Source organism: Indolivaga macrotermitis (genome assembly GCF_900128985.1).
In the GTDB taxonomy this organism is placed as follows: Bacteria; Bacteroidota; Bacteroidia; order Bacteroidales; family Dysgonomonadaceae; genus Dysgonomonas_A; species Dysgonomonas_A macrotermitis.
In genome coordinates this window covers 403,699-461,369 of the sequence record NZ_FQUC01000001.1, presented here as the reverse complement: position 1 = coordinate 461,369, position 57,671 = coordinate 403,699, and the positions used below count along the sequence as shown (strand labels likewise).

The 57,671-nt window shown below is 40.8% G+C and carries 33 protein-coding genes and 1 pseudogene (2 of these 34 only partly in view); 5 read left to right on the top strand and 29 right to left on the bottom strand.

Annotation, left to right across the window (positions count from 1 at the left end; translation table 11 throughout):
* The 5 genes in view from bglX to BUC12_RS01800 are tightly spaced (at most 57 nt apart) and all read right to left on the bottom strand, a layout consistent with a single transcriptional unit that may run on beyond the window.
* Positions 1 to 944 carry the beginning of a beta-glucosidase BglX gene (gene bglX / locus BUC12_RS01820; RefSeq protein WP_062175846.1) on the bottom strand. It extends 1,291 nt beyond the left edge of the window, so the window shows 944 of its 2,235 coding nt (coding positions 1-944); the start codon lies at positions 942 to 944; the stop codon falls past the left edge of the window.
* A gap of 5 nt (positions 945 to 949) precedes the next feature.
* Positions 950 to 2,053 (bottom strand): family 16 glycosylhydrolase, encoded by a 1,104-nt coding sequence (locus BUC12_RS01815; RefSeq protein WP_062175461.1) that lies wholly within the window; start codon positions 2,051 to 2,053, stop codon positions 950 to 952.
* A gap of 57 nt (positions 2,054 to 2,110) precedes the next feature.
* Positions 2,111 to 3,481: a hypothetical protein gene (locus tag BUC12_RS01810; RefSeq protein WP_062175460.1), complete on the bottom strand. Its 1,371-nt coding sequence runs from the start codon at positions 3,479 to 3,481 to the stop codon at positions 2,111 to 2,113.
* 12 nt (positions 3,482 to 3,493) lie between these two features.
* On the bottom strand, positions 3,494 to 5,005 hold the full coding sequence (locus BUC12_RS01805; RefSeq protein ID WP_062175459.1) for a RagB/SusD family nutrient uptake outer membrane protein: 1,512 nt from the start codon (positions 5,003 to 5,005) through the stop codon (positions 3,494 to 3,496).
* 25 nt (positions 5,006 to 5,030) lie between these two features.
* Positions 5,031 to 8,225: a SusC/RagA family TonB-linked outer membrane protein gene (locus BUC12_RS01800; protein ID WP_062175458.1), complete on the bottom strand. Its 3,195-nt coding sequence runs from the start codon at positions 8,223 to 8,225 to the stop codon at positions 5,031 to 5,033.
* 264 nt (positions 8,226 to 8,489) lie between these two features.
* Between BUC12_RS01800 and BUC12_RS01795 the strand changes: the two genes are divergently transcribed.
* Both BUC12_RS01795 and BUC12_RS01790 read left to right on the top strand, forming a co-directional pair.
* Positions 8,490 to 11,321, top strand: coding sequence for a triple tyrosine motif-containing protein (locus tag BUC12_RS01795; RefSeq protein ID WP_062175457.1), 2,832 nt, complete (start codon positions 8,490 to 8,492; stop codon positions 11,319 to 11,321).
* A gap of 64 nt (positions 11,322 to 11,385) precedes the next feature.
* On the top strand, positions 11,386 to 11,796 hold the full coding sequence (locus tag BUC12_RS01790) for a secondary thiamine-phosphate synthase enzyme YjbQ (RefSeq protein WP_062175456.1): 411 nt from the start codon (positions 11,386 to 11,388) through the stop codon (positions 11,794 to 11,796).
* 8 nt (positions 11,797 to 11,804) lie between these two features.
* On the opposite strand, the gene BUC12_RS01785 is transcribed toward BUC12_RS01790, so the two are convergent.
* The 16 genes and pseudogenes from BUC12_RS01785 to BUC12_RS01715 all read right to left on the bottom strand — a co-directional run bounded on the left by BUC12_RS01785 (position 11,805) and on the right by BUC12_RS01715 (position 34,782).
* Positions 11,805 to 12,572 (bottom strand): glycerophosphodiester phosphodiesterase, encoded by a 768-nt coding sequence (locus BUC12_RS01785; protein ID WP_062175455.1) that lies wholly within the window; start codon positions 12,570 to 12,572, stop codon positions 11,805 to 11,807.
* Positions 12,573 to 12,605: 33 nt separating this feature from the next.
* Positions 12,606 to 14,084: a rhamnogalacturonidase gene (locus tag BUC12_RS01780; protein ID WP_062175454.1), complete on the bottom strand. Its 1,479-nt coding sequence runs from the start codon at positions 14,082 to 14,084 to the stop codon at positions 12,606 to 12,608.
* A 35-nt stretch (positions 14,085 to 14,119) separates the two neighbouring features.
* Positions 14,120 to 14,788, bottom strand: a complete 669-nt coding sequence (locus BUC12_RS01775) for a GDSL-type esterase/lipase family protein (protein WP_082141846.1) — start codon at positions 14,786 to 14,788, stop codon at positions 14,120 to 14,122.
* Between the two features lie 303 nt (positions 14,789 to 15,091).
* On the bottom strand, positions 15,092 to 15,916 hold the full coding sequence (locus BUC12_RS01770) for a hypothetical protein (protein WP_062175452.1): 825 nt from the start codon (positions 15,914 to 15,916) through the stop codon (positions 15,092 to 15,094).
* A 7-nt stretch (positions 15,917 to 15,923) separates the two neighbouring features.
* On the bottom strand, positions 15,924 to 18,062 hold the full coding sequence (locus tag BUC12_RS19970) for a DUF4450 domain-containing protein (RefSeq protein ID WP_070808521.1): 2,139 nt from the start codon (positions 18,060 to 18,062) through the stop codon (positions 15,924 to 15,926).
* A gap of 4 nt (positions 18,063 to 18,066) precedes the next feature.
* Entirely contained in the window at positions 18,067 to 19,308 is a 1,242-nt protein-coding gene (locus BUC12_RS01760; protein ID WP_062175451.1) for a glycoside hydrolase family 88/105 protein, read from the bottom strand.
* Positions 19,309 to 19,459: 151 nt separating this feature from the next.
* A complete protein-coding gene (locus tag BUC12_RS01755; protein ID WP_062175450.1) occupies positions 19,460 to 20,731 on the bottom strand; it encodes a rhamnogalacturonan acetylesterase in 1,272 nt (423 codons plus the stop codon).
* Between the two features lie 27 nt (positions 20,732 to 20,758).
* The gene (gene rhaM, locus BUC12_RS01750) at positions 20,759 to 21,073 is read right to left on the bottom strand and encodes an L-rhamnose mutarotase (RefSeq protein WP_062175449.1); all 315 of its coding nucleotides are present in this window, start codon (positions 21,071 to 21,073) and stop codon (positions 20,759 to 20,761) included.
* Positions 21,074 to 21,170: 97 nt separating this feature from the next.
* Positions 21,171 to 22,184 (bottom strand): family 43 glycosylhydrolase, encoded by a 1,014-nt coding sequence (locus tag BUC12_RS01745; protein ID WP_082141845.1) that lies wholly within the window; start codon positions 22,182 to 22,184, stop codon positions 21,171 to 21,173.
* A 1-nt stretch (position 22,185) separates the two neighbouring features.
* Positions 22,186 to 22,878: a rhamnogalacturonan acetylesterase gene (locus tag BUC12_RS20305; RefSeq protein ID WP_236689356.1), complete on the bottom strand. Its 693-nt coding sequence runs from the start codon at positions 22,876 to 22,878 to the stop codon at positions 22,186 to 22,188.
* A 60-nt stretch (positions 22,879 to 22,938) separates the two neighbouring features.
* A pseudogene (locus tag BUC12_RS01740) lies at positions 22,939 to 24,339 on the bottom strand (glycoside hydrolase family 88/105 protein); the annotation flags it as partial.
* A 45-nt stretch (positions 24,340 to 24,384) separates the two neighbouring features.
* Positions 24,385 to 25,620, bottom strand: coding sequence for an oligogalacturonate lyase family protein (locus BUC12_RS01735; RefSeq protein WP_062175842.1), 1,236 nt, complete (start codon positions 25,618 to 25,620; stop codon positions 24,385 to 24,387).
* A gap of 1 nt (position 25,621) precedes the next feature.
* Positions 25,622 to 27,682 carry a rhamnogalacturonan lyase gene (locus BUC12_RS01730; RefSeq protein WP_062175447.1) on the bottom strand — a complete coding sequence of 687 codons (2,061 nt, stop codon included), beginning with the start codon at positions 27,680 to 27,682 and terminating at the stop codon, positions 25,622 to 25,624.
* Between the two features lie 76 nt (positions 27,683 to 27,758).
* Positions 27,759 to 29,831: a RagB/SusD family nutrient uptake outer membrane protein gene (locus tag BUC12_RS01725; protein ID WP_062175446.1), complete on the bottom strand. Its 2,073-nt coding sequence runs from the start codon at positions 29,829 to 29,831 to the stop codon at positions 27,759 to 27,761.
* Positions 29,832 to 29,858: 27 nt separating this feature from the next.
* Positions 29,859 to 33,011, bottom strand: coding sequence for a SusC/RagA family TonB-linked outer membrane protein (locus tag BUC12_RS01720; RefSeq protein ID WP_062175445.1), 3,153 nt, complete (start codon positions 33,009 to 33,011; stop codon positions 29,859 to 29,861).
* Positions 33,012 to 33,390: 379 nt separating this feature from the next.
* A complete protein-coding gene (locus BUC12_RS01715) occupies positions 33,391 to 34,782 on the bottom strand; it encodes an arylsulfatase (RefSeq protein WP_062175444.1) in 1,392 nt (463 codons plus the stop codon).
* A gap of 419 nt (positions 34,783 to 35,201) precedes the next feature.
* Here BUC12_RS01715 and BUC12_RS01710 point away from each other — a divergent pair, with 419 nt between their 5' ends.
* Positions 35,202 to 39,512 carry a hybrid sensor histidine kinase/response regulator transcription factor gene (locus tag BUC12_RS01710; RefSeq protein WP_062175443.1) on the top strand — a complete coding sequence of 1,437 codons (4,311 nt, stop codon included), beginning with the start codon at positions 35,202 to 35,204 and terminating at the stop codon, positions 39,510 to 39,512.
* A gap of 73 nt (positions 39,513 to 39,585) precedes the next feature.
* Here the strand turns inward: BUC12_RS01710 and BUC12_RS01705 are convergent, their stop codons facing one another.
* Genes BUC12_RS01705 through BUC12_RS01675 form a run of 7 tightly spaced genes read right to left on the bottom strand, consistent with a single transcriptional unit; the run spans position 39,586 to position 51,888 of the window.
* On the bottom strand, positions 39,586 to 40,530 hold the full coding sequence (locus BUC12_RS01705) for a glycoside hydrolase family 43 protein (protein ID WP_062175442.1): 945 nt from the start codon (positions 40,528 to 40,530) through the stop codon (positions 39,586 to 39,588).
* A gap of 18 nt (positions 40,531 to 40,548) precedes the next feature.
* Positions 40,549 to 41,307: a rhamnogalacturonan acetylesterase gene (locus BUC12_RS01700; protein ID WP_062175441.1), complete on the bottom strand. Its 759-nt coding sequence runs from the start codon at positions 41,305 to 41,307 to the stop codon at positions 40,549 to 40,551.
* A gap of 8 nt (positions 41,308 to 41,315) precedes the next feature.
* Entirely contained in the window at positions 41,316 to 42,698 is a 1,383-nt protein-coding gene (locus BUC12_RS01695) for a family 43 glycosylhydrolase (RefSeq protein ID WP_062175440.1), read from the bottom strand.
* Positions 42,699 to 42,712: 14 nt separating this feature from the next.
* Positions 42,713 to 44,098: an alpha-d-galacturonidase gene (locus BUC12_RS01690; protein ID WP_062175439.1), complete on the bottom strand. Its 1,386-nt coding sequence runs from the start codon at positions 44,096 to 44,098 to the stop codon at positions 42,713 to 42,715.
* Positions 44,099 to 44,124: 26 nt separating this feature from the next.
* Positions 44,125 to 46,206 carry a beta-galactosidase gene (locus BUC12_RS01685; protein WP_062175438.1) on the bottom strand — a complete coding sequence of 694 codons (2,082 nt, stop codon included), beginning with the start codon at positions 46,204 to 46,206 and terminating at the stop codon, positions 44,125 to 44,127.
* Positions 46,203 to 48,989 carry an alpha-L-rhamnosidase gene (locus tag BUC12_RS01680; protein ID WP_062175437.1) on the bottom strand — a complete coding sequence of 929 codons (2,787 nt, stop codon included), beginning with the start codon at positions 48,987 to 48,989 and terminating at the stop codon, positions 46,203 to 46,205. Before BUC12_RS01680 ends, BUC12_RS01685 begins: the two co-directional genes overlap by 4 nt.
* Positions 48,990 to 48,999: 10 nt before the next feature.
* The gene (locus BUC12_RS01675) at positions 49,000 to 51,888 is read right to left on the bottom strand and encodes an exo-beta-1,4-galactosidase (RefSeq protein WP_062175436.1); all 2,889 of its coding nucleotides are present in this window, start codon (positions 51,886 to 51,888) and stop codon (positions 49,000 to 49,002) included.
* Between the two features lie 277 nt (positions 51,889 to 52,165).
* Between BUC12_RS01675 and BUC12_RS01670 the strand changes: the two genes are divergently transcribed.
* Together BUC12_RS01670 and BUC12_RS01665 are read left to right on the top strand one after the other, a co-directional pair.
* On the top strand, positions 52,166 to 54,979 hold the full coding sequence (locus tag BUC12_RS01670) for a glycosyl hydrolase 115 family protein (RefSeq protein WP_062175435.1): 2,814 nt from the start codon (positions 52,166 to 52,168) through the stop codon (positions 54,977 to 54,979).
* A gap of 5 nt (positions 54,980 to 54,984) precedes the next feature.
* On the top strand, positions 54,985 to 57,396 hold the full coding sequence (locus BUC12_RS01665; RefSeq protein ID WP_062175434.1) for a glycoside hydrolase family 95 protein: 2,412 nt from the start codon (positions 54,985 to 54,987) through the stop codon (positions 57,394 to 57,396).
* An 89-nt stretch (positions 57,397 to 57,485) separates the two neighbouring features.
* Here BUC12_RS01665 and BUC12_RS01660 read toward each other — a convergent pair whose 3' ends face one another.
* A protein-coding gene (locus tag BUC12_RS01660; RefSeq protein WP_062175840.1) for a glycoside hydrolase family 88/105 protein crosses the window boundary here: on the bottom strand, positions 57,486 to 57,671 show its 3' portion. It continues 1,116 nt past the right edge of the window; only the last 186 of its 1,302 coding nucleotides appear in the window; its start codon lies off the right edge, out of view; it ends in the stop codon at positions 57,486 to 57,488.

Below are 57,671 nucleotides of genomic sequence, written 5' to 3'. Positions count from 1 at the left end.
TATGTAAGACTCACCATCTCCATATCTAATCCTGCATTTGCAGAAATACGGGCTACATCTTTTGAATCTTTCGCGAATCCGTGCGCCAACATTTCGGACATCGAAGCCCAGTCCGACACCACAAACCCATCGAATTTCCATTGTTTACGTAAAACATCTTTCAACAAATAGTCATTGCCCGAAGCCGGTATTCCGTCATTGTCATTGAATGACGTCATCAATGTAGCCGCACCGGCATCTATTGCCTTTTTGAAAGGTGCCAGATATACATTGTGCATAAGGTGTGGAGGTATATTGGTACTATTATAGTCACGCCCTCCTTCTGCTGCACCATAGCCGATAAAGTGCTTTACACAAGCAGCGATCGAATTTGGCGAGGAAAGGTCATTTCCCTGAAACCCTCTCACCATAGCAGCTCCAAGTTCTCCTGCCAGATAAGGGTCTTCACCCAGACTTTCGGCAATACGCCCCCAGCGTGCATCTCTCGATATGTCAAGCATAGGTGCAAATGTCCATGTAATCCCTAATTCTCTCGACTCTGTAGCCGCAACACGGGCTCCATCTTCGACCAATTGGGGATTAAATGACGCAGCTTGTCCCAGCGGTATAGGAAACACTGTTTTGAGACCATGGATAACATCCCGCCCAATAATGAGGGGAATACCTAAACGGCTGTTTTCCATAGCTGTTTTTTGAATCCGGTTTACTTCATTCGGATCAATGATATTTAATAATGAGCCAATTTCTCCTTTTTTTATTTGTTCCAATAACTCTGCATTGGTTTCGAAATAGCTCAACTGATTCATTTGACCTATTTTCTCCTCCAACGTCATTTTTGAAAGAAGTTCCTCAACTCGTTTTTCTATATCGCTTTGAGCATAACTTGTTGTAAACATGCCAGCCAAAGCGAACACTCCTAACACTCCTATTTTTTTTATCATCATTTTCATTATTGCTTTTGAAATACACGTACATAGTCTATTGAATAAGTCGCAGGCAGTACTGATTCGTCCACACCTTCGGCTCCTCCCCAGTTACCTCCCCATGCAAGGTTCAGTTTCAGGTAGAAAGCTGCATCAAAAGGCCATGTATCTTTATTTCCTTTCTTATCATTTGCAAAGTAGAATAACTCTTTGCCGTCAACGTAAGTACGTATGTAATCTTCGGTCCATTCCAATGCATAAACATGGTATTCTGTTTGAGATGTTGAAAGATACGTTTCGCCTGTTTTCTCGGTTCCGATCGAATGGTTATAAGAGGTACAATGGATGGCCGAAGAAACATAATTAGGCCTGTATCCTACTTCTTCCATTATATCAATTTCTCCATCGGCGGGCCAGGATGTATAATTCTTAGGCATCATCCAGAAGGCAGGCCAAGTACCTTTTCCGGAAGGTAATTTCAATCGTGCTTCAAAATAGCCGTACTTCCAGCTTTGACTTGTATTCATACGGATTGAATAAACCTTATCGTCTATTTTCTTGGCTGTTATGGTGAGAACTCCGTCCTTAACTGCAGCTAACTGCTCCAAACCTTGATAACCTGCCACATAATTTTGAAGCTCATTGTTACCCCAGCCTCCGCCGCCTGTTTCGTACCACCAGTCTGCACTAGGCTCTGTACCTTCATCAAATTCATCATACCAAACCAATTTATATCCATCGGGAGTTGGAATTTCCGTACCTGGTGATTCTGGTTTAGCTGTCTGTTTCACAGGAACAGTTACACGGGTAGTACCGCATTTTAATACTACTGATCCTTCGCGTGCAGCAGTACTTGTATTGGCTGCAATAGTGACCGTAACTGTGCCCTTAGTATCTACAGAACCCGTAGGTGAGCAAGTGATCCAGCTCTCATTACTAAATGCACTCCATTCGCCCGAAGCGACTACCTCTAGTGTTTGGGTCGCTGTTGCATAACCCACACTTATTTCGGTCGGTGTACAGGCAATAGTTCCTACTACTCCCGAATCTTCGTTACTGCTACCATTACTACAGCTAGCCAATGAAAACAGCAGTGTGAATATGGTTAGTTTATTTAATATTCTATTCATAATTCGTGATTGATAAATTAGGGTGCTACTCCCTGATTGTTTCACACCCTATTTTAGTTAGTCTTTATGTACTTGCAGTATAACATCTTTTATCAGAACAGTTGTATTATCGGGATTTCCTCCAAAGTCAAAAACCAGTTTAGCTTTGGTTATATCCACACCTGTTGCATCGATTACCTTTGCCGCAATGTTTTCTCCGGCTCTGAGGTCGAACCGCTCTGTAAAGATGAAGATGTTGTCGTTATCACCGCCTCCATCTTGTACCAATTTTATCGTTACTCCACTGATGTCGTTCGACGCATTCAATGTTACTTTGAAATCATAATTTTCAGCAGATGTAGTTGCCAGAGCAGGAGTTATTAAATGAACCTGGCATTGCCACTGATCAAAGGTCGCGCTTGGAAGAACAAGCGAATATTCTGTTCCGTCAACAGTAAATGCAGGGTCAGCTATTTGATTCCATCCCGGAGCATAATGGAACGACGTAGTGAAAGTTACACCATGCCATAGGTTATCAGCACTATCTACAGCAACCCAGTTAGGTTCCGGAACCGACCCGCCGTCGGGGATTACTGTCCCGTCATCATTTGCATGGTCTTTGAATACAATATTCTCAACTATCATCTCTGTTCCGGCAGCATTTCCTCCAAAGTCTAATACTAATTTCAACTTGGAAATATCAAGACCTTCCATTTCGCTCTTCCAGAAGCAAGTAGGCTCATTAGCTGTTAATGCCCTAGTCTCCGCAAAGTAGAAAACATTATCATCAGTACTATCCACCAATTTTATCATAACATGAGGATGATCTTGAGACGAAGTAAGAATTACAGAAAAGTCATATTGCGTTCCTTCACTGCTTCCCATATTCGTTCCTAACGCCATTTGTGCCTGCCATGTATCTGTAGTAGCTTCGGGTAAACTTAATGTATAAGCTCCATCTGACAACGTATATGCCGGATCTGCAATCTGACTCCAACCCGGAGCATACCAAAACGTAGGTGCATCTATTGTTGCTTTTTTCCACAAGTTGAAATCCGAATCATACACAAATCCACCAAATCCACTTATAATAGTTTTATCGATATGAAAAGTTTTGGTAATAACACCATCGCTCATACCATTTGCATTGGCAATTTTTACATCTATACTATAGTCGCCTGCTTTGCGGTAATACTTCTTCATACTAAATGAAGACGAATAAGTCTTACCATCAAGGATCCACACCGGTGTAACTCCTTTTCCGGTAAAAGAAAAAGTCACATAGTTGGTTGTTTGATCAATATCAATCTGGATAGCATCTTCATACTCTGTTGCCAGTGGAATAGCACCATTAGGTGATGTAAAATCGTCGGGAGAACAACCTGCCTGAACAAGAGCCATAAGCACTATCAAGAGGCTCATTCCAATATAATTATATATTTTTCTCATAATCCTTTTTAATTAATAGTTGTTTTGGGTTAATGTACCTTGTGCAGCATCTATCTCGCTCTGAGGAATAGGCAAGTACTTTTTGCTTGTAGTCCATGAATGAGTTCTATAACCATAGCTATCCGGCACAAGTACTGTAGCAGCTTTTCCTGTACGTATCAAATCCCAATAACGTTTTCCTTCTCCTACAAATTCCAAATGACGCTCTTCTATAATATTATCAATTGTTGCCTCCAACTCAGTTGTTAGTCCTGCACGCTTACGCACCTGATTAAGGTATCCTTTGGCATCACCGGATCCTGCCCCACGTACTATAAGTTCGGCAGCATTCAGCAATGTCTCGGAATAGCGGTAAATACGAAGGTTATTATTGTAATTTAAATCTCCATCAGCAATCTGGTCTGCATTGCCTCCTGTTTGTGCTACGTATTTTTCAAGAAAGAACCCTGTATCCTGATAACGAGCATTGTAGCTTCCGGCGCTAGCTGCATCCCAACAAGTAGCTCCCCGACGGGTATCGTTATTCGAATAACGAGTATATGTTTCTGTTCGCACCGGACAGAATCCCCAACCATTATCATGACCATCTGTACCATCAGCCCAACCGCTGGGGCTTATCAGACGTGGTAACACTGTTCCTCCTGCTACAAGTGGACTGTTCCAAGAGCGAGCAGCATTATCGTCTTTGTAATTAACCTCAAAGATAGATTCGGTACTCCATTCTCCCGATTCTTTAAATATACCGGTATAATCACCTACAAGAGAATAACTTCCGCTATCTACGATTTCTTTCATATATTGTAATGCTTTCGGGTAACGGCTTTCATCATTCTGATACATTACGATCTCGGCATAGAGCATATACGCCATTGCTTTAGTCACACGCCCGTAGTTATTACTGGTTTCTTTCATAGGGAAAGCATCAAGAGCGATAGCCCCTTCCAGATCGAGAATTATATTATTATACACATCATCTGCACTCAGCTGTTCTGCCAGATAAGGCGATGTCAGGTTTGTCTCATAGTAAGGTATATTTCCCCAGAATTTCCAAAGCCAGTTATAATAAAAGACACGTAACACACGTGCTTGCGCCTCATAATAAGTTGCATTTTTGGCAGTGAGGTTATCTCCGGCCCAACCGATATAAGTTAGAATATCATTGCTACGTTTTATTCCGGAATATGCCACAGTCCAAAGCCCTGTCATGCAATTTGTAGGAAGAGCCTCGTAATTCATCATCAAATGCCAATACTGATTGTCTGTTTTATCGGCTCCACCTACCCAGATATCATCGGCCATAATATCACTCATGATATTAACCGGATTATATTGACTCATTGCCCAATCCGGCCAATGAAGAGGATCGTAAGCTGCAACTACCGCTTCCTGTATATGTTCATCAGTAGTGAAATAGGTATCAATTGTCTCTTGAGTTTTAGACTCCAGTTCTAAAAAAGATTCGGAACATCCTGTCAGAAATGCGGATGTAATCAAACCGAGCATTATATATTTATATCTTTTCATAATGTTTAAATTGAAATTAGGGAGGTTAGAATGATAAGTTTACTCCAACTGTAAAAGTTCTGGCTTGCGGATATACGCCACGATCGATACCTAACGAAGTACCACCATCTGCGCTACCTATCGAGGAGTTACTTCCTGATGATATTTCAGGGTCAAAGCCATGATACTTAGTAAATGTAAGTAGGTTTTCGGCCGCTACATACAAACGTAAAGATGAAACAAAGAACTTACGAGTCAAACTATTAGGAAGTGTATAGCCCAATTGTATATTCTTCAGGCGAAGATAACTACCATCATATACATAAAGATCCGAAGATTGCCAGTTAGTATTATCTCCTAATACAAAGCGAGGATATTTATTAGAAGTACCTTCTCCTGTCCAACGATTCAACATCCATGAAGGCAGGTTACTCGATTTAATATCTGTACGGCGAGTAGCATCAAAAATATCATTTCCAATAGTTCCCTGCCACATCATACTAAAATCGAAGTTTTTCCATCCCACATTAAAATTAAGACCGTAAGTCCAGTCCGGCATACCTTTACCGATATCGGTACGGTCATCATCTGTAATTACCCCATCTCCGTTTATATCAACGAAGCGTACATCTCCAGGTACTGCATTCGGCTGAATTAGTTCTCCATCTGCATTCTTATATGAATTTACTTCATCTACATTCTGGAAAATTCCTGCTGTTTTGTAACCATAAAAATAAGGGAAAGGTTTTCCATTCTGAGCCCGGGTAATTGATCCTATACCCTGGAAAGTATCCAGATTAGCCCAACCAGACTCATTTCCATATTCAATCAGCTTGTTTTTTAAGTAAGTAATATTACCACCCAGACGGAAGCTCCAATCATTAGCAACTTTAAATCGATAACCGGCTTCGAACTCTACCCCGCTATTTTCCATTTTACCTACATTGCCAATAGGCTTAGATTCTCCTACATATGATGGTATATTCATTTCCATTAACATACCATTTGTCCTCTTTCTATAATAGTCGACGGTGAAGGTCAATGCATTATTCAGGAAACCAAAATCGACACCTAAATCCCACTGTTCAGATTCTTCCCATTTTAGATCCGGATTAGCTAAACCTCCGGCTTTAACTCCGTTTACCAAGTTTTCGCCTGATCCGAATATATAGTTATTACCGGTTGAGGTTAAAACTGTATATCTGAAATTACCTATATTTTCATTACCATTTTTACCCCAAGAAAGACGGAATTTAGTAGAATTCAACCAATCTGGACGCTCTTGCATAAATTTTTCATTTGTCAGGTTCCATCCTAAAGAGAAAGAAGGGAATACTGCATAATGGTTATTATAACCAAAACGAGACGATCCGTCGCGACGAATGGTCATTTGTAACATATACCGTTCATCATAATTATAACTGGCACGAGCAAAAAGAGACGCCATAGTGGCCTCATCGGTAGGCCCGCCATAAACACCCATATCTCCATTTTCCTGTAATCCACTACTTGCATCTATATATGGCCGATTGATATTTATTATATCGAAACGATTTCCGCCCAGTTTAGTACCTTTACTTTTTTTAGCGGATTGTCCTAAGATCACAGAAAAAGTATGCTTATCGAATGTCTTATCATACATCAATACATTCTCCAACTGCCATGTTGAGCCATCCTGTTTCTCCGAATACGATTTAGTTCTCGTTGCATAATTATTAGCAGTCAGGTAATATTCTTTTGTGTAGCCATCGTATCCCCAGAATGCAAGGTCGGTACCATAAGATGTTTTGAATCTCAAATTATCCCAAATATTCAGTTCTGCTGAAAAATTAGCTACAATTTTATGGCTCCAGTTCTTATCGCCCGGTAATGACAAACTTGCCAGAGGATTGACCATTTCATTATAATCCGATCCTGCCAGTGTATAAAGCTTACCATTTTTAGGATCGTACATAGGTGTGTATTTAGAGTCTCCCGAATAAAGATCCAGTTGATCCTGAGCTGCCTGTCCTTCCGCATATACACTTAGAATAGGGGATAAAGACAGCGCACTACCTAGAGGAGATCCGTACGACGAGTTTGTTTCAACTCCTGTATTTTTGATACGGGCATAAGAGATATTTGTAGTAAGTTTCAGGCTATTCAACCAATTGCGGTTTTTCGATTCATCAAATACGATATAATTAGTATTACTACGCAAAGTCAGACGTTCGTAATTAGAACGATCGTAATTACCTCCTACAATACCGTCTTGAGTATAGAAACCTAAAGAAAGCAGGTAATTCATTTTCTCACTGGCACCACTTACGCTTACATTGTGATTCACTACAGGCGCGTCGTAGTTAAAAGTCTCTTTTTGCCAGTTAGTTCCTTTACCATATGAATATGGATCACTATATACAGGAGCCATCCCTGCATTGACAGACCCTTCATTCATCATAATCGCATATTCGGTAGCATTTAATACATCACGTTCTTTCCAAGGGCGTTGCCAGCCATAAGAGAAACCATAGGTAACTTTGGTCTTGCCCTCTTTTCCGGTTTTAGTAGTAACCAGGACAACCCCATTGGCTGCACGCGCACCATAAACTGCTCCGGAAGCAGCATCTTTTAACACCTCAATTGAAGCAATATCTGCGGGATTCAGATAATCCAAACCTCCTTCGATCGGCATCCCATCAACAATATAAAGGGGATCCGAGTTATTGATTGTACCGATACCACGTACCCGGATTTTAGCAGCTGCTCCGGGCTGACCCGAAGTAGATGTTACTGTAACCCCGGCAGCTAAACCTTTCAACGCGTTATCCATACGGACCGGCGATACAGTAGCTAAGTCCTCGGCAGACACCTTAGCGATAGAAGCTGTTACCACACTCTTCTTCTGAACACCGTAGCCGACAACGACAACTTCATCGAGTAATTCTCCGGCTTCTTCCAGCCTGATAGACATCGGAGAAGCTGTAACTTTTAATTCTTGATTTTTATAACCTAAGTAAGATATTACAAGGCTGGCATTAGCTGGTACACTTAGTTGAAAATGTCCGTCCAAATCGGTTATTGTTCCGTTTGTCGAATTTTTCTCAATAACTGATACTCCCACCAGAGGTTCTCCGGTCTTAGCATCAACAATTGTACCTGTAACTAAATTGCTTTGAGCAAAAGCAACCATCGGCAAAAATAACAGGAATAAAAAGATACCTGTTAATAGTCGATTAAATGTGAGCGACTTTTTTTTCATGTTAAAACTTTTGTTGGTTAACGATAATGTACACGTCTGTGTAAACCTAGTGTCAACAAAGATGAGGGAATGTTACTTTTTGTAAAAAAATATCAATACTACAAAAACTCAACTTAATCAGAAAAACATACATCATCACTACTACACCAAACACATAAATAATTATTTATCAATAGTTAACATTCAAAAATCATACTTCAAAAAACTTTTATTATATTTGTTTCCAGAAGCATCTTTTTAGTGTAGCTTTAACCTTTATTATCGATGAAAATTTTTCTTAACATAGTCCTTTTAGTACTGTTCATTCCTTCGGTTTATCCTTCTATTATATGGCAACGAGACATTATAAACTATGAACGGAACGCCTATACTGGCGGCTCTCAGAACTGGATGGTAAAACAACATCCGGTAAACAAAAAGATATATATTGCCAATTCTTCAGGCTTGCTTGAGTTCGATGGAATATACTGGTCTTTATATCCGATCAGGAATTCGATTGTGCGTTCCATAGAAATTAAAGGAAACAGAATTTATATTGGAGGTAGCTCTGAATTGGGATATTTCGAGGCCAACGATACCGGCATGTGGATATATCATAGTCTGACAAAGTTTGTTCCTGAATGGAGAGGCGAAGTCTGGAATATATTTGTAAGAAATAAAAAGATATACTTTCAGGATGAAGGGAATATACTGGTTTATGACGAAAAAGAGAATATCCGGATAATCCAGACAGGGATCAAAATAGATTGCGCTTCATTAATCAATAATCATATCTATTTAGGCAGTACCGACGGAATTTATTATTTGAATCAAAATGACAATATAATATCATTACTTGATTCGGAGAATCTTAAAGGAGAAAAGATAGTCAGCATTCTTCCTTATGAAAATAAGCTGCTTATCACTTCGGCCCGAAACGGATTATACTTTCTAGGTGATAAAAAGAAAGAAAGGGTAATTCTTCCATCTGCTCAGAATTTTATCAATAACAATCAACTCTTTTGTGCTTCACTAAAAGATTCTTTATTAGCATTGGGGTCTGTACAGAACGGTATGCTTTTGGTTGATCTGGAAAAGCCTCAATACCATGAAGAATTCAATCTCAATAATGGCTTATTAAACAATACAATACTCAGCTCATTATTCGATAAAGAAGGCAACCTCTGGATCGGATTGAACCAGGGGATTAGTTATATAGATATAATGTCGGCTATACGCCCTATGTTTTCGATCAACTCTCCGATAGGTGCAGGCTATTGTTCTGCTATATATAACAATGAGGTTTATCTGGGAACTAATCAGGGTTTGTATAAGACTGACTCAAAAGGTCTCTATTCGCTGATAAAAGACAGTGAAGGGCAGATATGGTCCTTATCGACGTATGACCAAACCTTGTTCAGCACAGGTGATGCCAAAATTTTGGTTATCGAAAATGGTAAAACATATTCCATCCCATTGTCCGGTATTTGGGAGGTGCACCCTCTTCTGGCGTACAAAGATAAAATGATCGCCAGTTCATATTCAGGGTTACGGATCCTCTCTAAAAATTCCGGCCGATGGGGATTCTCGCATAATGTGGCTGATTTTTATAATTCGTGTAGAGGGTTCTTTGAAGATGAACCCAATGTTTTTTGGATAATGGGCAGCGAAAACACTGTTATCCGGATCAAACTGGATAAGGAACTCATGAATATTGTTGAAAAGAAAGAGTATATATTGAACGGACAATTAAATTCTGAAAATCCTTTCTTCAAGAAAATAGACAATACCATCTTTATCTGTTCCAAAAAAGGAATCCTGAAATACGAGAAAATGTCTGATAAGTTTATTCCTTTCACAGAACTCGAATATCTGCTCGAGGGCCCCCGCAAGTATGATCATTTATCTATCGACAACAATAAGAATATCTGGTTTGTGACCGATAATAATCTGAAACTTTTACCTTATAATAATGGATATGGCAAAAAAATATACACTATTGGATTAAGCAATGAGTTAATTAACAGTTACGAAAATATAATGACACAGGATACGGCCTCTGTCATTGTAGGCGTAGCCCGGGGATTTGTGAATATAAACCTGCCAGCCCAGCAAAAAGAATCAGCTCCTTTTTCGGTCGCAATCCGGAAAATCGTTGCCACAGATATCGACAGTGTTCTCTTTTATGAAAAGGCCAAAATTCCTTTAGAAATTCCTTACAGCCTCAATTCAATCAATATTCAATTTGCATCTCCCGAATATGCAAATCAGAATGAGATTGTTTATGCAGTCCGCCTCCTTGATATCGATGAAAGATGGAGCACGCCATCATCAAAAACCAATAAAGAATATACTAGATTACCTGAAGGCAAATATACTTTTGAGGTAATGGCGTTCAGAAAAGGGGAGACACATTCCTCTGTTATTACCAAACTAACATTCAGGGTATTGCCTCCATGGTACAGGTCATTCTGGGCATATTTGACCTATACAATCATTATATTAGCAAGTATCTATGTTTTTTACAGGCGCACTATAGGGCGCCAAAAGCGTATTATAGACGAGAAAGGTAAGGAACTTATTGCCCAGCACGAAAAGCATAACGAAGAGCAATTACTGAAAGATAAGGAAATATACGAGCTCCAGAATGAAAACCTGAGAAATAAGCTCTCATACAAAGCTCAGGAATTATCGGGCTATATATTGAATCTGGCCAGAAAGAACGAAATGCTTGAGGACGTGAAAAGAAGTGCTTTCTCTATATCGAAGGCTATCGATGACAATAAGCAGCCTATTGTAATAAAGCAAAAAGTTGTCAGCTTGATCTCGCAAATCAACAACAACATTGAGCATGATAAGGATTTCGAGGTTTTTCAATCGAACTTCAATGTTCTCCATGCCGATTTCTTTAACCTTTTGGAAAAGAGATTCACCAATTTGACCCGAAACGAGAAAGTATTATGTGCTTATCTTAAAATGAACCTGTCATCTAAAGAGATAGCTTCACTTATGAATATAACTATACGAGGTGTTGAAGTCAGCAGGTATCGTTTACGTAAGAAGCTCGGTATAGACACTGATATAAATCTGAACGATTACATGAATAACATCAAGTGAACAAACCACTTGACATGACATCAAACAAAGACATATAATACTAGAACTAAATTATTCTACTTATATGGTAAATCAAAAAGAAATCAGACTGAAGAGTAAACCAAGAGGATTCCATATCATTACCAATGAGATAGTTAATCAACTAGATCATTTACCAGAAAATGGAATACTCCATTTATTTATCAAACATACATCCGCAGGATTATCGATCAATGAGAACTACGACCCTGATGTACGTATCGACCTTAATTCTATCTTTAACAAGTTGGTAAAGGAACGCGAACCTTATTATGAGCATACATTGGAAGGCGATGATGATATGCCTGCCCATGCTAAATCTATACTTACAGGAATGGAACTAAGCATACCGATAACCAATCATAAACTTAATCTGGGGACATGGCAAGGTATCTACCTTTGCGAATTCCGGAATGATGGTGGTTCACGGTCTATTGTGGCGACAATACTTAGCTAGGCAAGGCTTTATCGTAATAAAGCCTGAGCTTCAACAGGTTTGTCTGTTGTAATAAAATCGACTTGTTGATCTATAAGCGTTTTCATTATCAGTGGATCGTTCACAGTCCAGGCATTAATAGATAAACCTAAAGATTTGGCCTCAATAATCCAGTCGGGATGCTTTTCGAACACACTATAATGATAATCGATACCTGTAAGCCCTATTTCCTTAATTTCCTTCGGAGATAACTCTCCTTCCAGATATGCTATTTGAGACTCAGGGGATTGACGTAGCAATTCTTTGCAGATATTCATGCTAAAAGAGATATACTCTACCTGTTTTTGTAGGTTGTATTTTGTAACTAAAGCCAACGTAGCAGCAACCGCACGGTCTTCATTCACTTTTTCCCTGTGAGGTTTGATCTCTAATATCAGCTGAGTCCCTTCATTGGCTTTACCTGCTATGAGGTACTGTTCCAAAGTAGGAAGCGTTTCCCCGTTCTTCAATTTTAGATCTTTAATTCTTTCGTATGGAGTATCTTCGATACGCATACCTTCGATTACATCATCGTGATTCACCACAGGCACTCCATCCGGAGTTATGATTACATCAAATTCCGACCCGTAAACTCCAATCTCGTGAGCCTTATTCAAGGCAGCAATAGAGTTCTGGGCCGAACCTTCGCAGTCCCAATAACCTCTATGAGCAATTACCTTGGTTTGTGAGTTTATATTTACAGATACAGATAACATAATACAACATAATGCGGATAAAATAACCTTCTTGTTTATCATTGTTTCATTAGTTTATCCTGCAATATTATATATTTATTCCGATATATTACTCATATTCATTTCGAAACCTGTCACATTACTCTGAATATAAGGCTCCACCCCTGTTTGTATTTTCGCCCTGTAATTCAGTAAGCGACAGCCATCAACATCATCGAGCCACAGAGACGGACGATAGTCGGGAGCCATAAAACTTAACTGAATATTATTCAGTTCGACATTACGGGCATGGCGAATAAAGAAGCCCGAAGCAGGAATTGTTCCGAACATCCACGGCTCGGGATATACAGCCTCATTTTCGGGAGGGGTGAGCAATGCATCCTCTTTCGTTCCACCACCTTTATACACTATACGGATATTGTCGAGTACTACATCCTCAATATAATTATCGGGTATTCCGCTGATTATGGAAGCATAACGCGAATCGGCATTGTAAACATTCAGGTTACTGATAGTTATACGCGCCATCTTTCCTACAGGAGTACCTTTAGGGCTTCGTAAGCGGGAACCCAGCCTCAGGAAGATAGGAGCATTTACAATATCCCTCATGGTTATATTGCTGATTACAATATCTTCTAAAGAACCGCCATCGACCGACTCCAGAGCCAAACCCCTGCAATTCTCGAATACCGAATTAGAGATACTGATATTCTTGAAACCTCCGCTCGACTCCGTTCCCATCTTGATACGTCCTGTCACATATCCATGGTCGGGAGCCTGAGGCTCTTTCCTTTCGAATGTGCCTCCCAGAACAGAACCTTTGTCATAACCACTGACATAACAGTTGGTTATTGTAATATTTTCGGTATCACGGAAGAATCCTAATGCAAAGCTACTTTTCAGAACAATGGCATCGTCCCAGGGAGAATTGATCGAACAATCCGATATACGGACATTGCGGCAACAATCTATATCAAATCCATCCCTGTTTGTATCTACCCATACATTGTTGATAGTCATATTGTCGACACCGGTTGCCAAGAGAGCGAAGTGCCCGCAATTGACCATCTGCACATCCTTGATCGTAACATTCTTACATAGTTTTAAACTGATAGCTTTATTCCCTACTCCGGGTAAACGGCTCTCTTCGCGGGTAAGCCCCCGTCCATCAATCCGTCCGCGTCCTTCGATAGAAATATCGCTTAACCCGATACCCCATATAAGGCTGTTTTGCCAATGGCTATGCCCGAAATCCTGAAACTTGTTATGCTCATTCTCTTCTGCAATATCATATCCCCTATCCTCTACGGGATAAGCCGCCAGAAGAACACTGCCTGCATCGAGATGAAGAGTGATATTATCTTTCATCCGTATCGAATAGCTCAGATAGGTTCCGGCAGGCAGGAATATGGTACCTCCGCCATTAGCCGAAGCTGTTTCGATTGCCTTATTTATTGCATCCGAATCTATTTGCTTACCGTCGCCTTTTGCGCCGTAATCTTTCACGTTGTACGTTGCTGCAAAGGTTTGCCCTATTGCCGCAACCAGAACTATAATAAAAAATATCCGTTTCATCTTCTTTCAATCCGTTTTTCGGTTAACTAACTATCCTATTGTTCTTTCACCAGTACCGAATATATGTACTCGGCAATCTTCTCATGACCAAAGTCATTCGGGTGGAGTTTGTCGGTATCAGGGTAACAATCTTCGCATCCCGACAATTGCGAATACAGGTCGATAATGCCGTACCCTCTTTTTTCTGCTACTTTTCTTATTAATGGTATAATTTCTTCTTTCAATACTTTTGGTTGATGCTCCCAATTTGTATTGGGCATAATAGGAATCGGTAAGCACAGGTATATACGTGGCTTTGATGGTAACGATTCGAATACATTACATAATGAATCTAAATCGGATTCGAAATGCGACGCAAAGTCTCCGGTATTCCATACTCGCGGCTGAGAATCATTTGTGCCCAAAGCTATAGTAACCACATTCGGCAGGAAAGCTTTCGCTTCTTCAAACTTATCGCATTTATCGTATGGTTTATACGTGTTCCGGCATCCGGTTGCCCCGCTCACCCCGAAATTACGCACATCGTAGCCCTTGCCCATCATTTGAGACAATTGCCCCACATAGCCCTTATTTACCCGGTCACTGGCAACTGCGCCTTCCGTAATACTGTTTCCTATACAAGCTATTTTGATACGGGCATCCTGTGCTGTTACCGGCAATATAGCCAGCAACAAAAAGAATAGAAAATGCATTTGTCTTTTCATTTTTATAAAAATTAGGTAACAGCAAGCAGTTAACGATATATTTTTAAACTATAGCAGGCTATTGCCGTTTCACTTACAAAACCAATAAAAAGGCCTGAGGCCTTAAACAGGGCGCTAAAGTAATAAAAAGTCTTATACAATAAAGTGACAAAGTAAACAGAAAGGTGACAGAAAGTATACACATGTCACCTTTTCATATAAATGTATATCAACATCTTAACCCTCAAAAGGTGACAAAGGTGACACCTGATTTTCATTTTTTCTATGTCTATGCCTTCAAAGAACTCTTCCAGTATAGATAAATTAATCCTCATGAGGCATCAGCCTGAAAGTCCGTAATTCTGAAGCGTTGCCATACATAGTATGATGGCGCGACAGATTCCAAAAACCGTCTTTCGATTTTCCTTCGCTATTATCAAAATCTATAACCGCCCAGCATAAGCCAATTAATTTATTTGCCCGTAACTGCGATTCCGCCGAATATTCAGCTCCATCGGGCGAAGCATAATCAAATGGCGTGATATAGAATTCAAGTGTTAGTTTTCCGCTTTCACCTTCTTTAAAGTCATACTTATAACTGTAATCCGAATAAGGTTTTTCTTTCAGCCATTGCTGTGGTCCCCAGTACATACACCAATCGCCGTTCTTCGAAGGAGTATAGATATGATAGTTCTGAGCCTGACGCCCGTGAAAAAGATCCCATGCCTCTTCTTTACTTATATCCTTAAACGGATAAAATTTATCGATAAAAGGGCCTCCCGAACGGTCACCGTCTACCACAACCTCAAATATATCCACCTCCAATCCTTCACGGGTAAACGACCAGTAATTGTCGTACGCTTCATAGAGGAAATAAAGCCGGTTTTGTCCTTCGACCCAACCTACCTTCACGTTTATATCCAGATTATTTTTATCGGCTTTACTATGCTTTCCTTCATCTTCGGTCATTTCGTCCATACCGATGACATACGATGCCGGAACGATATCCCAGTCGCGGGTATCACCGTCAATCACAGGTACTTTATCGGGTGGAAAGCAAAATACGTTGAATACCGTAGTATCGTTCTGCCCTGCTACAAACGCTACATTCATGCAGCATAGAATAAGTGCACTGATAAATTTGCTCATCTGCCGTTTATTTTGAAGCACTTAGCTTATTAAACAAAGCAGGTAACATAAAGTGGTTATAATCGGCTTTATCGTTTTGCTTATAGACACAAAAATATTCTTTCTTCCCGTTTACAAGCGGAAGTGTAGCAGCCAGTGCAGGTGCAGTGGTATCTTTTCCCGACTCGAAAAAGATCAATGGTGATTCCTGATCAAAGGCATCCGAAAGCCGGATATCAGAAGTTACAGGTGCTACCATATTGATTACTCTCAGCTTCATACTTTCTCCATAATAGAGCGTGAAGGCACTTTCTTCTACACTAAATACATTGTCTTTGCAATACAAAGGCTTTAACGATCCTGTTTCTTTCTTATCCAGCACTTTACCGTAAGCACCTCCATATGACCAGAACAAACGGACATCCTGCGGCAGGTTATCTCCTTTTACTTCCAGTACTATACCATCTGTATCCGGTATAGTTACAATTTGTATATCCAGAGCCCCTTTTCCGAGAATTTCTCCGGTATACCTGTATATCAAACCATTGCTTGCCTTTTCGACTGACTTTGACTTAAATTGGCTCAGCCACTTACTCTCTTTTCCGACTATAACCCCGAGTTTCAGGTTGCCTGCCATTTCCGGTAAATAGAAGGCTACCTCCGGATGTGCCGCCGCAACTATCGAAGTGTTGCCTGTCTTCAATTGATATGGAAATTCGACCTGCCGGAATGCCTCATTTTCGGGAATCTTCACATTCACCGAATTATTGACGGTTGCCGGTTCATGGCTACGGGCTTTAATTTTTATATAGTTACCGAAAGTCCAATCTTTCGCAAAAGTTATTTCCCCGAAATCTTCTACATCCGCATCGATATCCGAAAAATGAAAATTACGCATCAGCGATTCCTGACTTCCGGCCACACTCATCATTTGACGTGATTTTTTCACATTGAAGTTCGATAAATACACATCATTGAAATAAGGTATCCCGGCTTTCGGGTCTACTTTTTCCAGCATTTTCTGCCAATGGTCGGGTAATGTTTTCCCTTCGTATTCTTCAGGTAATGTAGAATAGCTGTACGCAGGATTCCAGTTCATTGTTGCTTCGAACACTGTTCCTACATCTTCCATCTCTATATTGTTCACATAAATATGCTCAGTAGTACCACCACGGTTCATCGCCGATTTCAGGCGGATACCTACCGTTGTTCCTTTAGCTTTCAGGTTTTCGGCATACACATAGCGTATACCTCCGGATGTTTCGCTGCCACAGGTCAACAAACCGCCTCCGGCACGCGACACACAATCCCTGATCACAATATATTCCGTAGGGCGGTTTACCCTCAAACCATCGGCATCCCTGCCCGATTTCAGGCAAAAGTTATCGTCATTACAGTCTATATCGCAATTCTGCACCAATATACGTGACGACGAATCTATATCCACACCATCGGTGCTGGGGCCATGCCCTCCTATATTATTCTGAATGACCACTCCGTCAACAGTACATTGTGTTGAATATAAGATCTGGATAGTCCAGAATCCGGCCTGTTGAAAAGTTAGATCCTTTACCGTTACGTCCGATGATTCGGAGATCAGGAGAGTACGAGGACGCTTACAGTCGTAATCGACAATCCAGCGTAAACCCTGTTTTTCATAATCGCGGCGCAAAGCCCAATATGAATCCCAGAAAACCTTTCCTTGTCCGTGTACAATTCCATCTCCGCTGATCATTACATTCTTCTGATCCAGAATATTAATCAAAGCCGAAGGCCAGCGCATTTCTAATCCGGCAACACGTGTATCCATCTCCGGATAGTCGTTTATATCCTGACTTCCGAGCAGTACGGTACGTTTTGGTATATTAAGGTTTACACCTGCTTTCACATAAATAGACCCTGTAAGATAGCGACCCGGCGAAAAAGTAACTGTACCCCCTCCCGAAGCGGCGCAGGCATCTATCGCTTTTTGGATAGCGAGTGTATTAAGCGTTGTGCCATCAGGGTTGGCTCCATAGTCCGAGACGTTGAACACCTTTGTTCCTTTAGGTTCGGTACGGGCACCAACTGTTTTAGTCCATGCTAAATCAGGAATCTGAGCTGCAACTGAAAGTGGCAGAATAATTGTCCATAGGGATATTAACAGTAATCTGAAGTGTTGTATCATATCTCTACTTTGCCAGTTGCTTCTTCAATTTCATTATCTCAATCCCCGTATCGATAATCAGCCCCAGGCCGTGTTTCTCGTTTTCTCCCACAGGACGGTTGTAATAAAAGGGCAGGTCATCGGTGATCCCTGTACCAACACAAACATTCTTGAAATGTCCGTCTTCCGTGATCTGATCTTTCTTCATTGCATCCCAACCGGCTAAGGCTATGCGGGCATAATCGGCATCAATCCATTTATTGTTTACTCCTTTAGCTATGCCATATACGTACATGGCTGTTACAGACGATTCGTCGTACGATTCGGGCTTATCCAGTAACTGATTCCACATACCGTTTCCATTCTGGTATCGCGACACACCTACGATTTGTTTTTCGAGTAAAGCTATCAGTTCCGCCCGTTTCGGATGGTTCTCCGGCATCACTTCAAGCAGCATTGCCATAGATACAGTTAACCAGCCATTGGCTCGTCCCCAGAATGCTACTCCATTGCGTTTCAGGTCGGTATAATAGCAATGGTAAAACAATTGCTTCTCGGGACACCACAGGTAATCTGCAATCTGGATAATCTGCTTAGCCGCCTCATCGAAATATTTTGCGTCACCAGTCAGTTTTCCCATCTGAGAAAGGAACGATACGCTCATATACACATCGTCTGCCCAAACAGTCATTTCACGCGGAAATGTCCGGCACAATGTACCGTCCTGCAAACGAACCTGGCCATACATTATATGTTCGGCAGCCGTGTCGATATAAGCTTTATATTCTTTTTTTGCATCTAACTGATATACATTGATCACAGCCGCACCCATTGCTCCACAATCATCCAGTTCTTTGGTATTCCATAACTGTCCGAAAGGCCAGTGCCAGTGTTTACGGTCATTACGGAAAGTATTTTTGAAATACTCATAATTAGCAAAACCAAAGGATACATGATTCTTGGCATAATCGATATATTTAGATTCATTCAGGTATTTACCTAGATTGATCATGCTCATATCCAGTACTCCATTCGAATAATGCCATTCGCTAAGCGGGCTTTTGAAAGTCACATCCTCGCCTTTCGGTATTTCTTTGGTACTGTTGTATGTTACTTTGGTTTTCACTCCCACGAACTGGGTCACGGGTTGTTTCAATATATTATCAGCAACAGCCCTGATACACTCCTCATCGGTGCGTTGTTGTCCAAAAGCTGTTCCTGCCATAAGAGTTAATACTCCCATCAGTAGAAATGCAGATCGTTTCATTTTCTCTTCAAATTTTTAATTGTAAAGTAGACCTTCTTCGTCTATTTATATATTTTAATATTTAGGGAACAGCAAGTATTAATGATACATTCCATAAACTCAACAAGCTGTTGTTATTACACTTACCAAAGAGATAAGAAGGTCTGAGACCTTAATTACCATCCGGTTTTGCCATAGAGTAAAGTGGCGAACGGGGTATACGAACCGCATCGAACGCATCGGGTCTCGAAGGATCAAATCCTTTGAAGTCCTTTACAATATATTGGTTGATAGCCAGATCACTATCTTTCAGCATTTGTACAATACATTTAGCCATTTCGTATCCGCCATAAGGATTGAAGTGCGTATTGTCTGCCAAATCTTCTTTCTGACCGGGAAAAGTCCCTGCCGGAAAGTGTACAAAAGCTTTCTTCGAGCCTTCTACCCCCCATGTCTGATACAATACTTTCGACATTTCATTCAGGTCGAGTAATGTCAGATTTTCCTGTTTAGCCAGTTTCCGAACCGCATCGGGATAGTCTCCATGGGTATCGATCTGTTTTCCTTCGTCATCAAATCTGCGGCGCTCCATCGATGTTACCAGTACAGGTATACCTCCTTTGGCTCGGGCCTCGTCTATCAGATATTTCAGGTTTTTCGTATAGCTTTCGTATGGGCCTTTTCCTTCGCCTTTCTGTTTTTGATCGTTATGACCAAACTGAATGATAAGATAATCGCCGGGCTTCATTTCGCTAAGCAGTTTTGCAAACCGCTTTGATGACACAAATGAATTTGCAGCTTCCCCAGATTCCGCATAGTTAGCTACTGCTACATCCGGAGTAAAAAAACGGGTTAGCAACTGTCCCCAACCGCTCCAAGGCTCGTTATTTTCATCTACAACGGTAGAATCTCCCGCCAGAAAAAGGGTAATCAGATTATCGGCTTTCTCTATCTTAATCTCTGTCACAGACGGATTTTCGCCATTGAATTCGAGTGTCAGTTTATTATCCCAGATAAGTTTTCCGACCTCACGGGGTTTGATCCTCACCGAATCGTTCTCCCCTATCTTGGTATTTCTGACATTCACTGTGAATGTATAGGTTGTAAATTCACCTTTCTTTGTCGGTATACTTTCGAGCATCAGCCGCCGCGACTCTGCTTTTACGGTTGTGCAGGTAGCTGCATCCTTATTGCCCAGGGTTACCGTCACTTTATAGTTCCCCTCGGGTACGTCTACCGAAAAGAAAAAGGGTTGCCCGTTGTTTTGCATCGTTCCCAAATCGTATCCATAGGCTGAGCCATTTCCATAAATAGTTGATTTGGCCACAGGTAAAGCCTGAGCTTGTCCCGATCCGGTAAAATCGAATACACGGACAAACTTTTCGGCAGAAAACGCCGAAAGGCTGCACATCAACAGTATAAGTATGAATGGTAATTTTTTCATTCGTTATTTTTTTTTAGCCAAACAGGATTAATCCATATGGAAGACTTCATCCAAAGGGATAGATATTGGCGAATTATCCGGATTTGTATCCATTATGTCAGCCATATATGCCCACCATTTCTGAACGATCGGATTTCCGCCCAAGTCCTGAGACGAGCTTCCTCCATCAACCAGCTGATAGGCAAAAAGTACATTCGTTTCTTTATCCCAGAATATCGAATAATCCGAAACTCCGGTTTCTTTAAGCAATGCTCTCAACTCGGGCCAAATGGCATTGTGTCTTTTTTCATATTCAGCCTCGAACCCGGGCTTTAAATACATCTTGAATGCTTGTCTTTTCATGATAGAAACGGTTTAGTTATTTAGAAACAAAAATAGATTTACAGGTTTTACGGTTCAATGCAATTTCGTACAAAAGCCTAGAAATATGCTCTACTTTTCAGGGTTTCAGATTTATCTTCACCTCTTTATCCCTATCGCAGACAATTGCTCCGTTTTTATATTCGAGTTCGGCTACCTGTATCGAACTCCGCCGGGTTTCGTAAGAATCGGGAACTCCCTCTTTCCGTCCGGGATGTGTAAAATAGAAAATATAAGCTTTACCCTCATTCACCACAACATCGGCATGAAGCCCCTTTGTTTCGTCATCTTTTCCTTTTCCGGGATTTTTGAGGATATTGTCGGGTTGCCGTACCCACTCTTTAAGGTCCGGAGATGAATAGACACCTAATCCGTCCCAATTATCTACGATCATAAAATAGCGGTCGTGCCAATAGAAAACCTTCGGGCCTTCTCCGGATTTATCACCTACAACTTTTCCTGCATCTTCCCAATTCACCATATCCATACTTTTTACAGCATAGATAGATTTCCGGTCTTTCTCATTGTTGTAATACATATACCACCATCCGTTTTTTGCTTTGAATACACCGGCATCTATAACTTTATCGGATGCGAGCTGCATCTCCTGAACAGGTACCCAGTTTATCAGGTTGTCACTTTCAAGTTGGACTATAGAGCGTGGATGCTTCCAATCGGTAAATATTCCGGGAACGACTGTCAGAAACATATGGTACTTTCCGCCATATTCTATTACATCGGGAGCCCAATAAGTATAGTCTTTTTCGCCATAGTTGATTACAGCATCACCCCGATATTGCCAGCTTGCCCCACCGTCGGTCGATTTTGCGATACCTATAGGCGTGCCATGTACCCAATCTACACCTGTTGAAGGATCAAGGTTTGCCCTGCGGTTGGTGTAAAACATAAACCAGCAATTTTCCTTTTTATTCCAGATAATTACAGGATCGGCGGCTCCATCGTATTTTGTATCACGGAACAACGGTTTGCTTGCTGTTTTACCTCCTTCTTTCGCACCTGCATCAGGCACGAAAAAAGGGGCAAACAAAAACACCATCGTAATTACATATATACTTCTTATCAATAACTTCATATCACTTTTTCAAATATTGATTTAACGAGAAGTCCGGTATTTTCTTTAAACCATCGACTACCGACTGCCCGTTTATTTTAGCGCCTTCTTCTGTGGTATGCACGCTATCTTTAAATAAGTTGCGTCCGGCTGTTTCGCCCATAGCATCTAGCTTTTCGGCAGAAATTGCATTCAGGTCGATAAATTCGACACCCTCCTGACGGGCTACTTCTTGTGCCCATTGTGTATATGTATTGGTCATTCGGTTAGCTTTACCATCAGTCCACCTGTTACCGGGCGTGGGAGATAATACGATAGGAATTGCTCCTACCGCTTTTGCCTGACGGATGTACAGACGCAGATAATGACCATATGTAAATACCTCTTCAGGCCCTCCGTTACTTTCCATAATAACTGTTTCCGACTCTTCGCCCGTCCCTTTCAGTGATGCACGTGCACGTCCTGTATTAAGAGGACCGCCATCGTTATGTCCGAATTGCATAAGCACATAGTCTCCCTTCTTTAAGCCGGGCAGTACTTTATTCCATAATCCCTCAGTGAAGAATGTACGGCTGCTGCGGCCTCCTAAGGCATGATTTTCGACAGAGATACGGGATGTATCGAAAAAGCTGTCGAAGAAGCTTCCCCAGCCCCACTGGCCTCCGCTACCATCGCCCCGTCCATTCTTTACTGTCGAATCTCCAATCAGGAACACCACCGGTGCTTTTTCATTCTTACGGCTACTGCCGGAAACGATAGCATCGGGACGTGTCGAATCTTCTACTCCGAATATAGGAGCTGTAGTGTTTTGTGGCGTTGTATAATATTGGATCGCACTGTCATTCATCTTCGGATAGAACTTATTCAGCAGCTTTATCATTTCGGCTCCTGCCAACAACACAGGTCCGTAACCGTGCGCGGCATACACATTTACAGGACGATGATAGTAGAACGACGGATCGAAAGCCATACCCGTTCCTACACATGTTCCTTCGACCTGACCCATGCTATTCACTTTAGATGAAACGGCATTCCAGCCTAGCTGGGCAACGGGTCCGTATGCGACCGGATCGATCCATCCTTTATTTATTGCATGCGCAATACAATATACATAGATAGCTGTAGCCGAAGTTTCGAGATACGAATCGTTTCGATCGAGTAATTGGTGCCAGAACCCTTCACCCGACTGATACGAAGTAATGCCTTTTATATGTTTCCGTAACTGTTCTAATACTACTTGCCTTTCGGGATGATTTTGAGGCAGCACATCCAACACGTCGGTCATAGTGAGAATAGCCCAACCATTGGCCCTACCCCAGAAGAATGCAGGATGATCATCCATCGATTCTACCCAGCCATGCATGTATAAGCCTTTTTCTTTTACGAACATCCGTTCTGTAAACTGCTTGATTTGCTTTACCGCCTCATTATAGTATTTGCCTTCGCCTGTCAGTTTTCCCATTTGAGCGATAGCCGGTATACTCATATACATATCGTCGAGCCAGAGGGTATTCATCTGAGGGCGTTTGCGGGCAAAAGTGCCATCATATAGGCGATACTCCTTATACATGATATAATTCATGTAATTATCGATAATACTTCTCAGGTCAAAATTGAGTTTCGACGACTGCTGAAGCCTGATCATTGCCGCGCACATAGCTCCGGCATCATCCAAAGCATGAGGGGTGAGCAATTGCTTCATTTGAGGATCGATCACACCGTAATCGTTCATTATCCGCTTAAACTGGGGTGCTGCATTTGCGAGAAGCTCAAAGCGGTCTTTCACATAGTGGTAATAACTGCTATCTCCCGTCGCGGCTGCTACTTCGAGCATTCCGGAATAGGTTACACCCCACTCGTAACTGGCGAGCCGGAATGATCCTCTGTCGAGTTCCGAGTCTTTATCTATCTTCGAAAGGTCTGTTATTTCCTTATGTGTATCTTTATTGATCACCCGGGCAGGTGTCGCCCCTTCAAGGTATTTCAGTATGCGATCTAACGATTGCTTGATATTGCTTGTCGAAACCTCCCCGTAGGGGGTTTTATAATCCGGTGGCAGTAAGTGCAAGGGAGTATTGAAGTCATTGACTTTATTTTGCTCCTTCTGCCCAAATACACAGAAGTTACTCGCTATTAGAAAAAATGCCAATAAAACATGTTTATAAGTCTTTGTCATAATTTTAATATCTCGAAAATATATTGTTGTTAGTTTTCAAATCTCTTAAAACTTCAAATAAGAAGGTATATTCACGACCATCAAATCCAGCTTCTTTCCGTCACTTACTTGCCCCGATTGTATCAATACGCGAGTATTGTCGGGACTAAAAGACGGATGTGTATGGTCGGGCTTCATCTTATGATCGGCTGTCAGTAATGTTCTCTGTCCTGTGTGACAATTGATAAGATAAACTTCACCTTCGAAATTGTCGGAAGCTGCCCACTTTCCGTCAGAAGTGCCGCCACAATGCCAGAATCCGGAGCCATAATCGAGCTGCCCCAAGATATCTACCTTATTAGTCCGTACATTTATGCTGAAAAGTCCGGTCGCTTTAGTTCGGAGGCGGTCAAGATGCCCCATTACATTGAAATATACATGGTCTTTATCGACCCATGCTTCATGAGTTACCCAATCGTCGGGATTTTCTACGTACAATGGACGGTTGCCCGAACCATCGGCATTGACCATCCACATACGCTGGGGAGCATCACCTCCGGTTTCCTGACAATAAAGAATTTCGCCGGGGACAAAAGGGTTAGCCTGCAAATGCCCCATGGTAAAGGACACATCCACTACTTTGGCTATTTCTCCTGTTACTAAGTCTATCGATCGTATTCCCGAGGGAACCTGCTGTATCCTGAAATTATCGTTATGAGGTTCTGTTGGTTCTACTCCGATCCGGCGAACACCTACATAAGCTTTAGTTTCGTCTGCATCGAGGGTAAAACCGCCCGATTCTGCCAAATCATCAGGCAATGTTGTTATGATTCTTTCATATGCGGTTTTGTCCTTTACCGATTGTCTGTAACTATCGTTTATCAGCGAATCGAGATTCAATTCGATCAACGTTTTCTTTTTATTGCTATTTCTGAAATAATACAATTTATTTGATAGCCGGGCTACATTCAGGCTTCCGGTACCGGTGCCTTCGCCATCCGTAAGCTGGATAATATCTCCGGTACTTTCATTTACAGCGAATGCCTGCGATGTTTTATCTGTAGCACGATCTGATGAGCGAAACACAATAAACCGTCCATCCGATGTCCACTGGGGATGGGTCTGATACAACTTAGCATCGCTTGTCTTAGCACTCGTCAGCACTGTTATCGGATTCCCGGTAATGTGGTCTATCATTACATATTTTTCGGAAGGAAATAACCTGCCCATTTCCCCGGCTGTAGAGGATATGGCTGCTCCGGATAGTATTCCGGTTATTAGTAGCTGCTTTATAAATTTCATATCATTTTGCATTTAAGGTCACAAAAACATGATCTGTAAATTCATATCCCCGGTAGGTCACTTTCAGTTCTACTTCGGTTCTCTTTCCTTCAGGAATATCGTTAGTCGTTAGTTTACGTTCACGGTTTGTTCCTCCAACCGACCAGTTATAGCTGTCGTAATCCATTCCGGCATCCAACAGTATAAAATTGTCTTTTGTTACGATTTCTTTCTCTTTAAATATTTTGCCCAAATCCGACCCGAAATAAAATCCTGGTTGTGTCGGCTGATTATAGGCTACGTTTTGTGTAGCCATGCTGATGCGATATACCGGGTCCTCCAAAAATGTATGGAACCGATAGCCGGTAGGTTCGGTAGATACATACAACCGCAAGTTCTTATTATCGGCTGTGCGGAAAAGTATCTCTTCGCGCCAGTCGCCCAGTATATCTCCCTGAATAGCGGGATTAGACTTCGTTCCGTTATTCCAGAGACATCCTTCGGCTTTGAAGATAGCATTGCTACGCCCTGTAGCCGGATCATATTTAGAAACTGTGACTTTGTCTAATAATTCACGTGTCAGATCGCCATCCCACCAACAAGCCATGTTGATCGAAACCTGACAATCGGGGGCATTAATGCGTTCTCCTTTCACATTAAATATACCATTGGTGTCTATTGCCCACATCTCCACTCCGGGGTAATTGGGGTCTATATCGGCTGCCATTGCACGGCCCACATCTATTTTTGATGGCAACTGGAAAATAATCTTTCCGGTTGCAGCATCCCTGAATGTAGACCCATCTCTCTTATTTTCGTGGCAATCCCAAACCTGCATTCCTTTGCGGGTAGGATCGAAAACGGTCAGGTGAAGAGCATCCCCATGCCCTAACCCTGTTGAATAAAACCCTGTCCCATCATTATTTATAGCACATGATCCGTATATTATTTCGTCACAACCGTCTCCATCCACATCTCCGACCCTCAGGTTATGGTTACCTTGCCCTGCATAAGCTTGGTTACCTGGCATATCGGAGTCGAATACCCAGCGACTGGCCAGTTTTCCATCCCTCCAGTCAAATGCCGCTAATACCGTGCGGGTGTAATATCCCCGGCACATTACAACACTCGGATGTACTCCATCCAGATAAGCTATAGCTGCCAGAAAACGGTCAACCCGGTTTCCTCTGCAGTCGCCCCATTTACATACATCTCCGCGTTGAGGGATATAGTCGATGGTTTGCATCGCTTTTCCTGTTTCTCCGTTGAATATGGTCAGATACTCGGGTCCTTCTATTATAAACCCATATTGGTTGCGGTAATCCGCTTTGACATCACCGATTACAGAACCCCGTCCGTCCGTGGTTCCGTCTGCGGTTTTCATTACTATCTCGGCCTTATTATCTCCATCAAGATCGTAAACCATAAATTGTGTATAGTGTGCTCCTGCACGGATATTCCGACCAAGGTCGATCCGCCAGAGTTTTTTTCCGTCTATTTTATAGCAATCGATATATACGTTTCCGGTATATCCGTTATGCGAATTATCATGGGCATTCGAGGGATCCCATTTCAATATGATTTCATATTCGCCATCGCCATCTACATCTCCGATGCTGGCATCTCCGGGCGAATAAGTGTATTTTTGTCCATCAGGTGTAACACCGTCTGAAGGGATGTCCAACGGTATATTTATATAACCGATGGGTGCATTTGCCGGTAAAGTATACTTTCCGGATAGGTTAGATTCTTCTTTGCCGTTTACTACAGCTTTTACAGTATAGGTTAATGCTTTAGACTCTGTAGTCTTATCTTCAAAAAAAGTAGCTTTATCTATTGGCGAAGGGTTAATCTTCGTTCCGTTGCGGTAAATATTAAATGTAGTGGTAATCGGATCAGACGACAGGTATCGCCATGTAATAACATTAGTACTGTCATCTTTTTTTATAGCGACGACTCCTCTGCCTAGTTTTTCACGTTTCAGTTTTGTGTAATCATAATTGGGCTGAGCATTCAGGTTAGACTCTCCTAGCCAACTCAACAGAATTAATAAGCTGCATAGTATCCAAATTCTTGTTGTCATAGGTTGTGTGTATTAGATAGTTAAAAACTAAGCCCTACTATTTTTCGGGCTTAGTTTGAATATTTATTATATAGGATTAATATCCAGGGTTCTGTATCGCTTCTTTTTCTTCTGCAGTCAGTGCAGCACCGTTTGCATTAGTTATACCATCCAAGTATGCCTGAGGTATCGGACGATAATAGTGCGTAGAAGCACTAAAGGTGGTATTACCTCTTACATAACCATCATTGAATGCTTTCCAGCGGGCTTCTAACGTTTTTGTCCTAGCTAAATCCTCCCATCTGTATGTTTCACCACAAAGTTCGCGTGTACGCTCATTAAGCAAGAAACACATCATTTTTTCGGCATTAGAAGAACATCCCAATTTTTCGTATATTGGCTTATCTACAGTCGAATTATATACATCAGTTACTGAATTTAATCGTATAGATGTAGCAGCTGTAGTTACAGGCATATCATTGTTTGACTCATAATAGGTATTTGTTTCCCAATAAACAGCTCCGTCTGCAGAATATCCTCCACCTTTTCCGTTACAATATGAATTATTCTTATAAGCTTGTCCTCCATCGACGTGCTTAGTTCGGTCTTCACCGCTTTTGTAGCCTGCGCGATCACGTAGCTTATTAATCCATTCGATAGCATTAGAATAATATCCCTCTCCTTTTCTGATATAAGCTTCTGCAATCATTAATACATCTTCGGCTGAACGTGCCATAATAGCGTCACGGGTTCCGAATTGGCTGTCTATAGAGATACGATATCCATCACGGTATTTAGATAAAGCAACAGACCTATTCTGAACACCATAATATCCGTTGTTTCCATGTGTTCCAACCCAAGCCTGAGCTTCTCCGTTGAAGTAACGGACAAATGTGTGGGTGTTTTGCATGATTCCACCTTTCGTAACACCTGTTACATCGCTTGGCACAGCCTTATAACGGGTATCACCAGCATCATTTACAATATATTTTATGCCAAGCTGTCCAGCTACAAATCTTTTTGTCCCAGCGACTGTTCCTGACGGGCCTAAAGACGCGTTATCTTCAGACCATACAGGAGCTCCGGAGGTATCATTCGCTCCATATGTTGTTACAAAAGATTTCCAAAAACGAGAATCGTTTACACGGTCATATACATCTAATGTATAGTTTGTTGCACGGGCATAAGAAAACTCACGACCACCTGAAATATCACGTTTTGATCCTGCTAGATTCATATAAACAGATGGATAATATAGGTGCATTTGGTTTCCGTAACGCCCCCAAGTCGATTGGTCATCTGAGAATTGAGCAGCCAAGACAACTTCTGATACTGTTTCATTTGCGCTATTTGCTTTTTGATAATCCCATAATGAAACATAATCGCTTACCAATGGATGTGCTTGTACAACCTCTTCTCCGTATTTTATAACAGCATCTAAATCTGCTGCAACATAGTTTGTATTCCATGAACTATACAATTCACTAGCTCTGGTCAGATGAGATTTTGCTAAATAGTGGGCTGCTGCATATTTAGTCAGACGCCCTGTTTGAGCGGGACTAGTTGGTAATAATTCATACGATTTTTCAAAGTCGGAGATCACTTGTGCAAAGCACTCATCCTCTGAATTACGCGTAAAATAGGTTTCGACAGCAGTTGATGGATATAACTTTAACGGAACTCCGCCAAATTGCGTCAATAACTGCATATAGGCATATGCACGGATGAAATAAGCTTCACCTAAGCGCGTATTATAATTAGCATTCGACTGATCGTAATAAAGAGGTAGATTCTGAATAAGGATATTGGTTTGTTCTATACCAGCATACATAGTATTCCACAATGGAGCAATAGATCCTCCGGATAATGCTTCTGTGGAATTCAGGTCAGCGCTGTAACAGTTGAAACTTGGTATCGCATTATTTGCATCAGTAAATTCATCCACTCCCAAATTATACAATTGGATACCCCAGACATAATTAAATTTAAATTTAAGATTAGAGTAAGCCCCTGTTGCCAGATCGTCGAGCCCCTGTTGTGTCTTTAAGTAGTCAGTACTAGGGATAGTTGTCAGATTCTCTTCCAGAAAACCATCACCACACGAAGGCATTGTCAGGCCTAAAGCCGCAGCCAGAAATGATGATAATAGTATTTTATTATTTATTTTCATTGTAATCAAGTTTTACTTAGTTATTTGTTAGAATCCTATATTTAATCCGAAAACCAAAGCTCTGGTAGTAGTATATGAACCTACTGTGGTTTTGTTATTGTCGTAATTAGACAAGTCGGTATCTAAATAATCGCATTTAGAATATATAGTAAACGGATTCATCAATTGAGCATAAACTTTCAAATTTTTGATACCTAGTTGTTTTATTTGTCTCTGATTGAAGTTATAGCCAATATTGATATTCCTCATCTTGATAAACGAACCATCTTGATAATTCATCGAAGAAGTATAAGTGTCGGCAGCTTCTCCATTTGATCCCGGTGAATAATATCTGGCATTTTCATTAGTGCCGGCTACCCAATAATCTATTTTACGCATCTGATAGCGTCCATCTAATGTTAATGCTCCATTAGGAACAGTGAATCCCCAACGCGAATAGATGAAGAAAGATAATTCTAAGTTTTTATAATTGAATGTATTAGTAATACCTCCTGACCAATCGGGGCGAATAGAACCTACTACTTTACGATCGTAGTTAGCATCTATAGTACCATCTCCATCCAGGTCTTTCACTCTGATCTGTCCGGGTTTGCGGCCATATTTAGCAGCTTCTTCAGCTTCCGAAGTCTTCCATATCCCATCATATACATAGTCATAATAAACACCAATTTCTTTACCTACAAACAAGTTATTCTCGATATCCTCGGATCTTCCATTAGCCAACTCCTTAATCTTATTTCTATCTTTTGACCATGTTAATGTAGTAGACCATGTAAAATCCTTCGTTTCTATATTAGTCGAGTTTATTTGCAAATCAATACCCCAACCTTCAGTTTTTCCCACATTAGCATAAGTAGATACATATCCTACTAATGAAGGTATCGACATAGGTAGTAATAGGTCGTTTGTTATAGATTTGTAAACATCAATACTACCATTAATCCGGTTCTTCAGAAATCCGTAATCTACTCCGACATTATATTGAGTTGTTCTTTCCCATGATAAGTCAGGATTTGGCATTTTAGAAGGTGTTTTTACAGTTGGATCTGATGGAATATATCCCGACGACGACGACGTTGTTCCCCAATTATAATAATTCTGAGTCAACCCTCCTTTTGTTGCATAAGCACTAATAGCTGCGTTTCCGGTTGTACCTACACCTAAACGGAGTTTCAAGGCACTAACTGCTTTTACATTCTCCATAAATTTTTCCTGATCTATACGCCAGCCCAAAGCCATAGAAGTAAAAGATGCCCATTTATTTCCATCTGCTAACTGAGAAGCTCCATCCCAACGAACGGATGCCGTTAACAGATATTTATCCCTGAATCCATAATTTGCCCTTATCATATAAGATGCTAGTTGTCTTTCAACCAATCCAGAACCAAAAGTTCCGATCGATCCTCCAGAACCCAGATTATACCATAGTTCTTCAGACGTTGCAACATCAGTGGCTTTTGCTGTTGCATCTTCATAGTGATACTTGGATGCTGATTGCATCAGAGTAAGACCTAATTTATGGTCAAGTCCAAAATTCCTATCATAATAAACTAGGTTATCAAGAGTCCATGCACGTGTTTGATAGTTATTGTACGAAGCAATATTGTTCCCACTACCATTAATACCATCTTCATCATTGAAAGTTCCGGTAGTATAATATTTAAATTCGGGTCCGAACTGTATGCGGTATTTTAATCCTTTCAGAGGTGAATACATTTCTCCGAAGTCCAATTGCGCGTATATGTTACCAAAAGTATTCAACGTTTGGCGGTTATTTTGAGTGTATTTAAGCTCATCAATCGGGTTAATTATGTTCATATCACCATTCGGATACTTTATATTATTACCATTTTCATCATATGGAACAGTCCATGCCAACATACCACGTAATGCACTATAATAATCTCCGGCTCCGGTCTCTGATTTTGTAAAATTATAACCATAATCCTGATTACTCCACGCTAAGTTGATTGATGCTCCCATTTTAAACCATTTAGTAGGAGACGCATCGAAACTAACTTTTCCCGAATAGCGAGTAAAATCCTGCCCGGGTTGTGTACCTTCTTGTTTTAAGTAACCAAACGATGCATATCCTTGAGCTTTCTCATTACCTCCTGATACGCTCAATGTATGTTCTGTTGATACTCCTGTCCGTTTTCCGTGCTTTTCCCAATCATAGCTACCTACTTTCGATGGATCCCACACTGTATTATTATTTGTCCATCCTTTTGCTATATTTTCCCATGATAGGCCTAGAGTTCCCCACAATGCATAATCTGCCTCATAAGATGGTGTTGCCGATCCGTATGTACCTATGTTATATTTTGCAATACGGGCATATTCCAACCACTCTGCAGCACTCATATTTTCCGATACATTATAAAGTTTTTCCAGTGTCACTGTTCCCGAATAGTTTACAGAAAGAGCTCCGGCTTTACCCCTTTTTGTGGTTACTAAAACAACACCATTTGCTCCACGAGATCCGTAAATAGCAGTTGCTGATGCATCTTTCAAAATATCAATAGATTCGATATCATTCGGATTTAGATTATCTATACCACTACTATTATTGCCACTACCGGTACCACTAGCCCCTGACTGTAAAACCATACCATCCACTACATACAAAGGACCTTGATCTGCTCCGATTGAACGAACACCACGAATTCTTATTTCGCCGGTTTGTCCGGGACGCTGGTTGGAAGTAATATCTACACCGGCAGCTTTACCTTGCATAGCTTGTACAGCATCTTTAACAGGCATAGCTGTCAGTTCTTTTTCACCCACACGAGCCATAGCTCCAGTTACATCTGTTTTCTTCTGAACACCGTAACCTACAACTACAAATTCTTCTAGAATCTGAGAGTCTTCGGCCAAAACAACTCTGACATTAGTTTTTCCAGCTACAGAAACTGATTGTTCCGTATAACCTACATAAGAGATTGTTAATACATCATTGTTATTCACTATTATGGAAAAATTTCCATCCAGATCTGTCATTGTTCCGGTAGTAGTTCCTTTTACCGAAACACTTGCTCCTATAATGGCTTCGCCTTTTTCATCAACAACCGTTCCTTTGACAGTTTTCGATTGAGCAAATACCATTATTGACAAGCACAAGAATAATGCAGTCAATAAACTTCTAGCTTCGAAAAGCTTCATCTTTTTTGAATTCTTCATCTAGGTATTAAAATTAAATTGTGAGTATTTAGAGAGTATTATATTCTTAATTAAAAAGTAGCACTAAGAACAAATTTTTCATGCATGGGCCATTTGGTAAAGATTTATTAACATCACAAAGATTACTTTTATGCTATTTCCAACAAATGTATTTTTGTCCATTCTACTGGAATTTTATCAATATGAGGCATTGACATTTGTACAAAACCTAAATACATTTTTCATATACCACTGATAAACAACAAAATCGGGCAAGAAACTAAATTTCTGCCCGATTATATTCGCATCTTTATTTATCTACTATGTAGAATTTATAATCTATATTTTTTAACGTGGTTATTTTTCTCTAAACATTGCTTTTCTCTTCTGCTTTCATAAACTATTCAACCAAACCTACCGGCCAATTTTCCGATTCAGTATGAGATTCAGTCAGACATCGGGCTAACTTAGCTATAATATCGGGATGCTGATCCGCCAGATTCTTTGTTTCCCGGATATCATCCTTCAGATTGTATAATTCCATCTCCTTATTCAGATTCTGGCGAATCAATTTCCAGTCACCCCATCTTACAGCCTGCGAAATACCTTTCGAGGGATACTGTTCCCAATAGAGATACCGTTGATCCTGATCCATAGTTCCGGGAGACTTAATCTCAGGATATACACTTACTCCATCCGTAATAAGGCTTGTTTTTGCATTGGTCATATCAACAAGTGTGGAAAATATATCGGGAAAATAGCATGGAAAGCTACTTATCGATCCGGCATTTTTCCGGTCGGGTAATCTTACTATCAATGGTACGCGTATCCCACCTTCATACAACTCGCCTTTCCATCCGCGGAGTTGCCCATTTATGACCAACTTTTCAGTCATGGCGGCTTTAGCTCCACCGTTATCCGAAGCAAACACCACTATTGTATTATCATCAATTCCCAGTTTTTTCAGCTCTTCCAAAACTTTAGCTATCGACTCGTCCATATGAGTTACCAGTGCAGCATACGATTTATCGTTAGGCGACATATCGGCATTCTTATATATGCCCCAAGATTTACTGTCGAGCGGAACATGTGGTACATTATAAGCAAGATACAAGAAAAACTTATCGTCTTTGTGACGGCGTAAAAAATCGATAGCTTCGTCTGTAGACCTGTCTGTATTATGATCCACATGTTCGCCATTTAAATTTTCGGTAATGGTATACTCTTCCCGGTTACGCCATCTCTTCGAAGGATAATAGTTATGGCTCTGCGGCTCTCTTATCAGCCACCCGTAAAACTCGTCAAATCCACGATCGAGAGGTCCTGCCGAAGGATCAAAGCCATCCAGATGCCATTTATTGACCAGACAAGTTACATATCCGTTATTGGACAATACATTGGCTATTGTAGAATCTTGCGGCATCAGATTGATACGCCTCACAGTTCCAATACCTTCGCGCTCTCCGACAATACCTCCTGTACGGCACATGTTACCACGGATACGTGTATGCCCTGTATGCAAACCTGTCATCAGACAACTCCGCGATGGAGAAGATACACTTGCCCCTGCATAGCAGTCTGTAAACGTAATGCCTTCGGATGCAAGCTTATCAATGGTCTCGGTCTTGATTACTTTATTCCCGAAACAACCCAAATCGCCGTATCCCAAATCGTCTGCTAAAATAAAAAGTACATTAGGTTGATCTTTTTTTATATCCTGTGCCAAAGAAGGCATTGCAATTCCAAAACATGCAGAAACTGTACTCAACACGCCACAAAATGATATTTTCATAAACTAGACTGGGGTTTTATTTTCTGGTTAATAATAAAATGGAAGTTTAGTCTTACATAAACTTCCGGTTCTTACAAATATACTCTCTGTTTTTTTCTAAAAAAATGTAAAATTGTCCTTTCTTTTGTTTTACCGAAAAAAGCCGTCATATAGATTTGTATCTTCATTTCGATTTTAGACTCTAAAATCTACACTTTTTGCCTTATCCGATACTTTCAGAACATCGGCTAGCTTTTATTCATCTCATTTTCATTCACATTAGCCACCTGTAAAATAATTCATACATATAGATTTTTTATCACTTTTTTCTTACAACCATTATTTTTTGTACCTTTGGTTAACGTAGTAATGTTATAAAAAGTTGACATCGAAAGACTCATAACAACTTTTACTTTTTGAATTATCCTCACCCCAAAAATATGAATAAATTGAAATCTATTTCACTTTTAATAAGTGTACTTTTTTGTCTGTCGGTATTCCCGAGTCAACAGGATAATATTTATTTTAGCCAGATCAGTACCAAGAATGGCTTATCCCAGAATACTGTACGGGCAATACTTGAAGACCGTCAAGGATTTATCTGGGTAGGGACATTGAATGGGCTAAACCGTTTCGACGGCTATCAACTTTTCACATACAAGCCCCAACCGGGAAACCCAAAATCACTAATAGACAACCGTATAAAAGACGTTTTTCAAGATAAAGACGGATACTTATGGATTAAAACCTATAAAAATGAGTTTAGTTGTTATGATCCTGTCAGCGATTCTTTTATCGATTACCAGCCGGAAGGATATAAAAATGCCACTATAGCATATAACGATTACTATGAGTCACCCCATGGTGAAATATGGTTGTGGGGCAATACTAATGGATGCCTGCAAATAAAGAAAAAAGACGGAAAAATTATTTCCACTCCTTTTCTAACCGATAAAATTAATAGAAGACAGTGCCGTTTCATTTTAGAGGACTCCAAATCTTCGACATGGATAGGGGGAACATCCGGAATATTCCGTATAACCGAGGATAACAAACCCGAAGTTTTTTTCGAAAACAAATATTCGTTTACTAATGCCGTAGAGATGAATAACAAAATATACTTCTCTACCGAAAACTCGGTCATTGTTGAATACGACCTTAGAAAAAAGACATTCGAAGAAATAACATATCCTCTTCTTAAATATAATTTTACCAATATAGCCCGGCTATCGAATACCGAGTTGCTACTTATTACCCGTTTTTACGGGGTTATGTCGTACAATACCAATACCCGTAAATTCGGTAAAATGGACTGGGCCAATGATAAAGAACTGACAGGTAACATAGAACTTATAACTGATAAGAATAAAGGGCTATGGCTTTATAACCATTCCGGCAAAGCTTGGTATTTTAACCCGGTAACACAGAGTTCGAAAAAGCTCGACCTGATACCCTACGATATTGTAAAAATTATCGACTACGAACGTTACAATATCTTTATCGATTCCGAAAATTTAATCTGGATCACAACTTATGGTAACGGACTGTTCTGTTACAATCCTACTGACGGAAAACTATCTAACTATAAATACAGTCCTAACGAGAATAGTCTTGCTTCGGACTACCTTTTATCAATAACCGAAGACAAATACGGGAATATCTGGATTGGGAGCGAATATGCAGGTATTATTAAAGTAGTCAAAGCCAGTTACGGATTACAAATATTACGTCCCGAAGAAGATTCGTCGATAGGAAAGAACAATAATGTACGTACCTTGTTCGAAGATTCGTATGGTAACATCTGGCTGGGTACTAAAAACGGAAGCCTATATGTATACAACTTCAACCTCACTGCTAATAAATGTATACAAGTAGATCTCAATCCATACACTATAGCCGAAGACAACGAGCACCGTATATGGGTAGGAACTAAAGGTAACGGACTTTATATATTCGACCAGGAAACCCACAAAGAAATATACCATACCAAATATGACGAAAACAATCCGAAAAAAAACGGATTGAGCCACAACTCTATCTTCAATATCCTGAAAGATAATAAAGGACGGATGTGGATCGGTACTTTCGGAGGAGGAATCAACCTCATAACCAAAACAGGAGCGGATATTAGCTTCTCGCATTTTTTCAATAATCTTGGAAATAAGAGTTATATACGTTATCTGTTTCAGGACAGTAAAAGCCGTATATGGGCAGGTACCAGCGAAGGTATAATACGTTTTCAGCCGGAGGAATTGATCAAAAATCCTGAAGCATATGTCAGCTATCAGTTAGATTTGAATAATAAAAATTCTCTGAGTTGTAATGACATAAAGACGTTTTACGAGGACGATTTCGGTACAATATGGATAGGTACTGCTGGAGGAGGGCTCAATAAATACATCGAAAGCACCAATTCATTCGAAGCCTATACAACCGACAACGGTTTATCGGGGGATGTCATTACCGGAATACTTGAAGACAAAGAACATAATCTATGGATCAGCAGTGAAAATGGGATCACCAAGTTCGACATAAAGAACCATTCTTTTATGGTATATCATTTTTCTGAAGAAACGTATGGCAATCATTTTAACGAGAATGCCAATATCTATAGCGAGAATGGTAATATGCTGTGGGGAAGTCTAAACGGGCTTTTAGTATTCAATCCCGATTCGTTTATCCCCGATATACATGTACCTCCGGTTACTCTGACCAACTTATTTATTTATAACCAAAAAGTAGAAGCCGGAACAGAAGACTCACCTCTGACCAAAGCTATCAGTTATACCAACAAGATAGAATTGAATTACAAACAGAATACGTTCACTCTGGAATTTGCAACTCTGGCTCTAAAAGATCCCCAGAAGAATAAATACAGCTATATGCTGACTAATTATGATAAGCAATGGAGTTCGCCGAACAATCATAATACAGCCACATATAAGAATTTACCTCCGGGAAAATATATCTTTTTAGTGAAAGGCAGTAACAGTGATGGAATCTGGAATGAGAATGTTACCCAGTTAGAGATTATTATAACGCCTCCTTTCTGGAAGTCGGTTTACGCCTATATTGTCTACATCCTGATATTTGCCGTAATCTTATACATCGTATCACGTCTTGCCCTGAAATTCAACATCTTGAACAACAACATAAAGGTAGAAAAAGAGCTGACTAACCATAAGCTCAGGTTCTTTACCAATATATCACATGAGTTCCGAACTCCGTTAACTCTTATCCGGGGTGCTGTGGAGAATCTGAACGAACAGTCCGAGATTCCTCCGATGATTAGCAAGCAAGTGAAGGTCTTGAGCCGGAACTCAGTAATATTGACCCGCTTGATCGATCAGCTGCTAGAGTTCAGAAAACTACAGAATAATGTATTGACTCTCGACCTTGAAGAAACCGATATTATTTCTTTTGCCGATGAGATCTATTCCGGATTTCAGGAAATAGCTGTGCAAAAGAATATCGATTATACTTTCACTCATAACCTAGCCTCTTTTAATGTCTTTATCGACAGGCGTAAAGTAGATAAAATATTGTACAATCTACTATCCAATGCATTTAAGTTTACTCCCAGAGACGGACGTATCGAACTTATCATTGAGGTTAATGAACAGAATCGTACCTACCTTATCTCGGTTAAAGACAACGGCATAGGTATCTCTAAGGATATGCAGCATTTGCTATTCAGCCGTTTCATGCAAATTAATTTCTCATCATCGGGTACAGGAGTAGGATTACACCTCGTAAAAGAGTTTGTGGATGTACATAAAGGCAGAATATGGTATGAAGACAATCCCGAAGGAGGATCTATATTCAGGGTCGAATTATCTACCGACCAGAAAAAATACGAAGGCGAACATTTTGTCTCCGCATCACTCCCCGACATTGTAGAAGAGAAACCGAACAATAAAGTCGTATATCCTTCAGACGCCACGGATATGCAGCTCCCTGAAATAGACGATGCTGTATTAGGTAACTACAAAATGCTGATAATAGACGATAATGACGACATACGCAATTTCTTAGTAGACGAATTCAGTAAACATTTTATGGTAGATGTTGCAGAAAACGGCAAACAAGGGCTTATCAAAGCGAGGGAAACCAATCCTGACATGATTATATGCGACGTAATGATGCCAGAAATGGATGGTTTCGAGGTTACCCGTTGCCTGAAAGAAGATTTCCAGACATGTCATATACCTATCATATTACTGACAGCACACTCTTCGATCGAACATCAGTTGGAAGGGATACAAAGCGGTGCTGATGCGTATATAATGAAACCATTCAGCCTGAAATACCTTGTTGCCCGTGTATTTAAACTGATCGAACAACGCGAGTTGTTGAAAAAGCGTTTTTCGAACGAGTATGTTCTCGATGGAAACCTGATTACGAGTACCGATAAAGATAAAGACTTCTATAATCTGATAAACCAGATACTGGAAGAACATATTGCCGATTATCAGTTTTCTGTAGATAGGTTTGCCGAATTGGCCAAACTGCGACGTACTATTTTCTATAAGAAAGTGAAAGGTATTACCGGGCTTTCGCCTAACGAACTGATTAAGGTTAAGCGCTTGAAGAAAGCGGCAGAACTACTCTTAACCGGTGAATTCACGGTTTCGGAGGTATCGTTTAAAGTTGGATTCGAAGATCCTTTCTATTTCAGTAAATGCTTTAAATCGCAGTATAAATGTTCGCCGTCGAAATATGGACAACAGCCGGATAAAAAGGATGAATAACAAAATAGTATTAAAAGTAAAGGAGGTGTGATTAGATTTATCGCACCTCCTTTTTATAATATCAACTCTGATTTTACTTTTTCAGTTTTGCCAGCACTTCGGGCGACACGGTAAAAGCTGTACCATGCCGGGTTCCCGACGGAAATGACACCCTGTCCGATACATCTTCCCATGTTTGCATGTCCTTCGAACGGATAGCTCCATACTTTTTACTACGGTATTTATCGAAGTAAATATACACATACTCTCCTACCTGTAAAGGAGCAGGCCCTTCTACCCAGTTTTCTGAAATCGGAGCAGATACCTGCGTAGGAAAATCATATGGCTTATCGCCCGATGTAACCCTTATATTTTTCTCTGTAGGCACTGAGGTTTCGTCCTTCACAAATAAGTAATATTTGTTATCTTTTTGTATAATGGCACCATCGATTACACTAAATCCGCCATCGAAAAACAATTTAGTATCAGAGAATGCTTTGAAGTCCTTCGTTGTTACGTAATACTGCCTGTGGTTCAACCCTTTTTCATTAGTCGTTGTTTCAACCTCAGGATAAGCGTCCGGTATAGTAGAAGCCCAGAAGATATAAAATGTTTTGTCTTTCTTATCGTAAAACACTTCGGGAGCCCATGTATTGCGTGTTCCTGTAAACTTCTCCATAACAGGGATATTCTTTTGCTCCGACCAGTTTATGAGGTCTTTTGATGAAGCATATCCTACACCCTGATCCCACCATCCGGTAGTCCAGACCATATGAAAAGTGCCCTTATCATCCTGAACAATACTTGGGTCGCGCATCAACTTATCCTTACCCAGAATAGGTTTCAGGTAGATTGAATCGTTATTCAAACTTTCCCATTTAAGACCATCTGTACTGTACGCAAGGTGTAACCCGTCGCCATTCCCCTTAAAGTACGAAAACAGGTATACTTCTTTGTCTTGTCCCTGCGCAAATGCAATCTGTCCGCCAAACAAGCAGAAAAGACATACTGTCAGTAAATAACTTATATTTTTCCTCATAAATATCTTCTTGAATCTTTACTTATTATTTTTCAGGGATATATGTTCACTCAAACCCTCGAGATTTAATTCTTTGATGCCTTCCGCAACAAAGCAGGCTACCTGAGTCGCTCCTTTTTCCATCATATGTGTATCATCCTTCAATCCATCGGGCTTTGCATGGTCCACACCCGGTTCAACCCAGCGATAATAAGGAATAGATGCCGAATCTCCCAACATAGTAATGAAATCGCGGGTTTTCAGATTCACATCTATCATCGGAACATTGTATTCCTTCGCTACCTGACGGGTTATCACCGGATAACCTTTCAAACGGTCATCTACGAGATTTCCCTTTTTATCAAATGTCCGCATAACCACAGAGGTTAGAAGCACAGGGTTGGCTTTCTTCGCCCTTACATCTTCTATAAAACGAATCAGGTTCTTCCGGTAATCGTCATACGAAGCATGTCTCTCCGGACGGGTTGAAGCGTCGTTATGCCCAAACTGGACAAATACATAGTCACCGGGACTAACTTCGGATAATAATCGCTCCCAACGCCCTTCGGATATAAAAGTTTTGGTACTGCGCCCTCCCATAGCATGATTCACAACCTTGACATTGTCGTCTAAAAACAGAGGAAGCATTTGTCCCCATCCCTTTATCAGCCCGTCCTTTTCCTCTTTATAACTTTGGGCTGTAGAGTCGCCGGCGATAAATATCGTTACGGGTTTATCGCTTGCTGTAAATGCACAAATAATAAAAATAAGAAAAGGTAATAGTATGATCTTTTTCATATTCTATTTTACTTTATGTATATATCTTCTATAATTATGTAATTATCGGTACTACCATAATCGCTTTTCCTTTTATCAGACCAAGCAGGATGCTCTCCTAAGACCTCTATTGTAAGGGTATAGTTATCCTGAGCCAAGACCGGACTATTGAATTTCAATGAAGAATTTTCATATAGGCTGTAAAAATCGACAATCGTATTCAGTACTTCTTCATTCTGTCCGTTTTTCAAGACAACGCTAGCATAACCACTCGTATTATTTGAGAGTCCCTTTACTGAAATACGGCTACCTTTAAACGGTACGGATATCTGCGCTCCTTTTTCATTCGATTTAAATACGTTTCCGCCCATGCTCCAGTTACCTATACAACGGGCATCTTTTTTTACAGATTTCATATCTGTTTTTATAGGGAGCCATTGACTATGACGGTCAAAAGACCAACTCCCCTGAAATACAGGAATAGACATCTCGTCTCCGGTTACAGTAATGGGTTGCCAAACATAAGTGCCTGCTGATCCCTGCTTGGGATATGACCAACGATCGCCCATATACATATTCAGAGTATCACCTTTACCTACAACAGGTAGTACAAAAGAACTTTGTGAATTCCATGTCAATGAGCCTATAGGTGCAAAGTTGCCTTTATTTATCCACGATCCTTCGAGTGATTTGGATACCAGATAATAATTATCGTTACGTTCCCAACTGGTTTTATTCGAAAATAACCAGAAATAGTAGCCATTCGCTCTGAACATTGCCGGAGACTCTCCGCCGTGAGCCATATCAGAAACGACTATGCGGTTTACTGATTTATAGTCATCTGCCAACTCATAAATAAATCCTTCGTGAGTAAGCACATATCCTTTACCATCACTATCCTGAAATGTTCCCAAATCCCACCTTTTCAGATATTTTCCATCAAGCAAAAGGTCTCCATGGAACTGGTAATCTCCGCTTATAGTTTTACATGTTGCATAACCGACATGAGGGTCTTTATATCCCATATCATCACAATGCATGTACATTACAAATTCTCCCGTAGACGGACATTTCATTACTTTTACACGTTCTCCTACCCGATCCGGACCCAATAATCCAGCTTTTTGCTGCGGAAGTACAACGTTTTCGAATGTCCAGTTTACCAGATCAGTTGATGAATAGCAACTAAATCCGGTAAAAGCATTACTTGTATCCGATTTATATTCGCCGAACAGATAATAACGATCCCCCTCTTTTACGATGCACGCACCATGAGCGTTGATCTCTTTATTATTCTGGTCAAACCATGCTACACCGCTCGTTATCGCATTGTATCTGCCTCCTTTTTCCTGAGATAAAGCAGGTAATGATACGATAACCAGATTCAGTAATAAAATAGCTAAAACTCTCATTTCTCCAAAGTATTTTATTGTGTAGCTAATTCTGAATAAGTTACATTCTTTTCCCTCAGATCAAATACATTTTCGGTCTTATTCAAGAATTTCTTTACTTGACCTACGTGCACATTTTCTATTTCGACATTCCGTATAGGTAATTCGGCATTACCTTTCAGTTCATATATTGCATCGGTACTATCGCAACTCACATTTTTCAGATGTATTCCCTCTATACGTGTAAGACGTTTCTCATATGTAGGAACAAGGTCTTTCCATTGATAAAGCACTTCCGTATCAATCTCCATTACACGCTGGGTACTTCCCGATGTTACATTCTCCATAAAGATGTTCTCTACGAAGCCTCCCCGGCGATGATTTGTTTTAATGAAGAAAAAACGGTGTACAGACTTAGGTGCAGCACAATTATACATATAGATATTACGGATACCACCCGAAAGTTCGCTGCCGATACCGAGTAAGGTATGTCCTTCGAGTATAGTGCAATTACGGATTACAATATTTTCGCAGGGAGCATCTAACCTCCATGCGTCCCGGTTGCGCCCGGCTTTTATTACTACAGCGTCATCACCCTGATCGAAAGTACAGTCTTCGACCAGAAAATTCCGGCTCATCTCCAGATCCACCCCGTCATTATTATGTCCGTGGGCTTTTACATCCAGATTGCGTACAACCCCACCATCACACATATACAAGTGGATAGTCCAGAAGGGACTTTCGCGGATCATAAATCCATCAAGCAATACATTTTTACATCTGTTGAAGTGTATGAGGTGAGGGCGAAGGTTGTTTTCTCCTTTCGCCATCTGACGATCAATTACGGGCACATCTGTCGATGCCATTGTATAAAGTTCTTTAAGTGCCTCTAAATGCGGCTGCGGACGCTTAAACCAAACCTTCCATGTATCCATCTTGGGTTGCAATGTCCCTTGACCGGTAATTGCTACATTATCGCAGTCGAAAGCATAAAGCAATGGTGAATAGTTATAGCATTCCATACCTTCCCACGAGGTCATAACTGCCGGCAGATAGTCCGCCGGATTATCGGTGAAGCTCAATATTGCACCTTCTTCTAAATGTAAGTTCACATTACTTTTGAAATGAATGGGGCCTGTCAGCCATACTCCGGCAGGCACTACTACCCTGCCGCCTCCGGCTTTATTACAGGCAGCAATAGCTTTTGCTATGGCTGCTGTATTATCTTTCACTCCACCGGATACTGCTCCGTATTTGGTTATTTTAAAATCCTTATCAGGATATACAAAGACTTTGATCGGCTCCATCGGAAAAGGAGCATCCACTTTTATTGTCTCATATCCATCTGGAGCAACTGTAAACGACGCTAAAGACAAACAGGAAAGAATTATCGTAAAATATTTTACAAGTTTAAATTTCATGGTATTTCTTTTTCTTAAATTGGCACTTATTCTTTCCAGACAGATACTCCTGCTGTTTTAATATCTTTTCCTCCGATAATGTATTTTACATTGTTGGCAACCGGTAACGAAAGCGTCTTATCCGAATAATTAACCGCAATACCAAAACCATCACGATACTCGATATGTAATCCTGCCGGTAAATCGAGTAACGGAACATTCAACTTACCATATAACTTCTTCAATACCGCCTTTTCCATAGTCCCGTCATGAGAATCTACTCCCACATAGGTCACCGTACCTTTGCCCAAACGATGGGTCGTTATAGAAGGACGACCTGCATAAAAATCACCTTCGTATGTAGCCCATACTTCAGTATTGGTATCGGGTACAAGTATTTCACCCCAACTAGTCCAATCGTATTTTTGTCCGTCAAATACTACCTGATCGGGAGTAGAAGGTTGCAGCAAATCATAAAAATCAATTTTTGCACCGATCAGCGAATAAATAGGTGCAGCAAACGGAGCTTCGAAAAGCTGTCCGTTACGGGTTTTATGTCCTGTACGGCATGTTAGAACAAGATTTCCTCCATTTTCGGCATACTCTTTCCAACGCTGCACCAATGCCTCATCTACCATCTCATATGCGGGTGCAATTACGACATTGTATTTCGACAGGTCATTTCTTTCATCAATAAAATCGACAGGGGCCCCGAAGTTTTTCAAGGCATCGTAATACTTATCGATATGCTTTTCTGTACTCCATTCGGTTGTCTGTTTATTTTTCTGCATTTCCCATGTATTCTCATGATTGTAGAGAATAGCAGTACGGCGTTTCTCGTACGCTTCAGGATTCTTTGCCGATGGATTATATTCTTTACGCAGTTGAGCTAGCTCTTTGCTAAACTCAGAATATTCCAGTCCGCTTTTCGTAGGGGTTACTCCATCAGGTCCTACGATACCGTAGTGATATAACTCTGTTCCGTAAATCGGTTGACGATAACGGTAAGTACAGGTAAAACTGCTTCCTCCGGCAAATACATGCCACAACCAAAGACGTACAGCACCCGGTAGCGGCTGGGAATTGATTGTACCCCAGTTTACCTGTCCGGGTTGAAGTTCCATCACGCCATATACTCCATCGATTGTGCGGAAGAAATCATTCGCTTTGGCAATTCGTTCTACAGGGCCTAAGCGGTAGCCTTTCCGCCCGATACCGTAGTTCTCGCCAAATACCATATAACGTGTATAGGAATGGAAATCGAGTTCCATGCTTTTCCTCAAATGCCCATCGGAATATTCCGGGATATAATTGGTGGTGATCCATTGGTCTGTACCTATATGTTTGCGGATCAGAATAGTTTGCTCATCCAGAAAACCAGCCATTTCATCTGTAGTAAAACGGTTGTAATCCAGAATCTGATGGGTATTCATGAACATTTGCGAAACACGGGGAATATTGATTTCCGAAAAGTCGGAATAAACCTGACTCCAAAATGCTGTTCCCCAGGCTTTATTCAATGCACCTATAGTCTGATACTTATTTTTCACATAATCCCTGAAACGTTGCTGGGCATCTTTCCCGTAATCCTGAGCCGGACGGGGTTCATTATCGAGCTGCCATCCCATTATACGTTTATCGTTACCATAGCGTTGCGCCAGTTTCTCAATCATTTTCATTGAGTACTGACGATAATAATTGTTAGACACCGATGGATGCTGACGGGCTCCATGATCCATCTTCGTTCCGTTTTCGTGTTCGATAAGTATATCTGGATGATTTCTTATCAGCCAGACAGGAGGTGTGGCTGTAGAAGTACACATAATTACTTTCAGTCCGTTTTTATCGGCGATATCTACAGCACGGTCGAGCCATGCAAAGTCATAAACACCTTCGGATGGTTCGAGTTGTGCCCATGCGAATTCAGCATAGTGTACAAAGTCGAATCCGAGATCTTTTATCTGTTTCAAGTCCCTTTCCCATTGCGACTCGTCCCAATGTTCAGGATAATAATATGTTCCGACTATAGTCAGATCTTTCGGGTCGAAATACGTCTTTTTCTGCTGAGAGAAAACACTCAAAGCACTCCCTGCTAAAATAGCTGCTACCAGTATTATCTTTTTTATCATGGTTGTATAAGTTTGAGTTCTTTAATTACAACAGGGCCTAATAATCCGGAAAGGACAGGCTCCATCTTACCGAAAAACGCAGGTTTATAGTCTACACTTACAATATTTATATCCTGGAATATGCGCCAGTCTATGCCTCTACGGTCATAGTCGGCAATACGGTTTGCAGGCAAATTGGTTACATCTATTTCAATAGTGTTTTCTCCATCTTGCAACAATGAGCCGATCTTAGTTTCGAACGGAACAGCGAATAATGTACCGGCATCCTTACCATTTACTTTTACCTTTGCACTTTCGCGTACATCGCCCAAAGTAAGGAGATATTCACTCGTTCCATTCTTCTTGAAATCGAATTTCACTGTATAACGACCTGTTCCCATATTGGTTTTCAAGACTTCGTTATTCAGGTTCGTCCAAGACCCCAAAGTTGCAAGGTTGAAGCTTTCACTTACAACAGGTTCGCTTTTCGGGAAACTTAGTACCCAGCCATCTTTTAGTTCTGTTTTATTATCAGCTGACTGATAATAAGCCCATTTTTCGACCTCAACATTCTTTTTTTCGAACGTTTTCAGAATGATAGATTCACCTGGATTCAATTGTAAGTAAACCTGAGTTTTACCATTATTCTCGCGGACTGTTGCCTGCCCTTTCTTTCCTGTCATCGGATCAAAGAAAATAGCACTTTTAGCTTTCACTCCTATTGTTACCCATCCGTCTACAGTATTATTTTTGAGCATGGTCATGAAATAATGATGCCCGCTTTCGTTAGAACGCCGTATCAACTGACCTCCTAGTTCCGACACAAATACTTCTTCGTTTGCTTTACATTTTGCTAATATTTCTTTGTAATTGTTTCCTGTTATTACAATTCCTTTGCCAAGCTTATTTTCGTAAGACACCCCGAACGATTCTACTTTAGGAAATGCGTCTATTACTGATTTAAACTTCGCTCTTCTTTCTTCCAACTGGCTTAATCCGGGTACATCTGATGGATAGTTCTCTGCAAAGACTACTGTTGCACCCTGTTCGGTCAGTTTTTTTATTTGCTCTATCGTTTCTAATGGGATATATCTGGTTGCAGGTAAAATCAGGGCTTTATAAGTAGCTCCACCTTCTGTTTTAAGCAATCCGTTTTCAACAATTGTCGTTTTTATAAAATGGTCAGAGATATAATCGAGGTCGTATCCGTATTTCATTATTTCTTCTACCCCATCGCAGAATTTTGGCAAGCGTTTCCGCATTCCGTGAATAGAGAATGAAGTTGCATAATTTCCTCTTTGTTCTTCCCAAATATCATATATCGGAAGATATAGTAAGAAATCGCTATCTGGCTTACCGTATTGGAGGAAAGACTGTGTCCTTGTAATATAGCTGAAAAATGCAGGAGCATCTTCCCAAATATTATTAGTAGGAGACATATCAACCGAAGCATAAAATTTCCAGCCCGGCCATGCTGCCTCTTGAGGAGTATAAGTTGTTCCGTGGAAATATACATGATTGACCCCGGAAGTAAACATCTGGTCTATCTCCGGCTTACATTGTGAGAATGATGTTCGGAAATGCTCGGTCAGCCATGTAAATGTTTCGGAAGAAGTATATTGCTTTCCTGCAATATGGGCTGCAGAAGATGCATATTTCAAAACAGTCGGGTCTCCATCGTTTTTCTTCCGGACTGAGTCTTTTCTCAAATAAGGAAGATCAAAATCCGAAATCCCGAACGATTCACACTCAGGAATATCAACTGCTGCGTATATATCCAACAAATTTGCTGGTGAACCATGTGCCTGATTTTTAGTCGTTGCCCCATGAGAATGAGCCCATTCTGTCCACGGCTGTGTGAAATTTTCTTTCAGAATTTCGCTGATAGTTTCCCTATAGTCGGAAATCACACGGGCTGATGTATCTGTATCTCCATCGGATAAGAGCTCCGGAAAATAGTCTTCTAGTTTGTATCCTCTTTTCTTCTCGAATTGTTCTAATAAGTCTTTAGTCCAATCCCCTCCATAAACTTCGTATGAGTCATTGAAGAAGCTGTTTGGAAAAGCCGTATTATTTTCGGCGAAAGCTTTATCGAATTTACCGAAATAGCGCATAACCGCACCTTTATCAAAATGGTTCATCACATAACCTTCGCCTCCGGGTGCCGCCCGTTTAACTTTCTGTAAAGTTTTTCCGATAAATAAGGCTATCAGTTTATAGTCATTGCCTGCCGGTGCTGTCCAATCGAGTTTACCTTCGGGCGATACTTTATCTGTAATATCCAGTTTTTCTCCCTTCGATGAATAAGCTATCAATTTACTCAGACGAGCTACCGGCTTTTGCTTTTCGTCTTTTACTATAATATTTTCCTTTAATTGTGTCCCGGCTTTTACTTCGTATTGCTGAAAAATCGCTTTTGTAGCGGCATCTTCAATAGTTACTTCAGGACCTCCGAATGGCCATCCTGTTCCGGTATTCATATCTACTCCCATACCTAGACGGACTGCTTCCGACTCGGTAAAGCCTAACATCCGCATCCATCGCGGAGATAAATAATCTATGTAATGATTCTCTCTACCTTTCACTCCGTAGACAGGTGTTATTTCAACTCCTCCCATACCTGCCTTGCTTAAGGCTTCGAGATTGTATGTAAGGTTTGCCGAGTCTACATCATTACCCATCCACCACCAACGTGTCCAGGGTTTAGCTTCTCGGGTAATCTGAGGCCAGTCTGTTTCTACGGCATTACTTACACAACTCATTAATGCAAAAGACAAAACGGCTGCAATACTGATCTTTTTCATAGGTTATTATTTAAAGGATAACGTTTTTTAATTCATCGGGAGCATCAGTTGTTTCAATATTAAGCCGCTCCCCTTCTTTTTTGTATAAATCTTCCAGTAATGAAATATTCAAAGACCATTCAGGCATAAACTTATGCGAATTCATATATTTCACTATCGAATAGTATAACTGACGTGCTACAGGCCTGTTTTCCAAATTGGAACGAAGATCCGCACTACATACAACTATGCTGCCGTTACCTATTTTCGCTTCGAATAACATTCCCAGCTTCCGGTTGATAAACCATGTATCAATAGGTTGAACAATCGGTTGGAACATGGCAGGAAAACTATTCAGTTCCATAACCTGTGCCTTTTGTATCAACTCCCACCACTGAATATCGGTATATGTATCTGTCGGGAAATCTTCCAATATCGGGTGATAATTGTTTACCAGAGTTCCTACAGTATGCGGAGGACGCATTTTGAACCACGATGTATTCCAGAATGCAGGAGTCATATACTGAACCACATCTTTTCCTTGCTCTACTTTTCCTGCTGTCAGAAGCAATACTTTGCCTCCTTTTTCAAGAACAGCTTTGGTTTCATCATCTATTTTATCTGTAATATGTACACCTGTTGTTTCCACCTGTGGTAATGCAGCAGGATATACCCAGAAATCCCAGTTGTTAGAAATGTCCGTACAAGCAAACGAAACTTCCAGATTCAGTTTCTGAGCTTTATCAAATGCCTGCAATGGCAGATTTATTGTTCCCAATTGCTGACAGTTGCCTATCAGTATATCTTTAGCCGACAATTGGCCTTTTGCTAATACTTTGCCATATGTATCGGTTATTTTCCAATCGGTTGCCTGACCTTTCAATTCATTTTCTCCGAAGTTTGCCACTTCGATATGCGCTATCATCGTTTCGTTATTCGTAAACACAAACTTATCCATACGGGATAGTAATACTGTTGGAGCACAAAAACGGCGGAATTCCCAAGCATTGATATAACCTTTTTCTTCCCAGAACGCATTCAATACACCGACAAGAGCTGTGCCTTGTCCCGAATAATCATTGAGACTCAGCAACTGGAATCCGGCATAGTCGGGAGTACGCAAGGTTTTCTCTATTTCGTGTTTATAGCACAATGCCTGTAATTTACCCGAAGCCTGTAAGAAGTCGGCAGCCTGATAGCTCATATTGCGGTCTTTCAAATCTTCGCGGAACAGTTCGAAGTTGCGGGCGCGCATCACGCCTGTATATTTTTTTATCTCGGTAAAGTCCGGAAATACACACCATTGTCCTGTTTCATGCGACACATAAGGTTGTTTCACTGTATCAATACGGGCTCTATAATCCGAATTTGATTCGGGCAACTTATCCCATGCCAGCCCTCTAGCTCCGGCTTTTACATGGAATTCACTTTTGGGTTGCCATGCCCAACTATTACCTACCGACGCTCCGGTGTAAACACGGCGTGGATCTGCTTCTTTCCAATAATCGACAAATTTGCTTACCCATGCAACCCAGCGTCCGCGAGGTTCGTTCCCGATGGCAAACATACAGAATGAAGGATAATTGCCGTATTCTTTGACAATACGCTTACTTTCCTCCCATAGATAGTTGTCTACAGGACGCCCATCTCCTAACGACGAACCGTGATTAGGCCAACTTGGACCTTCGGGTTGCAGATAGAATCCAACTAAGTCGGCTGCCTTAAAGGCTGCTTCGGGAGGACAGAATGAGTGAAAGCGCATATGGTTCAGACCGAAGTCTTTACAAATGCGGAATACTCGCTCCCAAGATTCTACATCCATCGGTGCATAACCTGTTAGAGGAAATACGCAGTTTTCTACTGTACCACGCAGTACAACCGTTTGCCCGTTTACATAGAAATACTTACCCTTGATCGAAAATTCGCGCATTCCGAATTGAACTTCTTTTTCATCGGTTTTCTTTCCTGTATTTAGAGTTACTTTCAGTTTGTATAGGTTAGGGTGGAACTCGCTCCATGTAAGCATATCATTACCCATAGGCAATCCCATTTCGAAGGATGTTGTATCTCCCGTAATTTTAAATTCGGTTGTTACGGGACTTACCACATGCTTTGTCTCTCCATTGAAGCTTTCAGCAGCAAGAGTTACACTACCCGGTGTTTTTCCTACTATGCGTAGTTTCACTGTAGCTTTTTTGTTCTGAACATCCGTGTATACCTGTACATCTTCGATATAAGTTGTGGGGGTTGATTGAAGTTCCATCCGTCCGACTATTCCGTTCCAGTTTCCTTGTGTCTGGTCTGTTATACTGTGTGAATCTTTACCGACATCTATATCTTTAGTCCGGTTATCTATACAGAGTGTTATGGTATTTTTCCCCTTTTTCAGAAATCGGCTGATTTCAAAAACATGAGGAACGCTCAGCGAATTTTGCATGCCTACCTCCTTGTCGTTTATCCACAAACGGGTTTCGGTGTGGGGACGCTCCAAAAACAACTCGATACGTTCGCCACTCCAAGATGCAGGTACTTCTACATCGGTCTGATACCATGCAGCACCCACATAATATTTTACCGGAGTCAGCCAGAACGGAAGTTTCAGGTTTTCTTGTTTTCTGAACTTTTCCAAACGGGGATTATAGAAAAACGAGCTATCGTAAATACTAGCTGTCCATTGAGTATTAAGGGTTATATCATCCCCTTTGTAATTTTCGGTCATCGATCCCGGTAAAGATATACGGTCAGGTAATGTCTTAGCGAACCAACGGTCTTTGACTCCCGTATCATTCCTATCGATTTCGAACCGCCAGATTCCTTTCAAATCGATCTTCTTATTTTGGGCATTAACAACTAATCCTCCGGTTAAACAAAGGATGGATAATAAACAGACTTTAAACAATCGCAGGGGTAGAAAATTCATGGTGTATCCAGGTTAATTAGTAACATCAAACAAAAGGGTAACCTATTCAACAGAACAAGCTAATTCATGATACAAAAATACCAAAGGTAGTCATAACATAACATGTAATTTTATCCAAAAACCTATACAAACTGATCTTTTAAAGGGGGTAAACTCGTTTTATCGGGCTATCTCTCTTTTACTATGGTATTATATTACATGTTATTGAACCGTATCACATTTAAAACCATTCTGCTGAATATTATTTTTGTATCTTGTTAATCTAAACCATTTCTACATGAAACGCATCATAACCTTACTTTCTATTCTGTATCTGTTAATGTGCCTGCCGTTGTCAAGCATAGCTAATGATTTTATGCTTATAACAAAAGATAAGGCTTTACAAGTCTATATCGACCCGAAAGAAAAAGAGGTGGTACAAACCAGCCGTGATATTTTCTTTTCGGATGTAGAACTCGTCTCCGGCATAAAAGCCAAGCTACAAAGTCCGGGAAATAGCTTCTCTGTGGTTGCAGGAACTATCGGGACAAACAAATACATAGACGAGCTTATATCCCGAAAACTAATACAAGCTGACGGATTAAAAGATCAATGGGAGGCTTTCCGAATTCAAATAATAACAGACAATAACAAGGACATACTCGTTGTAGCCGGTAGCGATAGCCGGGGTACAGCATATGGTATACTCGAACTTTCGCGGCTGATAGGAGTATCGCCCTGGGTATGGTGGGCTGATGCACTCCCTGATAAAAAGGATGAAGTTTCATTAAAAAGAGACTATTATACACAGCAACAACCATCTGTTCAATACAGGGGAATTTTTCTGAATGACGAAGATTGGGGATTAATGCCATGGAGCAGCAAAAACTATGAGCAAACTTCCAGAAAAGGACAGATAGGACCTAAAACATATGCACGTATTTTCGAACTTTTACTTCGTTTGAGAGCGAATACTCTTTGGCCTGCCATGCACGAATCGACCGTACCTTTCTATTTCGTGGAGGGTAATAAAGAAATGGCCGATAAATATGGCATCGTACTGGGCACTTCGCACTGTGAACCTCTAATGCGGAACGGAGCCGGAGAATGGGATAATAAAAAGTATGGAGAATACAACTACCTGACCAACAAAGAAACAATCAACCAATATTGGGGCGAACGCTTACAGGAAGCCGGTAAATACGAGAACTTCTACACAATAGGCATGCGTGGCGTACACGATGGTAAAATGGAAGGAGTAAAGACTTTAGATGAACAAACGTCCGTTCTACAAGATGTAATTGATAACCAACGACAGTTATTGACAAAATATGTAGGTAAAGATGCTTCGTCGATACCTCAAGCCTTTATTCCTTACAAAGAAGTATTAAGCGTATACGAAAACGGATTGAAGCTGCCCGATGATGTGACTCTGGTTTGGTGCGACGACAATTATGGATACTTAACCCGGTTAAGCAATACCGAAGAACAGAAGCGCAAAGGAGGCGGTGGCGTATACTATCATATATCCTATTGGGGACGCCCTCACGATTATCTGTGGTTATCGACAACCCAGCCTTCGCTCATATATTATCAAATGCAAAATGCTTGGAAACACAATGTACGGAAGCTTTGGATACTTAATGTAGGAGATATTAAGCCTGCAGAATATGACATGGAATTCTTTCTCGATATGGCTTGGAATATCAATAGTATAGACGACTCCAATATCTATCAGCACATGGATACGTGGTTAACCCGTGAATTCGGGAAGGCTCTTTCACCTCAGCTAAGTTTTGTCATGAAAGAATATTTCCGTCTGGCATCTATCCGGCGTCCCGAATTTATGGGTTGGAGCCGGGTCGAGGAGTATTCTGTAAAAGGAGGGAAAACTCCGGTTATTGACACCGAATTTAATCCGTTTATGTTCGGTGATGAGATAGAACAGCGTATTGCCGATTACGACCGTATTACTGATATTATTAATCAACTGGGAGAAGAAATACCCGATAACCGGAAGAGTGCTTATTTTCAATTGATGACCTATCCTGTAAATGCAGCTGCTGAGATGAACAAAAAGCTTTTATATGCACAAAAGGCACGTTTATTTGCTAAACATAATCTGCCCGATGCAAACTTGTATGCCCTACAAAGTAACAATGCCTATAATGAAATTACTGCTCTAACTATGGCATACAACCGGGATATGGCTAAAATGAAATGGGATGGAATGATGGACATGAAGCCCCGCAAACTCGCAGTTTTCGAGCGTGCACCCCTACCCGACAGAGTCGATATCGCAAATTCCGGGAAGGCTTCGGTATGGATTGAAGGGGAAGAACAACCACGTACCGCAGGAGCTACCATCAACCTGCAACCTTTGGTAAAACATGCTAAAGACTCTACATTTGTAATTTTACTTCAACAAGGAAATCAGCCGGTAGAATGGACTTTCAATACATCGTTAAATTGGCTAAACGCTAAAGAAGTCGCCACAAATGAACTGAACTTAAAAAGATTGGTATTAAGTATCAACTGGGATAATGTAACGAAAGATCGAGTCTCCGGAGAATGTAGTCTATCAATCAACGGTGAAATTTATAATTTTGTACTGACAGCAATCAACAATAATATCACAAAAGGGATGGAATCAGACCGGATGATAGCAATGAATGCTGTAGATTACAGCTTGTCTCCCAAACAAGCACGTCCGATACAAGGTTTAGGACATAGCTTAAATGCCATGGTAATTCCTGTCGGAGAAAAATATTTCGTTGAATATACCATCTATACAACCAGTATGGGTGAAGCTGTTATCAGGACAGCTCTCATTCCCAATCACCCTATTGAAGGTAAAGACCTGAGATACGCAATAGCTGTAGATAATGAGAAGCCCCAGATAGTTTCATTGGCAACCGAGTTCCGAAGCGAACCATGGAAAATAAATGTACTAAGAAATCAAACAGTGAAAGAGACCATTCATAACATAACCAAACCGGGTAAACATACAATCCGTATTTATGCTTTGGATGAAGGTGTAGTACTCGACCAGATTATGGTGGACTTCGACAAAGACCGCAAATTCTATCAGATACCTGTTTCTAAACAATAACAACCATGAAAACAATCAAACTAATCGTCTTCTTATCTTTCTGCTTAAGCTTACAGGTTATAGGGCAGAATGATAATAATCTCAAATTGTGGTATAATACCCCGGCGACCCGTTTTGAAGAAGCTCTTCCTCTAGGGAATGGACGCATAGGCCTTATGGTGTATGGTAATGTAGAACGGGAAACATTCAACCTGAACGAAGAATCTCTATGGGGAGGAGGCCCGACCGATACCTCTGCTCCAAAAGATACTCCGTCACAACTTCAAAAAGTACGTGACGAGCTTTTTAAAGAAAACTGGAGCGAAGCGTCCAAGCTATTACGATATATACAGGGCAAAAACAGCCAGTCGTTCCTTCCGATGGGCGATATTATTATTGAACAAAAGTATTCTTCCGTAGCTGAACCTAAAAACTATTACAGGGAACTCGACCTGAATACTGCTGTATCATTAACACGCTTTTCCGTTGATACTATTGATTACACCCGTGAAGCTTTCGTTTCTGCACCGGATCAGGTGGCAGTTATAAAGCTGACTGCCTCTAAAAAAGGAGGGTTAAACTTCTCTGTCGGAGCAAATACCGCCTTTGAGTATGCTTCAATACAAAGTATCTCGAATGATGAATTCGTTCTCAATGGGCAAGCTCCAATTTATGTCGATTCCGAGCGTAGATTTCCACTCCTCTATTCTAGTCCTGATGGAAAAAAAGGAATGCGTTATCAGTATAGGATAAAAGCGATACTGAAAGACGGCACAGTATCTACCGATCCCTCATTACAAATAAAGGGAGCAACAGAAGTAGTACTAATAATCTCTGCTGCAACCAGCTTTAATGGTTATAACAAGCGCCCTGACACGGAAGGAAAAGATGAAAACATTCTCACAACCAACTATCTTGACGTAGCAAAAGATATATCTTACGATCAACTGAAAGACAGACATATTACCGACTATCAAAAATACTTTAACCGGGTAACCTTCGATATAGGAAGTACGGATGCAATAAACAAACCTACGGATGAACGATTGAAAGAATATGCAACAGGCAAAGAAGATCCTGCTCTCGAAAGCCTTTACTTCCAGTTCGGACGCTATTTACTCATTTCGTCGTCACGTCCCGGGGGTATCCCTGCCAATCTTCAAGGTATCTGGAATAAAAACCAACGACCTTCGTGGGGCAGTAACTTTACGACTAATATCAATCTGGAAATGAATTATTGGCCTGCCGAAATGCTGAATATGTCGGAAATGACAGAGCCTCTGATTCAATTTATCCGGAATGTATCTGTTACCGGAACACAGATAGCCCGCAACTACTATAATATGAAAGGATGGGCTGTACATCATAATTCGGATATATGGGCACATGCTAATCCTGTCGGTGTTCAGCAAGGCGACCCTAAATGGGCAAACTGGTCACTCGGTTCTCCGTGGTTGAGTCAACATTTGTACGAACATTACCGCTTCACTAACGATAAACAGTTTCTGTCTGAGACTGCCTATCCTCTGATGAAGAGTGCCGCTGACTTTTGCTTAGACTGGATGATAGAGAAAGACGGACACCTGATTACAGCGCCTTCGACATCTCCCGAAAATGTTTTTATAGATGAGAACGGAAAAGAAGGAGTCGTAACTATTGCCTCGGCAATGGATCTGGAGATAATCTGGGATTTGTTGAACAACCTCATCGAAGCATCCGAAACACTGAATACGGACAAAGACCTCCGGCTAAAATGGACTGAAGCGCGCGATAAAATTTATCCTTTACAGATAGGTAAAGACGGAAATCTTATTGAATGGTATAAAGACTGGAAAGATCAGGATCCTCAACACCGGCATGTATCACATTTATTCGGCTTACATCCCGGACGGCAAATATCACCTATACTTACTCCTGAACTTGCTGATGCCTGCCAAAAAACACTGGAGGTTAGAGGAGACGGTGGTACAGGATGGAGTAAAGCTTGGAAAGTAAATTTTCACGCCCGTTTGTTAAACAAGGATAAAGCCTACAAATTATATAGAGAATTGCTCTCGACATCGACTCTACCGAATCTGTTCGATACACATCCGCCTTTTCAGATAGATGGAAACTTCGGCGGAATATCAGGTGTAGGAGAGATGCTTATCCAGAGCCACCTGAATGAAATCCACTTATTACCTGCATTACCGATAAACTGGAGCAAGGGCAAGGCTACCGGTCTTTGTGCCAGAGGAGCATTTGTTATTGATATGGAATGGGATAATGGTAAAGTTATATCGGGTAAGATATTATCAAAAACCGACAATACTTGTATACTCAGAACAGGCACTCCTATCAAGATCAAAGGGGCATCGAGCAAATCCTCTAAAAAAGATGGCTACTACATCACAACTTTCAAGACCAAAGCAAACAAAGAGTACTTTATCGGTCTATAATAACAAAAGAAACCCTGAGCGCATTTCTCAGGGTTTCAGGCTAGCTAGCTAAAGTAGCACTAGAAAATGCTCACTACAAAATATTCAAATTACTTTTTGACCACGATTTTGTCGTATTGACTATCGGCAGAAATCTCGCTGTATTTCTTAGCTTTCGACATCTCTACCAAAGCGCGTATTACAGGGCCTTCTCCCATAGGAGCATTCTTTTGAACAGGACGGTTGTAATAATACGCCAATGAAGGCATAATACCTGTTCCTACACAAATATCAGT

Bases quoted from the DNA above. Each gene is read 5' to 3' on its own strand.
- rhaM (WP_062175449.1), bottom strand. From the start codon at position 21,073: ATGAAAAGACAAGCATTCAAGATGTATTTAAAGCCCGGGTTCGAGGCT.
- BUC12_RS01730 (WP_062175447.1), bottom strand. From the start codon at position 27,682: ATGACAACAAGAATTTGGATACTATGCAGCTTATTAATTCTGTTGAGT.
- BUC12_RS01775 (WP_082141846.1), bottom strand. From the start codon at position 14,788: ATGAAAAGACAAATGCATTTTCTATTCTTTTTGTTGCTGGCTATATTG.
- BUC12_RS01800 (WP_062175458.1), bottom strand. From the start codon at position 8,225: ATGAAAAAAAAGTCGCTCACATTTAATCGACTATTAACAGGTATCTTT.
- BUC12_RS01705 (WP_062175442.1), bottom strand. From the start codon at position 40,530: ATGAGGAAAAATATAAGTTATTTACTGACAGTATGTCTTTTCTGCTTG.
- BUC12_RS01680 (WP_062175437.1), bottom strand. From the start codon at position 48,989: ATGAAAAAGATCAGTATTGCAGCCGTTTTGTCTTTTGCATTAATGAGT.
- BUC12_RS01790 (WP_062175456.1), top strand. From the start codon at position 11,386: ATGGTAAATCAAAAAGAAATCAGACTGAAGAGTAAACCAAGAGGATTC.
- BUC12_RS01815 (WP_062175461.1), bottom strand. From the start codon at position 2,053: ATGAATAGAATATTAAATAAACTAACCATATTCACACTGCTGTTTTCA.
- BUC12_RS01715 (WP_062175444.1), bottom strand. From the start codon at position 34,782: ATGAAAATATCATTTTGTGGCGTGTTGAGTACAGTTTCTGCATGTTTT.
- BUC12_RS01810 (WP_062175460.1), bottom strand. From the start codon at position 3,481: ATGAGAAAAATATATAATTATATTGGAATGAGCCTCTTGATAGTGCTT.
- BUC12_RS01770 (WP_062175452.1), bottom strand. From the start codon at position 15,916: ATGAGCAAATTTATCAGTGCACTTATTCTATGCTGCATGAATGTAGCG.
- BUC12_RS01745 (WP_082141845.1), bottom strand. From the start codon at position 22,184: ATGAAGTTATTGATAAGAAGTATATATGTAATTACGATGGTGTTTTTG.
- BUC12_RS01725 (WP_062175446.1), bottom strand. From the start codon at position 29,831: ATGAAAATAAATAATAAAATACTATTATCATCATTTCTGGCTGCGGCT.
- BUC12_RS01700 (WP_062175441.1), bottom strand. From the start codon at position 41,307: ATGAAAAAGATCATACTATTACCTTTTCTTATTTTTATTATTTGTGCA.
- BUC12_RS19970 (WP_070808521.1), bottom strand. From the start codon at position 18,062: ATGATACAACACTTCAGATTACTGTTAATATCCCTATGGACAATTATT.
- BUC12_RS01780 (WP_062175454.1), bottom strand. From the start codon at position 14,084: ATGAAACGGATATTTTTTATTATAGTTCTGGTTGCGGCAATAGGGCAA.
- BUC12_RS01785 (WP_062175455.1), bottom strand. From the start codon at position 12,572: ATGATAAACAAGAAGGTTATTTTATCCGCATTATGTTGTATTATGTTA.
- BUC12_RS01755 (WP_062175450.1), bottom strand. From the start codon at position 20,731: ATGAAAAAATTACCATTCATACTTATACTGTTGATGTGCAGCCTTTCG.
- BUC12_RS01735 (WP_062175842.1), bottom strand. From the start codon at position 25,620: ATGAAATTTATAAAGCAGCTACTAATAACCGGAATACTATCCGGAGCA.
- BUC12_RS01670 (WP_062175435.1), top strand. From the start codon at position 52,166: ATGAAACGCATCATAACCTTACTTTCTATTCTGTATCTGTTAATGTGC.
- BUC12_RS01760 (WP_062175451.1), bottom strand. From the start codon at position 19,308: ATGAAACGATCTGCATTTCTACTGATGGGAGTATTAACTCTTATGGCA.
- BUC12_RS01665 (WP_062175434.1), top strand. From the start codon at position 54,985: ATGAAAACAATCAAACTAATCGTCTTCTTATCTTTCTGCTTAAGCTTA.
- BUC12_RS01695 (WP_062175440.1), bottom strand. From the start codon at position 42,698: ATGAGAGTTTTAGCTATTTTATTACTGAATCTGGTTATCGTATCATTA.
- BUC12_RS01710 (WP_062175443.1), top strand. From the start codon at position 35,202: ATGAATAAATTGAAATCTATTTCACTTTTAATAAGTGTACTTTTTTGT.
- BUC12_RS01795 (WP_062175457.1), top strand. From the start codon at position 8,490: ATGAAAATTTTTCTTAACATAGTCCTTTTAGTACTGTTCATTCCTTCG.
- BUC12_RS01720 (WP_062175445.1), bottom strand. From the start codon at position 33,011: ATGAAGAATTCAAAAAAGATGAAGCTTTTCGAAGCTAGAAGTTTATTG.
- BUC12_RS01690 (WP_062175439.1), bottom strand. From the start codon at position 44,098: ATGAAATTTAAACTTGTAAAATATTTTACGATAATTCTTTCCTGTTTG.
- BUC12_RS01675 (WP_062175436.1), bottom strand. From the start codon at position 51,888: ATGAATTTTCTACCCCTGCGATTGTTTAAAGTCTGTTTATTATCCATC.
- BUC12_RS01805 (WP_062175459.1), bottom strand. From the start codon at position 5,005: ATGAAAAGATATAAATATATAATGCTCGGTTTGATTACATCCGCATTT.
- BUC12_RS01685 (WP_062175438.1), bottom strand. From the start codon at position 46,206: ATGATAAAAAAGATAATACTGGTAGCAGCTATTTTAGCAGGGAGTGCT.